Source organism: Sphingomonas sp. IC-11, assembly GCF_021043365.1.
Lineage (GTDB): Bacteria > Pseudomonadota > Alphaproteobacteria > Sphingomonadales > Sphingomonadaceae > Sphingomonas.
In genome coordinates, this window is sequence record NZ_JAJNDU010000004.1 from 56,978 (window position 1) to 114,648 (window position 57,671).

49 protein-coding genes and 1 tRNA gene (2 of these 50 running past the window's edge) are annotated in these 57,671 nt (G+C 63.2%); 33 read left to right on the plus strand and 17 right to left on the minus strand.

The features are described from left to right. Both LQ954_RS12590 and LQ954_RS12595 read left to right on the plus strand, forming a co-directional pair. Nucleotides 1-48 carry the final stretch of a MauE/DoxX family redox-associated membrane protein gene (locus LQ954_RS12590; protein WP_231023444.1) on the plus strand. 696 nt of this gene lie to the left of the window's left edge, so the window shows 48 of its 744 coding nt (coding positions 697-744); its start codon lies beyond the left edge, outside the window; its stop codon occupies nucleotides 46-48. Nucleotides 49-230: 182 nt separating this feature from the next. Further along, on the plus strand, nucleotides 231-1,088 hold the full coding sequence (locus LQ954_RS12595; protein WP_227772588.1) for an SDR family oxidoreductase: 858 nt from the start codon (nucleotides 231-233) through the stop codon (nucleotides 1,086-1,088). Nucleotides 1,089-1,215: 127 nt separating this feature from the next. On the opposite strand, the gene rpsT is transcribed toward LQ954_RS12595, so the two are convergent. Further along, the gene (gene rpsT / locus LQ954_RS12600) at nucleotides 1,216-1,479 is read right to left on the minus strand and encodes a 30S ribosomal protein S20 (protein ID WP_227772589.1); all 264 of its coding nucleotides are present in this window, start codon (nucleotides 1,477-1,479) and stop codon (nucleotides 1,216-1,218) included. Nucleotides 1,480-1,578: 99 nt separating this feature from the next. After that, on the minus strand, nucleotides 1,579-2,394 hold the full coding sequence (mutM, locus tag LQ954_RS12605; RefSeq protein WP_231023445.1) for a bifunctional DNA-formamidopyrimidine glycosylase/DNA-(apurinic or apyrimidinic site) lyase: 816 nt from the start codon (nucleotides 2,392-2,394) through the stop codon (nucleotides 1,579-1,581). 108 nt (nucleotides 2,395-2,502) lie between these two features. Between mutM and LQ954_RS12610 the strand changes: the two genes are divergently transcribed. From LQ954_RS12610 to coaBC, 4 genes are read left to right on the plus strand one after another with little or no spacing between them, the layout of a single operon-like run. Then, complete coding sequence (locus LQ954_RS12610; protein ID WP_231023446.1) at nucleotides 2,503-3,234, plus strand: class I SAM-dependent methyltransferase; 732 nt, start codon at nucleotides 2,503-2,505, stop codon at nucleotides 3,232-3,234. A gap of 34 nt (nucleotides 3,235-3,268) precedes the next feature. Continuing rightward, a complete protein-coding gene (gene ubiB, locus LQ954_RS12615) occupies nucleotides 3,269-4,804 on the plus strand; it encodes a 2-polyprenylphenol 6-hydroxylase (protein ID WP_231023447.1) in 1,536 nt (511 codons plus the stop codon). A 2-nt stretch (nucleotides 4,805-4,806) separates the two neighbouring features. Next, nucleotides 4,807-5,916: a hypothetical protein gene (locus LQ954_RS12620; RefSeq protein ID WP_231023448.1), complete on the plus strand. Its 1,110-nt coding sequence runs from the start codon at nucleotides 4,807-4,809 to the stop codon at nucleotides 5,914-5,916. Continuing rightward, nucleotides 5,913-7,148: a bifunctional phosphopantothenoylcysteine decarboxylase/phosphopantothenate--cysteine ligase CoaBC gene (gene coaBC / locus LQ954_RS12625; protein ID WP_231023449.1), complete on the plus strand. Its 1,236-nt coding sequence runs from the start codon at nucleotides 5,913-5,915 to the stop codon at nucleotides 7,146-7,148. The genes LQ954_RS12620 and coaBC overlap by 4 nt, the downstream gene beginning before the upstream one ends. Nucleotides 7,149-7,208: 60 nt before the next feature. Here the strand turns inward: coaBC and LQ954_RS12630 are convergent, their stop codons facing one another. Further along, a complete protein-coding gene (locus tag LQ954_RS12630) occupies nucleotides 7,209-7,868 on the minus strand; it encodes a uracil-DNA glycosylase (RefSeq protein WP_231023450.1) in 660 nt (219 codons plus the stop codon). Between the two features lie 23 nt (nucleotides 7,869-7,891). Here LQ954_RS12630 and folK point away from each other — a divergent pair, with 23 nt between their 5' ends. The 6 genes from folK to LQ954_RS12660 all read left to right on the plus strand — a co-directional run bounded on the left by folK (nucleotide 7,892) and on the right by LQ954_RS12660 (nucleotide 12,777). Further along, nucleotides 7,892-8,395: a 2-amino-4-hydroxy-6-hydroxymethyldihydropteridine diphosphokinase gene (gene folK / locus LQ954_RS12635; RefSeq protein ID WP_227772596.1), complete on the plus strand. Its 504-nt coding sequence runs from the start codon at nucleotides 7,892-7,894 to the stop codon at nucleotides 8,393-8,395. Then, nucleotides 8,386-8,461, plus strand: a tRNA-Lys gene (locus tag LQ954_RS12640). Before folK ends, LQ954_RS12640 begins: the two co-directional genes overlap by 10 nt. A gap of 176 nt (nucleotides 8,462-8,637) precedes the next feature. Further along, complete coding sequence (paoA, locus tag LQ954_RS12645; RefSeq protein WP_227772597.1) at nucleotides 8,638-9,276, plus strand: aldehyde dehydrogenase iron-sulfur subunit PaoA; 639 nt, start codon at nucleotides 8,638-8,640, stop codon at nucleotides 9,274-9,276. Then, nucleotides 9,273-10,223, plus strand: coding sequence for an FAD binding domain-containing protein (locus LQ954_RS12650; protein ID WP_231023451.1), 951 nt, complete (start codon nucleotides 9,273-9,275; stop codon nucleotides 10,221-10,223). The genes paoA and LQ954_RS12650 overlap by 4 nt, the downstream gene beginning before the upstream one ends. Nucleotides 10,224-10,227: 4 nt before the next feature. Further along, the gene (gene paoC, locus LQ954_RS12655; RefSeq protein WP_231023452.1) at nucleotides 10,228-12,444 is read left to right on the plus strand and encodes an aldehyde oxidoreductase molybdenum-binding subunit PaoC; all 2,217 of its coding nucleotides are present in this window, start codon (nucleotides 10,228-10,230) and stop codon (nucleotides 12,442-12,444) included. Nucleotides 12,445-12,498: 54 nt separating this feature from the next. Continuing rightward, nucleotides 12,499-12,777: a DUF3861 domain-containing protein gene (locus LQ954_RS12660; RefSeq protein WP_269142313.1), complete on the plus strand. Its 279-nt coding sequence runs from the start codon at nucleotides 12,499-12,501 to the stop codon at nucleotides 12,775-12,777. Between the two features lie 41 nt (nucleotides 12,778-12,818). Here LQ954_RS12660 and LQ954_RS12665 read toward each other — a convergent pair whose 3' ends face one another. After that, nucleotides 12,819-13,457, minus strand: a complete 639-nt coding sequence (locus LQ954_RS12665) for an arylesterase (RefSeq protein ID WP_443026630.1) — start codon at nucleotides 13,455-13,457, stop codon at nucleotides 12,819-12,821. A 26-nt stretch (nucleotides 13,458-13,483) separates the two neighbouring features. Between LQ954_RS12665 and LQ954_RS12670 the strand changes: the two genes are divergently transcribed. From LQ954_RS12670 to LQ954_RS12710, 9 genes are all read left to right on the plus strand, one after another. Then, nucleotides 13,484-14,215: an ABC transporter ATP-binding protein gene (locus tag LQ954_RS12670; RefSeq protein ID WP_227772601.1), complete on the plus strand. Its 732-nt coding sequence runs from the start codon at nucleotides 13,484-13,486 to the stop codon at nucleotides 14,213-14,215. Beyond that, nucleotides 14,212-16,701, plus strand: coding sequence for an ABC transporter permease (locus tag LQ954_RS12675; protein WP_231023454.1), 2,490 nt, complete (start codon nucleotides 14,212-14,214; stop codon nucleotides 16,699-16,701). The genes LQ954_RS12670 and LQ954_RS12675 overlap by 4 nt, the downstream gene beginning before the upstream one ends. A 106-nt stretch (nucleotides 16,702-16,807) precedes the next feature. After that, nucleotides 16,808-17,989: a glycosyltransferase gene (locus LQ954_RS16275; protein WP_227772603.1), complete on the plus strand. Its 1,182-nt coding sequence runs from the start codon at nucleotides 16,808-16,810 to the stop codon at nucleotides 17,987-17,989. A gap of 236 nt (nucleotides 17,990-18,225) precedes the next feature. After that, the gene (rfbF, locus tag LQ954_RS12685) at nucleotides 18,226-19,041 is read left to right on the plus strand and encodes a glucose-1-phosphate cytidylyltransferase (protein ID WP_227772604.1); all 816 of its coding nucleotides are present in this window, start codon (nucleotides 18,226-18,228) and stop codon (nucleotides 19,039-19,041) included. Beyond that, nucleotides 19,034-20,194, plus strand: coding sequence for a CDP-glucose 4,6-dehydratase (gene rfbG / locus LQ954_RS12690; RefSeq protein ID WP_231023457.1), 1,161 nt, complete (start codon nucleotides 19,034-19,036; stop codon nucleotides 20,192-20,194). Before rfbF ends, rfbG begins: the two co-directional genes overlap by 8 nt. Beyond that, nucleotides 20,185-21,405, plus strand: coding sequence for a DegT/DnrJ/EryC1/StrS family aminotransferase (locus tag LQ954_RS12695; protein ID WP_231023458.1), 1,221 nt, complete (start codon nucleotides 20,185-20,187; stop codon nucleotides 21,403-21,405). Before rfbG ends, LQ954_RS12695 begins: the two co-directional genes overlap by 10 nt. Before the next feature lie 26 nt (nucleotides 21,406-21,431). Then, nucleotides 21,432-22,655, plus strand: coding sequence for a class I SAM-dependent methyltransferase (locus LQ954_RS12700; protein WP_231023459.1), 1,224 nt, complete (start codon nucleotides 21,432-21,434; stop codon nucleotides 22,653-22,655). Between the two features lie 8 nt (nucleotides 22,656-22,663). Further along, nucleotides 22,664-23,617, plus strand: a complete 954-nt coding sequence (locus LQ954_RS12705; RefSeq protein ID WP_231023461.1) for an NAD-dependent epimerase/dehydratase family protein — start codon at nucleotides 22,664-22,666, stop codon at nucleotides 23,615-23,617. Further along, a complete protein-coding gene (locus tag LQ954_RS12710) occupies nucleotides 23,614-24,624 on the plus strand; it encodes a glycosyltransferase family 2 protein (protein ID WP_227772609.1) in 1,011 nt (336 codons plus the stop codon). The genes LQ954_RS12705 and LQ954_RS12710 overlap by 4 nt, the downstream gene beginning before the upstream one ends. Here LQ954_RS12710 and LQ954_RS12715 read toward each other — a convergent pair. After that, complete coding sequence (locus tag LQ954_RS12715) at nucleotides 24,599-26,191, minus strand: hypothetical protein (RefSeq protein ID WP_231023462.1); 1,593 nt, start codon at nucleotides 26,189-26,191, stop codon at nucleotides 24,599-24,601. The genes LQ954_RS12710 and LQ954_RS12715 overlap by 26 nt on opposite strands. A 190-nt stretch (nucleotides 26,192-26,381) precedes the next feature. Between LQ954_RS12715 and LQ954_RS12720 the strand changes: the two genes are divergently transcribed. Next, nucleotides 26,382-27,182: a hypothetical protein gene (locus LQ954_RS12720; protein WP_231023464.1), complete on the plus strand. Its 801-nt coding sequence runs from the start codon at nucleotides 26,382-26,384 to the stop codon at nucleotides 27,180-27,182. A gap of 37 nt (nucleotides 27,183-27,219) precedes the next feature. On the opposite strand, the gene LQ954_RS12725 is transcribed toward LQ954_RS12720, so the two are convergent. The 6 genes from LQ954_RS12725 to LQ954_RS16280 all read right to left on the minus strand — a co-directional run bounded on the left by LQ954_RS12725 (nucleotide 27,220) and on the right by LQ954_RS16280 (nucleotide 35,015). After that, nucleotides 27,220-28,497 carry a pectate lyase family protein gene (locus LQ954_RS12725; protein WP_231023466.1) on the minus strand — a complete coding sequence of 426 codons (1,278 nt, stop codon included), beginning with the start codon at nucleotides 28,495-28,497 and terminating at the stop codon, nucleotides 27,220-27,222. Nucleotides 28,498-28,582: 85 nt separating this feature from the next. Next, entirely contained in the window at nucleotides 28,583-29,806 is a 1,224-nt protein-coding gene (locus tag LQ954_RS12730; RefSeq protein ID WP_231023467.1) for an outer membrane beta-barrel protein, read from the minus strand. Nucleotides 29,807-29,832: 26 nt separating this feature from the next. Continuing rightward, a complete protein-coding gene (locus LQ954_RS12735) occupies nucleotides 29,833-30,390 on the minus strand; it encodes a polysaccharide biosynthesis/export family protein (protein WP_231023469.1) in 558 nt (185 codons plus the stop codon). 52 nt (nucleotides 30,391-30,442) lie between these two features. Further along, on the minus strand, nucleotides 30,443-31,747 hold the full coding sequence (locus LQ954_RS12740) for an O-antigen ligase family protein (protein ID WP_231023470.1): 1,305 nt from the start codon (nucleotides 31,745-31,747) through the stop codon (nucleotides 30,443-30,445). Between the two features lie 245 nt (nucleotides 31,748-31,992). Further along, on the minus strand, nucleotides 31,993-33,261 hold the full coding sequence (locus LQ954_RS12745; protein ID WP_231023471.1) for a DegT/DnrJ/EryC1/StrS family aminotransferase: 1,269 nt from the start codon (nucleotides 33,259-33,261) through the stop codon (nucleotides 31,993-31,995). Further along, nucleotides 33,261-35,015, minus strand: coding sequence for a polysaccharide biosynthesis protein (locus tag LQ954_RS16280; protein WP_231023472.1), 1,755 nt, complete (start codon nucleotides 35,013-35,015; stop codon nucleotides 33,261-33,263). Before LQ954_RS16280 ends, LQ954_RS12745 begins: the two co-directional genes overlap by 1 nt. 747 nt (nucleotides 35,016-35,762) lie before the next feature. On the opposite strand from LQ954_RS16280, the gene LQ954_RS12755 reads away from it, so the two are divergent. The 8 genes from LQ954_RS12755 to LQ954_RS12790 all read left to right on the plus strand — a co-directional run bounded on the left by LQ954_RS12755 (nucleotide 35,763) and on the right by LQ954_RS12790 (nucleotide 44,004). Beyond that, complete coding sequence (locus LQ954_RS12755) at nucleotides 35,763-36,902, plus strand: glycosyltransferase (protein WP_269142320.1); 1,140 nt, start codon at nucleotides 35,763-35,765, stop codon at nucleotides 36,900-36,902. After that, nucleotides 36,899-38,641 (plus strand): sugar transferase, encoded by a 1,743-nt coding sequence (locus tag LQ954_RS12760; RefSeq protein ID WP_231023473.1) that lies wholly within the window; start codon nucleotides 36,899-36,901, stop codon nucleotides 38,639-38,641. The genes LQ954_RS12755 and LQ954_RS12760 overlap by 4 nt, the downstream gene beginning before the upstream one ends. Then, the gene (locus LQ954_RS12765) at nucleotides 38,613-39,521 is read left to right on the plus strand and encodes a formyltransferase family protein (protein ID WP_231023475.1); all 909 of its coding nucleotides are present in this window, start codon (nucleotides 38,613-38,615) and stop codon (nucleotides 39,519-39,521) included. Before LQ954_RS12760 ends, LQ954_RS12765 begins: the two co-directional genes overlap by 29 nt. 20 nt (nucleotides 39,522-39,541) lie before the next feature. Continuing rightward, complete coding sequence (locus tag LQ954_RS12770) at nucleotides 39,542-40,198, plus strand: PIG-L deacetylase family protein (protein ID WP_227772620.1); 657 nt, start codon at nucleotides 39,542-39,544, stop codon at nucleotides 40,196-40,198. Next, entirely contained in the window at nucleotides 40,195-41,181 is a 987-nt protein-coding gene (locus LQ954_RS12775) for an ATP-grasp domain-containing protein (protein ID WP_231023477.1), read from the plus strand. The genes LQ954_RS12770 and LQ954_RS12775 overlap by 4 nt, the downstream gene beginning before the upstream one ends. Beyond that, complete coding sequence (locus LQ954_RS12780; protein ID WP_227772622.1) at nucleotides 41,172-41,864, plus strand: HAD family hydrolase; 693 nt, start codon at nucleotides 41,172-41,174, stop codon at nucleotides 41,862-41,864. Before LQ954_RS12775 ends, LQ954_RS12780 begins: the two co-directional genes overlap by 10 nt. Then, a complete protein-coding gene (locus tag LQ954_RS12785) occupies nucleotides 41,864-42,937 on the plus strand; it encodes a glycosyltransferase family 4 protein (RefSeq protein ID WP_231023479.1) in 1,074 nt (357 codons plus the stop codon). The genes LQ954_RS12780 and LQ954_RS12785 overlap by 1 nt, the downstream gene beginning before the upstream one ends. A gap of 338 nt (nucleotides 42,938-43,275) precedes the next feature. Continuing rightward, nucleotides 43,276-44,004 (plus strand): LuxR C-terminal-related transcriptional regulator, encoded by a 729-nt coding sequence (locus LQ954_RS12790; RefSeq protein WP_227772624.1) that lies wholly within the window; start codon nucleotides 43,276-43,278, stop codon nucleotides 44,002-44,004. On the opposite strand, the gene LQ954_RS12795 is transcribed toward LQ954_RS12790, so the two are convergent. After that, on the minus strand, nucleotides 43,916-45,271 hold the full coding sequence (locus LQ954_RS12795; protein ID WP_231023481.1) for a lipopolysaccharide biosynthesis protein: 1,356 nt from the start codon (nucleotides 45,269-45,271) through the stop codon (nucleotides 43,916-43,918). The two genes, LQ954_RS12790 and LQ954_RS12795, sit on opposite strands and share 89 nt — an antisense overlap. 196 nt (nucleotides 45,272-45,467) lie before the next feature. On the opposite strand from LQ954_RS12795, the gene LQ954_RS12800 reads away from it, so the two are divergent. Together LQ954_RS12800 and LQ954_RS12805 are read left to right on the plus strand one after the other, a co-directional pair. Next, on the plus strand, nucleotides 45,468-47,696 hold the full coding sequence (locus LQ954_RS12800) for a GumC family protein (RefSeq protein WP_231023482.1): 2,229 nt from the start codon (nucleotides 45,468-45,470) through the stop codon (nucleotides 47,694-47,696). A 31-nt stretch (nucleotides 47,697-47,727) separates the two neighbouring features. Then, nucleotides 47,728-48,486, plus strand: coding sequence for a response regulator transcription factor (locus tag LQ954_RS12805; protein WP_231023484.1), 759 nt, complete (start codon nucleotides 47,728-47,730; stop codon nucleotides 48,484-48,486). 81 nt (nucleotides 48,487-48,567) lie between these two features. Here the strand turns inward: LQ954_RS12805 and LQ954_RS12810 are convergent, their stop codons facing one another. The 4 genes from LQ954_RS12810 to LQ954_RS12825 form a co-directional block, all read right to left on the minus strand. Next, nucleotides 48,568-52,770, minus strand: a complete 4,203-nt coding sequence (locus LQ954_RS12810) for a beta strand repeat-containing protein (protein WP_231023485.1) — start codon at nucleotides 52,768-52,770, stop codon at nucleotides 48,568-48,570. A gap of 165 nt (nucleotides 52,771-52,935) precedes the next feature. Beyond that, entirely contained in the window at nucleotides 52,936-54,291 is a 1,356-nt protein-coding gene (locus LQ954_RS12815; protein ID WP_231023486.1) for an FAD/NAD(P)-binding protein, read from the minus strand. A 161-nt stretch (nucleotides 54,292-54,452) separates the two neighbouring features. Further along, entirely contained in the window at nucleotides 54,453-55,280 is an 828-nt protein-coding gene (locus tag LQ954_RS12820; protein WP_231023487.1) for an oxygenase MpaB family protein, read from the minus strand. Nucleotides 55,281-55,300: 20 nt separating this feature from the next. Continuing rightward, nucleotides 55,301-56,467 carry a cytochrome P450 gene (locus LQ954_RS12825; protein WP_231023488.1) on the minus strand — a complete coding sequence of 389 codons (1,167 nt, stop codon included), beginning with the start codon at nucleotides 56,465-56,467 and terminating at the stop codon, nucleotides 55,301-55,303. A 110-nt stretch (nucleotides 56,468-56,577) separates the two neighbouring features. Here LQ954_RS12825 and LQ954_RS12830 point away from each other — a divergent pair, with 110 nt between their 5' ends. Then, the gene (locus LQ954_RS12830) at nucleotides 56,578-57,081 is read left to right on the plus strand and encodes a TetR/AcrR family transcriptional regulator (RefSeq protein WP_231023489.1); all 504 of its coding nucleotides are present in this window, start codon (nucleotides 56,578-56,580) and stop codon (nucleotides 57,079-57,081) included. A 35-nt stretch (nucleotides 57,082-57,116) separates the two neighbouring features. Here the strand turns inward: LQ954_RS12830 and LQ954_RS12835 are convergent, their stop codons facing one another. Next, on the minus strand, nucleotides 57,117-57,671 hold the 3' portion of the coding sequence (locus LQ954_RS12835) for a class I SAM-dependent methyltransferase (protein ID WP_227772633.1). 168 nt of this gene lie beyond the right edge of the window; 555 of the gene's 723 nt are visible here — the last part of the coding sequence; the start codon falls outside the window, past its right edge; its stop codon occupies nucleotides 57,117-57,119.

Below are 57,671 nucleotides of genomic sequence, written 5' to 3' on the forward strand. Positions count from 1 at the left end.
GAAAACCTCTTCATGGTCGGCATGGCAATCTGGATGCTGGTGAGGTGAGCGGCCGCCCTCCCCCTTCATGAAGCAAATGCGGCGCGGCCGCGGTTGACGACACACGCACGCCGCGGCTTTCGCGCTAATCCTGGTTAAGGCTGCCGCGAGAACAGTGCAGAAGCGCCACGAAGGGCGGAACGTCAGACGCGTCGGGGACTTGTGAGAACGAGCAACCCCCGAGGAGCATCATGACCTACCGTCCAGAACCGCCGCAGCCAGAACAGCAGCAGCCGATGCCAGGCAAAACGGAGGCGATGGATCCCCGGCCGGATCATGGCGAGCGCAGCTACACCGGGCACGGCCGGCTGCTTGATCGCAGGGCCCTGATCACCGGTGCCGACAGCGGCATCGGGCGTGCGGTAGCGATCGCTTACGCGCGCGAAGGCGCCGACGTCGCGATCAGCTATCTCAATGAGCATGATGACGCGCAGGAGACCAAGCGATTGGTGGAAGACGCCGGCCGTCGCGCCCTGCTGCTGCCTGGCGACATCAGCGATCCCGCACATGCCCGAAAGATCGTCGAGGAAACAGCATCGGCGTTCGGCAGGATCGACATCCTGGTCAACAACGCCGCCCATCAGGCCACGTTCGCAAACGTGGAGGACATTAGTGACGAGGAATGGGAGCTCACCTTCGCCACCAACATCCACGCCATGTTCTATTTGGTGAAAGCGGCCCTACCGCACATGCAGGAAGGCAGCTCGATCATCAACACGACGTCCATTAATGCCGAAGATCCCAGCGAGCAGTTGCTCGCCTATGCCACCACCAAGGGTGCGATCTATAACTTTACCGCCGGCCTCGGAAAGATGCTGGCCAAGCGGAAGATCAGGGTAAATGCGGTTGCGCCCGGTCCCGTGTGGACGCCGCTGATCCCCTCAACCATGCCGCCAGAAAAGGTGAAGTCCTTCGGCAGCGACACGCCGATCGGCCGCGCGGCGCAGCCGGCGGAGCTGGCGCCCCCATATGTCATGCTCGCCAGTGACGAGGCGAGCTACATCACTGGCGCAACCATTCCGGTCACTGGCGGAAGAGCGTTCCTGTAGCCGGACACTTCCGCGGCGAACGCAACCCCTGGCGCGCCTGCCGCGGACATGACAAAAAACCGGGCGGCAGTTGCCGTCCGGTCTTTCGTCACGTGCATTGCCGACCCCTCGGGCCGGTTAGGCCTGATTAGGCCAGCGCCGACAAGCGCTTGGTCAGGCGCGAGAACTTGCGGCTGGCAGTGTTGCGGTGGAGAACGCCACGCGCAACGCCGCGCGCCAGCTCCGGCTGGACCGCTTCGAGAGCGGCCGAAGCCGCCGTCTTGTCACCCGCTGCGAGCGCTGCCTCAACCTTCTTCACGAAGGTGCGGATGCGGCTGACGCGCGCACCATTGATTTCGGCCCGGCGCTGGTTGCGGCGGATGCGCTTCTTCGCTTGCGGCGTGTTCGCCATTGACGGTCCTTGCTTCTAAAAGTCGGTCGATGAAAAAAGGGCGGCGGGAACACCCATCGCCCTGGAAGCCGCGCCCTTTAGAGGCATTCCCGCTTCCGGTCAACTACGCTGGCATGTCGGGCACCAGAACGTGGATCGCCCGCCTTCGGCATAGCGCTGCACCACACCGCCACATCCGCATGGCTGTCCTTCGCGGCCATATACCGCAAATTGCTTCGAAAAATAGCCAAGCTCGCCATCTGGACGGGCGTAATCGCGCAGCGTCGAACCGCCCGCCTCGATCGCCGAGAGCAGAACCCCCCGTATCGCCTCGACCAAGCGTTCCAGCCGCACAAGGCTGATGCTGCCAGCGGCTCGCTTTGGAGAGATTCGCGCCAGGTAGAGCGCCTCACAGACGTAGATGTTGCCGAGTCCCGCCACGATCCGCTGGTCAAGCAGCATCACCTTGATCGATGCCTTGCGTCCGGCCAGCGCCTTCTTGAGCCACGCCGCGCTCAGCTCCGCGCCAAGTGGCTCCGGGCCCAGGGCAGCAAAGGCGGGGAAGCTCTCCAGTTCGGCGGTTGGCCAAAGGTCGACCGAACCGAAACGCCGTGGATCGTTCAGCGCGACCCTTCGATCCGTATCGGTATCGATCACGAGATGGTCGTGCGGCAGCAACTCCCCCGGATCGACTCGCCACCGGCCGGACATTCCCAGGTGAAAGATCATGGTTTGATCGCGATCGGTATGGATGAGACCGTATTTCGCCCGGCGGCCAAGCGCCGTGACGAGGGCGCCGGTCATGGTCTGCCGCAGGTCGGCCGGGAATGGCCGCCGCAGATCGCCGCGTCGCAGCTCGACATTCGTGAGACGGGCACCTTCCAGCACGGGGCGCAAGCCACGGACGGTGGTCTCGACTTCTGGTAGCTCGGGCATACACCGCCTTTAGCGTGGTACCACTGCTTGTCGAAGTGCCGCCGCAAAGGGCCCCGGGGCGATCAGAAGGCCTAGCCCCGCCCGCGCCCCGCCGCTAGAGCCGCGAACATGAGCGAAACCGTCTCCTTCGGCTACGAGGATATCCCCGCATCGGAGAAGACCGCCCGCGTCGGCGGCGTCTTCACCAATGTCGCGTCCCGCTATGATCTGATGAACGATGCCATGTCCGGTGGAATGCACCGGCTTTGGAAGGATCGCTTCGTGCGCCGGGTAAAGCCGCGCGCCGGAGAACAGATCCTCGACATGGCGGGGGGCACGGGCGACATCGCGTTCCGCCTGCAGCGCGAAGGCGCGTCGGTCACTGTGGCGGACATCAATCCGGCCATGCTCGAGGTGGGCATGAAGCGCGCGCAGGAGCGCGGCATTGATGGCCTCGTTTGGACAGAGGCCAACGCTGAGGTGCTGACCTTCCCCGATCGTTTCTTTGACGCATATACGATCGCCTTCGGCATCCGGAACGTGACGGACATTCCCGCCGCGCTTCGCGAAGCGCATCGGGTGCTGCGCCGCGGCGGTCGCTTCTTCTGCCTGGAGTTCTCCACCACCACCTGGCCCGGCTTCAAGGAAGTGTACGATGCCTATTCGCATCGCCTGGTGCCGAAGCTTGGCCAATTGCTCGCGCATGACGCGGACAGCTATCGGTACCTGATCGAGTCGATCCGTCGCTTCCCCGACATGCCAACGTTCGAAGGCATGATCCGGGATGCCGGGTTTGTGCAGACGAAGGTCGAGCCGCTACTCGGTGGGCTGGTCGCGATCCACTCGGGCTGGAAGATATGATCGACGCCAGCCGCCCCTCACGGGGCAGCGGAGAATGACGCACGCCGTCGTTCACACGTGGCGACTCCTCAAATGGGGTCGGACCCTGGCACGCCATGGCGCCCTGCGGGGGCTGGAGCGCGACGCGAAAACCCCGCCCCGGCTGCGGCGCCTTCTGCGTCTGGCACGGCTGGGCGCGCGCGTTCCGGAGCAGCCGCGCTATGCCGATGCGTTCGAGGCCATCGGCCCCGCGGCGGTCAAGTTCGGCCAAACGCTGGCCACCCGTCCCGACATCGTCGGGGATGAAGCGGCCGTGGATTTGCTGCGGCTTCAGGATGCGCTGCCGCCGCTGCCTTTTGACGTGATCCGGCCGCAGATCGAGGAAAGCCTTGGCCGGCCTATCGAGGCTATGTTTGCCAGCTTCGATGAAACCCCGGTGGGCGCCGCCTCAATCGCGCAGGTTCACCGCGCGGTAACGATCGACGGTCGGCCCGTTGCCGTGAAGGTGCTTCGCCCCGGCGTCGAAGCGGACTTCGAACGCGCCATCGACACCTATGAATGGGCCGCCGCCCAGATTGAACCGATGGGCGGCGAGATCGCCCGTCTTCAGCCCCGTCTGGTTATCGCCACCTTCAAGCGATGGACGGCCCGAGAACTGGACCTGCGGCGCGAAGCCGCCTCGGCTAGCGAGTTGGCCGAAGGGATGGCGGCAGAGCCGAACTTCCACGTTCCGGAAATCGATTGGCCGCGCACCTCGGGGAAGGTGCTCACCCTGGAATGGATCGACGGCATCAAGCTGTCGAACCGGGCCGCATTGGTGGAGGCTGGCTACGATCTTCCGCGCCTTGCACAAACGCTGGTCCATGCCTTTCTGCGGCAAGCGATCGCGGAAGGCTTTTTCCATGCCGATCTTCACCAAGGCAATTTGTTTGCCCTGCCCGGTAACCGCATCGCGGCGGTCGATTTCGGCATTATGGGTCGCATCGACCGCAGGGCGCGCATCTGGCTGGCAGAGATCCTCTACGGCCTGATCACCGGAAATTACCGCCGCGTCGCGGAGATCCACTTCGAGGCGGAATACGTCCCGGCGCATCATGACGTGCGCGAGTTCGCCACCGCTTTGCGTGCGGTTGGCGAACCCATGCGTGGGCTGCCCGTGAAGGAAATGTCCATCGGCATGATGCTGGACGGACTGTTCTCGATCACTCGCGATTTCGACATGGTCACGCAGCCACACCTTCTGCTGCTGCAGAAAACCATGGTGATGGTCGAAGGCGTGGCGACGGCGCTTGATCCCGACATCAACCTCTGGGACACCGCGGGACCGTTCGTCGAGGAATGGATTCGGACGGAGCTGGGCCCGGAGGCGGCCGTCGCGGACCGGATCGTGGCTGACGTGAAGACGCTGTATCGCCTTCCCGAACTCGTCCGCCGTATCGAGGCGCGATTCCCTCCCCCGGGCGGCGCGCCCCCTGCCCCACCGCTTCGCGAGATTGAAGTGGTGCGGATCGGTGGCGGCTGGCGATATCTCGCCATCGCGTTGGCCAGCGCCGCGGCTGGCGTTGGGGCAACGTGGGCGATGATTGCCTGACCATGACTAGAGCTGCCGCCCGGCCGCTCTGGCTGGCGACACCGTCGCGTTATGCCGGGCGTTCACGCCTCCATGCCCGCTGGCTGCTTGCCCTTCTGGCGCTGCTGTTACTCGTGTCGCTTGCCTCCCCGGGCAACCCCGGGTCGGCAGCGGTGAGTGCTGGCTCAGCGGATCAGCCCACTGAAATCCTGTACGACGGGATCGTCGAAGACATTCGTCACGGCGCCGACTATTATTCCGCCGCGGCGCAGGCGCTTCGCTCCGCCGGCGCGCCCATGCACCCGTTCTTCGCCATTCGCCTGCCGACCCTGTCCGTCGCTCAGGCACACCTGGGCCAGGTCACATCTGCCCTGATCCTCTACGTGCTTGCCGTGCTGACGCTGTTTGGCTGGTGGAACAGGCTTCGGGCGGCGCTGCCGGCTCGGCGCGTCCGCATCGTCGCGGTTCTGCTCGCTGCTACCGGAGTGGCAAGCGCGATCCTCGGCCAACTGGTGGCCACGCATGATCTTTGGGCGGGGCTGATCATCGCCCTTTCTCTGGTCTCTCGGAGGCCGGGCCACTGGGTCACCGCCGCCGCGCTTGGGCTTTCAGCGGCGCTGATCCGGGAAACGGCCGCACTATACGCGATCATCATGATGATCCTTGCCCTGCTGGAGGGGCAGCGACGGGAGGCAACTGGCTGGGCGGCCGTGCTGGTCATCTTCGCGGTCATTGTCGCCTTCCATGCACAGGCAGTTGCCGGGATCGTCGGGCCGTTGGACCAGCCTTCGCCGGCATGGGCCGGTGCGGCGGGCTTCGGCTTTGCGATTCATGCCATCGTCGCCGCCACGGCTTGGTCGTTGATCCCGGCGGCGATCGGCGCCCTTGTCGTGACGCTCTCCATCGCAGGCTGGTCCGCGTGGCGAGACCCGCTCGCCACACGGGCACTCGCGACCATCGCCGCTCAATTGCTGCTGATGTCGTTCCTGGGGGCCTCGGACAAGGTCCACTGTGCTTTCCTGATCGCTCCCATCGTGCCGGTCGGGATGGTGTTCCTCCCCGACGCACTGCGCGATCTTTCCCGGGCCGCGCTCGACAGACGGCGCATCACCGTGACAAGAACGGCGGCATGAGCCGGGTTCTTCTGATCGTCGGCGGTGGCATCGCCGCATATAAAGCATGCGAAATCGTGCGCCTCTTGCGCAAGGCAGGGCACGGCGTCCGCTGCGTCCTGACGGAGGGCGGCAGCCACTTCGTGACTGCCATGACGCTGGCCGCCCTGTCCGAAGAGGAAGTACACACCACGCTTTGGGACCTGAAGGATGAGGCCGAAATGGGCCACATCCAGCTCAGCCGACAGGCCGATCTGATCGTTGTCGCGCCGGCAACCGCAGACCTGCTGGCGCGCATGGCAGCAGGTTTGGCAAATGATCTTGCGACCACATTGCTATTGGCGACTGACAAACCCGTGCTGGCCGCGCCCGCGATGAACGTACGCATGTGGCTGCATCCCGCGACCCAGCGCAACGTGAGTCAGCTGCGTGCGGATGGCATCACCGTGATGGAGCCGGACGAAGGCGCTATGGCCTGCGGCGAGTTCGGCCCGGGGCGCTTGCCCGAGCCTACCGCCATTATAACACGCATTGAATTGCTCCTGGCGAACGGACCGGGAGGCTCGGCGCCGCAGGCTCTTGGCACCGGGCATCGTCCGCTTGTCGACAAGCATATTCTGGTCACCGCGGGGCCGACGCATGAACCCATCGATCCGGTCCGGTACATCGCCAATCGCTCCTCGGGAAAGCAGGGATTCGCAATCGCGGAAGCGCTTGCGTCTCTCGGTGCCCGCGTGTCGCTGGTCGCCGGGCCGGTCGCGCTCGCCACCCCGGCTGGCGTAACGCGGATCGACGTCGAAACCGCGCGGGAGATGGCCGCTGCGGTAGATCGGGCGTTGCCGGCTGACGCGGCGATCATGGTGGCCGCAGTTGCTGATTGGAGAGCCGAGGGTGCCGCCGAGCAGAAGCTGAAAAAGGCAGCTGGGGGCATCCCCTCCCTTCAACTCGTCGAAAATCCCGACATCCTCGCGACGTTGGGTCACTCCCCCAATCGGCCGCGGCTTCTGGTCGGCTTCGCGGCCGAGACCGAGCATGTCGTTACTCACGCCCGGGACAAGCTTGCCCGCAAGGGCGCGGACTGGATCATCGCGAATGACGTGTCCGGCGACGTGATGGGCGGCGACACGAATACCGTTCATCTGGTGTCCGCCGGCGGCGTCGAGACCTGGGAACATATGCCAAAGGCAAATGTCGCCAGGCGGCTCGCGGATCGGATCGCTGCGGCGCTGCAGGACCCTGTGCAACCGGGCTGAAGCATATCCGGCAAAGGGCTCCTCCCCCTTTCCGGCGCCTCCTGCTGGCACTCTCTCGCGCTAGGTTTCCCGTGACGCCAAGGCGCGTTCAAACACCGCCTCGAACATGGCGGCGGTAAGCCTGCCCGTGTTCTGGTTGTACCGCGAACAATGGTAGCTATCGATCAATATGCGCCCGTCCGGCATTCGATGCTCTGCCAAATGGCCGAACTTCGCCTTCGGCAACTTGCCGCCGAGCGCCTTCACCGCCGATTGGTGCGCGATCTGGCCCAGGGCGATGAACACGGACGCATTGGGCAAGGCCGAAAGCGGCGCTTCAAGGAACGGACGGCAGGTGCGTATCTCCTCCGGCGTTGGCTTGTTGGCCGGCGGAAGGCAGCGGACGGCGTTGACCAGCATTGCGCCCCGCAATTGCAGCCCGTCGTCTGGCCGCGCCTCGAACTGTCCCTCGCTCAGACCGAACTTGGCCAGCGTCGCGTACAGCAACTCGCCCGCGTAATCACCCGTGAAGGGCCGGCCGGTACGGTTCGCACCATGTTTGCCCGGGGCCAGACCCACGATCACGAGCCAGGCGTTCGGATCGCCGAATGCCGGGATCGGCGCATTCCACCATTCGGGATATTCGGCCTGGAGCGCGTGACGAAACCCCACGAGGCGCGGACATAGCGGGCAGTCGCGCGGCGGTTCGCTCGCCGGCAACGGAGAAGGTGCAAAGTTCATCCGCGCCCGATAGGCCGCTAGGCATGATGCGCTCAACCTATGTCGTGGCGTTGGGATCAAATCGGAGGGGGCGCCATGGTGCGCCCGCCGCCGAAGTCGCTGCGGCGATTCGCGCGCTCCCGGGCGTCGTGTCGGTCGCCCCGATCATCACCAGTGCCCCCGTAGGGCCATCCATTCGCCGTTTCGCGAACACGGCCGCCATTGTCAGCACGTCACTGTCACCAGCCAACCTCCTGCGCGCGCTGAAGGCTATCGAGCGGCAGTTTGGCCGCCGTCGCGGCCGGCGGTGGGGCGCCCGGGTGATCGACCTGGACATCATCCTGTGGTCCGGCGGCAAGGTCGACCAACCGGATCTCAAGGTTCCTCACCCCGCCTTCCGCACGCGCGATTTCGTGCTTGCACCACTCGTCCGGCTCGCGCCGGCATGGCGCGATCCCGTGACTGGCCTCACCATGGTTCAGTTGCATGCCCGGTTGACCCGCCGCCGGTCTGTGCCTAGGCGCGTCGTCGCTGGTGCGGGTCCGTAGCTCAGTCGGTAGAGCAAGCGACTTTTAATCGAGAGGTCCCGGGTTCGAGCCCCGGCGGACCCACCAGCGATCCCGTAGATTGATCTCGGCAATCCACTCGCTGACCGCTCATCCACGCCCGTTGGGGCGCGGGGACGAGCAGGCTTGGCTCCAACTGCCATCTTGCGCGTTGTGCCGCTCGGCCGGCTTATTTTCGTCTGCCGCTGTGCCGCCAGTCGCCAGTTTAGAAGGAAGTGCAGTCCATGTCGGACTTTCTCGAGCCCGGAGTGTCGCGCCGCGGGCTGCTCGCCGGGAGCATGGCAACGGTGGCGGTCGCCAACACGCCAGCGCGGGGCGCTACCCGGCCCGCCATTACAGCAACGGAGCCGCCGATGATGTCCGTCAGCTTCACCGTCAATGGTCAACAGCATTCCCTATCGGTGGATACGCGCACGACCTTGCTGGACGCATTGCGTGAGCACCTGCAACTCACGGGCACGAAGAAGGGCTGCGATCATGGCCAATGCGGTGCCTGCACGGTCCTTGTCGATGGCCAGCGTATCAACGCCTGCCTCAGTCTTGCGGTGATGCATGAAGGGGACTCGATCACCACGATCGAGGGCCTGGGCACGCCGGAGCGGCTGCACCCGATGCAGGCCGCCTTTGTGAAGCATGATGGCTATCAATGCGGCTATTGCACGCCTGGCCAGATCTGCTCGGCAGTCGCCGTACTGGAGGAGATCAAGGCCGGGATACCCAGCCACGTGCAGGCGGATATCGCGGCCACGCCGGGTTTCACTTCGCTGGAATTGCGCGAGCGGATGAGCGGCAACATATGCCGCTGCGGCGCCTATTCGAACATCGCCGACGCCATGGCTGAAGTGGCGGGGGCCAAGGCATGAGGCCCTTCACCTACGAACGTGCGACGGATGCCGCGGCCGCAGCCCGCATCGTTGCGAGCAGACCCGGCGCAAAGTTCATCGCCGGCGGCACCAACTTGCTCGATCTGATGAAGATCGAGGTGGAGACGCCTACTCACTTGGTCGACGTACAGGATCTGGACCTCGACAGGATCGAGCAGACCAGCGACGGCGGCCTGCGGATCGGCGCTCTCGTCACCAACACGCAGCTGGCATCTGATCAACGCGTGCGGCGCGACTATGCCGTATTGGCCCGCGCCATCGTTGCCGGCGCCAGCGGACAGCTCCGCAACAAGGCATCAACGGCCGGAAACCTGCTTCAGCGTACCCGCTGTCCCTATTTCTACGACACCAATATGCCGTGCAACAAGCGCAAGCCCAACACCGGTTGCGCGGCCATTGGCGGCTATTCGCGCCAGTTGGCGGTGATCGGCGTCTCGGACAAATGCATTGCCACGTTCCCGGGCGACATGCCGGTCGCGTTGCGAGTCCTTGATGCCGTGATCGAAACGATCGATGGCAAGGGCAAGCGCCGGTCGATCCCGATCGCCGAATTCCACCGCTTGTGGGATGACAAGCCCGAACAGGATACCGTGCTGGCGCCGGGTGAACTCATCACCCATGTCGTCCTGCCACCGCCCCTTGGTGGCAAGCATTTCTACGAAAAGGTTCGCGATCGCGCTTCGTACGGCTTCGCGCTCGTCTCCGTCGCAGCCGTGATCCAGCCAGACGGAACCGGCCGGGTTGCCTTTGGCGGCGTAGCACCGAAGCCCTGGCGTGTGGCGGAGGCGGAGTCCCTGCTGCCCAACGGCGCCGCTGCCGTTACCGCGCGCGCGTTTCAGGGCGCCACGCCTACCCGCGACAATGCCTTCAAGCTCCCGCTCGCGACCCGCGCGCTGGCGTCCGTCATCGCCCAAGCCAAGGCCTAAGCTCATGAAGTTCGAAACCGCCGAGGGCATCAACCCCATCGACCGCATGAAGGTGGTCGGCCGATCGCATGACCGTATCGACGGCCCGCTGAAAACAAGCGGCCTGGCTCCTTATGCCTATGAGCACAAGAATATCGCGGACGTCGCTTACGGCTGCATCGTCGGGTCCAGCGTGGCAAAGGGGCGGATCACCCGTATCGACACAGCGGCGGCGAAGGCGGCTCCCGGCGTGATCGCCATCGTCACCGCCGCCGATGCAGGCGCATTGGGCAAGGGCAAGAACAACACCGCCAAGCTGCTCGCCGGGCCGGAGGTAGATCACTACCATCAGGCCGTCGCATTGGTGGTCGCGGAGACATTCGAGCAGGCGCGCGCTGCCGCGTCCCTCGTGCGCGTCGATTATGCTCGTGCCAGCGGTCGCTACGATCTGACGGAGGAACTGAAGGTCGCCCCACTGGTGGGTGGATCGGGCGGGCCAAACAGCAGCGCGCCACCAATCGACCGGGTCGGCAAGTTCGAGGAGGCCTTTGCCGCTGCCCCGGTAAAGCTCGATGCGGAATATTGGACGCCGGATCACACCCATGCGATGATGGAGCCGCACGCTTCCATTGCCTCCTGGAACGGCGACGAGCTGACGCTATGGACGTCCAACCAGATGATCGCCTGGAGCCGGCGTGACGTGGCCCTCACGCTGAACATGCCGGCGGAAAAGGTGCGCCTGATCTCCCCGTATGTCGGTGGCGGGTTCGGCGGGAAGCTGTTCGTCCGCGCGGATGCGATCATGGCGGCACTGGGCGCTAAGGCTGCCAAGCGGCCGGTCAAGGTTGCCCTGCCCCGCCCCTTCATCACCAACAACACGACCCATCGTCCGGCCACGCACCAGCGTATCCGCATTGGCGCGGGTAAGGATGGCACCATCGCCGCCATCGCTCATGAAAGCGGCTCGGGCGATCTGCCGGATGGCGGTCCGGAAACTGCAGTTCAGCAGACGAAGCTGCTTTACGCCGGCCCCAACCGGATGATGGCGATGCGCCTGGCAGTGCTGGATCTGCCGGAGGGAAATGCCATGCGCGCGCCGGGTGAGGCACCAGGCATGATGGCTCTCGAAATCGCGATGGACGAAATGGCCGAGAAGCTTGGCATGGATCCCATCGAGTTCCGCATCAAGAACGATACGCAAGTCGATCCCGAGAACCCGAAGCGCCGCTTCTCTCAGCGTCAGCTGGTCCGCTGCCTTCGTGACGGGGCCGAACGCTTCGGCTGGAGCAAGCGCAACGCGACGCCGGCGCAGGTTCGCGACGGACACTGGCTGGTCGGCATGGGTGTTGCGGCAGCCTTTCGTAACCACCTCAACACCAAATCCGCGGCGCGGGTCCGCCTGGGACGCGACGGCACGGTCACGGTCGAAACCGACATGACCGACATCGGCACGGGCAGCTACACCATCATCGCCCAGACCGCGGGCGAGATGCTGGGCGTGCCGGCTGAAATGGTGGTGGTGAAGCTCGGCGATTCTGCCTTCCCGGCATCGGCCGGCTCAGGCGGCCAGTGGGGCGCCGCCAACTCCACTGCGGGCGTCTATGCCGCCTGTGTGAAGCTCCGGGACCAGGTGGCGCAGCGGCTCGGCTTCAACTCGGCCGACGCGGTGTTCGAAGCAGGTCAGGTCACAAGCGGCAATCGCTCCGCATCGCTTCGGGACGCTGCGGCTGCCGGCGAACTGCTCGCCGAGGATCATATCGAATTCGGGAAGCTTGGCCAGGAATGGCAGCTTTCCACCTTTGGCGCGCACTTCGTGGAAGTCGGCGTGAACGTCTATACCGGCGTGACGCGCATTCGGCGGATGCTGGCAGTCTGCGCAGCCGGGCGGATCCTCAATCCCAAGGCGGCGCGCAGCCAGGTGATCGGCGCGATGACCATGGGGGTGGGTTCCGCCCTGATGGAGGAACTGGCTGTCGACAAACGCTTCGGCTTCTTCGTCAATCATGATCTCGCCAGCTACGAAGTGCCCGTTCATGCCGATATCCCGCATCAGGAGGTGATCTTCCTTGATGAAGCAGATGAACGGGCCAATCCGATGAAGGCAAAGGGGGTCGGGGAGCTGGGGCTTTGCGGCGTGGGCGCGGCGGTTGCCAACGCGATCTACAATGCCACCGGGGTTCGGGTGCGCGACTATCCGATCACCTTGGACAAATACCTGGATCGACTCCCCGACGTCGCCTGATCACCGTTTTTTCCGGGTCACTCCGGCAGCGCATTTCGCGAGGGCACAATCCCGATGGCACATCATTATCGCGTGACCGTGGAAGCGATCGGCGAAGAAAACACCGGCGGACCGCTTGTCTTCGAAACGAGCAATCACGATGAGCTCTTCGCCATCACCGACCGGATCCGCAGCAAGAACATCGTTCCGGACGACGAGGCTGCGAGCTTCGCCATTGGCCTCAAACTCTTCACCGAAACCATGCTGCGGCATCGCAAGCATCCGCTATTCAGTGAGCTTCAGCCAGCGATAGCGCACTTCATGAAGGCCCTGAAGTCTACGCCCGGCACCTGATGCCGCGGCGCTGCTGCGCTTCGGAGAAGGCGGGAGCGGCTTCACCGTTTCCGCAGAGCATTCCGAACCGCGGGCAGGATCCGCTTCACGATGATCTCGACCCCACGCGCATTAGGGTGGCGGCCATCCGCCTGGAACAACGCCTGATTGCCTGCCACTCCCTCCAGGAAGAATGGATAGAGCGGCACCCGGTGGCGTTGCGCCAGCCGGGGATAGAGGGTTTCGAATGCCCGGCGATAGGTGGCGCCCAGGTTCGGCGCGGCCCGCATGCCGACGAACAGCACCGGGATATCGCGCCGCTTCAGTTCGCGCAGGATCAGGTCCAGGTTCTTCTCCGTGGCGCTTGGCGGCATGCCTCTCAGCATGTCGTTCGCGCCAAGCTCCACGATCACCAGATCCGGCCTGCGACCAAGCCCGCGAAGCCCCCAGGCAAGCCGCGCCCGCCCCTGAGCGGAGGTGTCGCCGGCGATGCCGCCGTTCCGCACGGTGGCAGCGACGCCCGAACGGCGCAGCGCGGCCTGCAGCCGCACCGGAAAGCCTTGAGCGGGCGGCAGGCCATATCCGGCGGTCAGGCTATCGCCGAATGCCCAAACCAGCGGAGCCTGCTTGCTGGCCGGCGTTTGCGCCGCGGCAGGAATCGCCCCCAGCAGGAAAGCGGCAAGCAGCAGTTGGACAGCCACCCCGATCGCCCTGTATCCGCGCGTATGTGACAGCATCCGCTTCTCCTTCGCCAGCCCCCTCCCCCGCCAACGGCGATAGCATCGTCATCGAAGCGCGCAATCTGACGCTGGCGCTGGGTCGTGCGCCCGCCCGCACTGAAATCCTTCGCGGGATCAATCTGTCGGTTCGGTCAGGTGACAGCGTGGCGCTGCTCGGCCCATCGGGATCCGGCAAGTCGTCGCTGATGGCTCTGCTGTCCGGCATGGAGCGGCCGAGCGGCGGGAGCGTGCGCGTCGCCGGCCTCGACTTTGACCGGCTGAACGAAGACCAACTGGCGGTTGCGCGTCGCGGTCGCATCGGGATCATCCTGCAGGCGTTTCACTTGCTTCCCACCATGACCGCGCTGGAAAATGTGGCAGTGCCGCTGGAACTCGCCGGCCAGCCCGATGCCTTTGCCACCGCGCAGGCAGAACTTGACGCGGTTGGCCTCAGCCATCGCCTCACTCATTATCCCGCGCAGCTTTCCGGAGGCGAGCAGCAACGCGTCGCCATCGCACGCGCGCTCGCGCCGCGCCCGCCGCTCCTGTTCGCTGACGAGCCGACCGGCAATCTCGACGGCACGACGGGGGCAGCCATCATGGACTTGCTGTTCGACCGTCACACGCAAACCGGCGCCACGCTGTTCGTAATCACCCACGATCCCGCCCTTGCCGAGCGGTGCAGCCGGGTGATCTCCCTGGCTGACGGGCAGATCGTCAGGGATAGCCGCCCGGCATGACGAACGCGTGGCGGCTTGCCGTTCGTGATTTGCGCGCGGGCGGGCGCGGCCTGTGGCTTCTGCTCGTCTGCCTGTTTCTCGGCACGGCGGCGCTGGCGGGGATCGGTAGTCTTTCATCATCCATCACCGCTGCCCTGGACGCGCAGAGCCGCCGCTTGCTGGGCGGCGATCTGGAACTGCGCGTGTCACAGCGGCGGCCGACCGTTGAGGAAAGCGCGGCTTTCGCCAGTTATGGCCGCACATCCGAAAGCGTTGCCGTCAACACCATGGCGCAGACACGCGCTCGCGGCGCATCGACTCTGATCAACCTGCGCGCCGTCGACGAACGCTGGCCATTGATCGGGCGGCTGGAGCTTCTTCCTGGTGCTCTTGCATCCCGCCCGCGCGGACGAAATATCGCGATCGCTCCGGCGCTTGCCGAACGGTTGAACCTGAAGGTCGGCGATCAGGTACGCATCGGCGCTTCCTGGATGCGGATCATGGGCGTGATCGCAACGGAGCCCGATACCCTTGGCTTCAGCTTCGGGCCGACGGCGCTTGTCGACATGGCAGGACTGGACGCCACTCAAGTGATCCAACCGGGCAGCCTTTATCAAAGCCGCACCCGCATTCTGCTGCGGCCGGGCCTCGATCCGGACCGAACCGGCGAGGCCCTCGTCCGGCGCTATCCCAGCGCCGGCTGGGCCGCGCGAACGCCGCAGGACGCCGCCGGCAACGTCAAGCGCAGCATCGACCAGCTAGGACAATTCCTTCTTCTCGTCGGTCTTGCCGCATTGGCCATCGCGGGTATCGGCATCGGCAGCGGCGTCAGCGCCTATCTTGAGCGGAAGGGGCGAATGATCGCGACCCTCAAGGTGCTGGGCGCGCGTTCGGGCACGATCGCCGCCGTGTTCCTGCTCCAGATCGGCCTGGTCGCTGGCATCGGCATAGCCGCAGGCCTCGCCCTCGGTGCCGCCGTGCCGTGGATCGTCGGGACGTTGGCGGGCAGCGCCCTGCCGATCCCGCCGCAGCTTTCGTTTTACCCCGCACCGCTGCTGGTCGCGGCCGGCCTCAGCCTGCTGGTTGCGCTTCTCTTCTCCCTTCCGGCGCTGGCCCGTGCCCGCGCTATTCCTGCTGCCAGCCTCCTGCGCGACAAGGTCTCGGTGGCGCGCCGCCCGACCATCGCCGTGTTGCTGGCGATGGCGATCCTCCTCGCAGCGCTGGTCGCGTTGGCCGTCCTGACCGCCAGCGATCGCGCGATCGCTCTCGGCTTCGTCGCGGCAACAGGCGCGCTGGTGGTGCTGCTCTGGCTGCTGGGGGCCGGGCTGCGCTGGCTCCTCGCTCGCCTCCCCCGTCCGCGCCGGCCGCTTATGCGCCTGGCGCTCGCGAACCTTCATCGTCCCGGTGCTCAGACCGATCGCCTGGTGGTCGCACTCGGGCTCGGCTTCTCGCTGTTCGTGGCGCTGGCGGCGATCAACACGAGCCTGTCCAACGAGTTGGCAAGCACCGCTCCTGCCAAGGCGCCACGCTTCTTCGCCATCGATGTTCAGCCAGAGGACGAACCGACTTTCCGTTCCGCCGTGCGTCGAGCCGCTCCTACGGCCACGATCGAGGCGGTTCCATCGCTGCGCGGCTCGATCGTCGCGCTGAAGGGTCAACGCGTGTCAGACATGAAGACACTGCCAGAGGGCGCATGGATCCTGCGGGGCGATCGCACCATCACCTGGTCGGCAACCGTGCCGCCTCGCAACGAAGTGGTGGACGGTAAGTGGTGGCCCGCCGACTATCGGGGTCCGCCGTTGATCTCGCTGGAGGATCGCGCCGCCGAACTCCTCGGGCTGAAGGTTGGTGACTCTGTCACCGTTGCGGTGCTTGGCGTCGAGATCCCGGCACGGATCGCCGCACTGCGCAAGGTTGACTGGCAGGGGCTTGGTCTGAACTTCGCCCTGATCTTCTCGCCGGGCTACATCGAGGAAGCGCCGCACAGCCTGCTGGCCAGCGTCTACGCGCCGGCCACGCGCGACGGTGCCGTCGCCACAGGCGTTGCCGAGGCACTTCCGTCCGTCACCATGCTTCGCACCGGCGATGTGATCGGTCAGGTCAGCGAATTGCTGGGCCGTATCGCGCTGGCGATCCGGGCGGCCGCCGCTGTAACGGTGGCCGCCGGAATCGTGGTGCTCGTCGGCGCGGTCACGGCATCCGGCCAGGCGCGGCGCTACGACACGGTCGTCCTGAAGCTCCTGGGCGGTAGCCGCCGACAGCTTCTCGCAGGACAAGCGATCGAATATGCCCTTCTCGCCTTCCTCCTCGCGATGGTCGCGTTTCTGCTTGGGACCCTAGCTGGCTGGTACGTCGTCACCGCTGTCCTTGAACTGCACTGGGCGCCGGATTGGCTGGCAATTGCCGGCACATTGGCTGCATCAATCGTGACCACGCTTGGCATCGGCGTGGCGAGCAGCTTGCCTGCCTTGCGCGCGACACCGGCATCGGGGCTGCGGTCAGGCTGATCTTCCTCCGCGCACGTGACGCCGACTATTGCGTAACTCCTATTCGCCCGAAGTCACCGCGCCGCCGTGGAGTAGAGCAGGATCGGGCACAGGCTGAGGGGCAAACGTGGCACGGCGACGGACGAGGATCTGTTTCCCCTTTTGCGGGGACGCGATTGGCGGGAGCCACATCTCCGTGCACGGCCTGTTGCGCAACCTGGATCGCGAACGCTTCGAACCCGTCGTGATCGTTCAGCAGGAGGACGGCGAGATTGCTCGCCTGATGTGGACGGCAGACGTGCCGGTGCGACACGCGAGTTTTCTTCCTTCCCTTCGGCACGGTGAAAGAGCCGGCCTTCGCGACGCCGTTGCGATCGCCCGTGCCTCGCGTGCCTGCACCGACATGATTCGTCAGGTCGGGGCCGACATAGTCCACACCAATGATGGACGAACTCACGCCATCTGGGCCGCTCCGGCAAAACTCGCCGGAGCCCGCCTCGTCTGGCACCACCGCAGCGGCCCCGATGCTCGCGGCTTGCGCCTCGTTGCGCCACGCATTGCCGATGCCATTGTCTCCGTCTCGGCATTCGCGCTGGGTGGTTTGGATACCCGAAAGGTCCGGACGCAAGTGATCCACAGCCCCTTTGACACGGAGGTACAGGTCGATCGATCGGCGCAGCGGGCCGCTCTTGTGGCGGAATTGGGCTGCTCTCCTGACACCCGATTCCTTGGGTTCTTCGGCGTCATGATCGCGCGCAAGCGGCCCTTCCAATTCGTCGAAATGATTGCCGCACTGCGCGATCTGGATCCCGATCGCCCAGTTTTCGGGCTGCTGTTCGGGACCCCGCTGGACATCAGCGAAGCGGAGCTGATGGCCCACGCGGAACGGCTCGGGGTGGCGAATGCTATTCGTCTGATGGGCTACCGCTATCCCGGCGCGGGCTGGATCGCAGGGTGCGACCTGTTGATGGTGCCAGCCAAGCACGAACCCTTCGGACGAACTCTGATCGAATCCATGCTGGTAGGCACCCCGGTCGTCGCGACCCGCTCGGGCGGCAATATAGAGGCGCTGTGCGACGGTAGGCTGGGCCCGCTCGTGCCGCTGGACGATCCCGCCGCAATGGCCCGGGCCGCGCTTCGCCTGCTGTCCGACGATCGAGAATATCGCCGGCTGGCGATTGCCGCCCGCGCTCATGCGCTCGATCATTTCGGTGCGCACCGTCATGCAGCCGCGGTGATGGCCATCTATGATGAACTGGTGCCGACGGCCGAGCAGGCCTGTCCGCAAGAGGTTGCGGCACTCGCCTGATCGGCTGTCCACGGACGAAATCGGTTTTGAAAAAACCAGCCAGGGAAACCTCGCGCGGCTTGCGCGTTCCATGTGTCTGCGCGCCCACAAATCGTCGCCCGCACTGGTTCCAAATGGGGTTGGGAGGGCGCTCCGAAGGGCCTATCCGCACGGGTTAGTGCGCTACCCGAGTGCCCCCATGCGCAGCCTCCCCCGCCGCGGCTAATCTAACACCGTTGGCAGTGGAGGCCCAGGCCATGAAAACGGTGTTGCTTGCGGGCGGGCTCGGCTCGCGCCTTGCGGAAGAAACGACCCGGATCCCCAAGCCGATGGTCGAGGTCGCCGGCCGACCGATCATCCTTCATGTCATGGACATTTACGCCCGTGCCGGCTTCCACGATTTTGTCGTTGCCTGCGGATACAAGGCGATGATCATGAAGAAGTTCTTCCATGATCTTCATTTCATGGCCAACGACTTCACGATTGATGTGAACAATGGCGCCATCGCGCTGCGTTCCAGCCAAACGATGGATTGGAACGTGTCCGTGGTCGACACGGGCGAGACCACCATGACTGGCGGGCGCCTGCTTCGACTGCGGGACTGGATTGGGGACGAACCCTTCTTCTGCACATATTCGGACGGCGTCGGCGACATCGACATCGACGCGCTCCTGCACTTTCACCGCAGTCACGGCGGGCTAGCCACCGTTACGGCGGTTCAGCCGCCGGCCCGCTTCGGCAACCTCGAACTCACCGGCGATCGCGTCTCGGAGTTCACCGAAAAGGTCGTGAAGCACGAAACCTGGATCAACGGCGGGTTTTTCGTCTTCGAGCCGGAGGTGCTGGATTATCTGTCCGGCGATGCCGAGCCGCTTGAGCAGGGCCCCTTGTCTCGCTTGGCGGAGGATGGCGAGCTGTTCGCTTATCGCCACCACGGTTTCTGGCACCCGATGGATACGGTGCGCGATCGGGATCATCTCTCGGGACTATGTGTGTCCGGGCAAGCGCCGTGGTTGAGCCCCCTCGATCAAAGCGCTGGTTCGGTGACGGGGCGGATCGCAGCCAATGCGTGAGGCAACGGCCGCCGACCACCGGGCGGGTCAGGCGCTTTCCGGCCGCAAGGTCTTGCTGACGGGTCACACCGGCTTCAAGGGCGGTTGGCTGGCGCTCTGGCTCCGGCGACTGGGCGCCGACATCTGCGCCGTCGCGCTCCCCCCGTGCGACGGCGCACCCAGCTTGTTCGAAGCGGCCCGGGTCGGGGAATTGCTGGATCACCGCATCGCCGACATCGGCGATCCGGCAGCGCTCGTCCCGGCACTCGCCGGCGTTGATGCCGAGGTCATTTTCCACCTTGCGGCACAATCCCTAGTCCGCCCGTCCTACACAGACCCGCTCGGCACCTTCCAGACGAACGTCATGGGCACGGCGGCGATCATGGACGCGGCACGTCGGATGCCGTCGCTCCGCGCGATCGTCATCGTCACCAGCGACAAATGCTACGACAATCGGGAATGGACCTGGGGCTATCGCGAATGCGATCCCATGGGCGGGGCCGATCCCTATAGTGCGTCCAAGGGATGCGCGGAGCTGGTCGCGGACGCGTTTCGCCGCTCTTATTTCAGCGGGCCGGGTGCGCCGCTGGTCGCCACCCTACGCGCCGGTAATGTGTTCGGCGGCGGAGACTGGTCTGTCGACCGGCTGGTTCCGGATATTGTCCGGGCGGCGAGCACCGGCTTGCCGCTCACCATCCGCAATCCGCTGGCGATCAGGCCCTGGCAGCACGTGCTGGAACCCTTGGCCGGCTACCTTCAGGTCGCGACCGCGCTGCTGGAGGGCGATCGATCCGCCGGAGGTGCCTGGAACTTCGGCCCTGATCCCGCGGAGGCTGTCGACGTCGGCACGTTTGCACGGACCTTTGTGGACTGCTGGGGCGCCGGCGCTCCGGACATTCGCTATGGCCAGGAGGTCGCCGCGCCACACGAGGCCGGCGTGTTGCGCCTCGACAGCACCAAGGCGCGGACCATCCTTGGCTGGCAACCGCGCCTGTCTTTCGAAGCCGCGGTTTCGCTGACGGTCGATTGGTACAAGGCCTATCTTCGCGGCGGCACCGACATGCGCGCCTACACCCAGCGACAGATCGATCTTTACACCCGGGACACGGGCCTCGTGCGCCCCGTCCCCCATCCTTTTCTGGAATCATCCACGGAGATTGCGGCATGCGCGTGAACTACGGTCAGACAGTACACGGCGAGGCGGAGATTGCCGCCGTCGTCGAGGTGCTGCGCAGCTCCACGCAGATGGGCGCGCGTGTCCGGCAGATGGAATCCCGCGTTGCCGCGCTCTTCGAGAAGAAGCATGGCATCATGGTGAACTCCGGCTCCTCGGCCAATTACCTGGCCGTGGAACTGCTGAAGCTCCCGCCGGGCAGCGAAGTGATCACTCCGGTGCTGACGTTCGTCACCACGGTCGCGCCGATCATCCGCGCAGGCCTGGTCCCGGTCTTCGTCGATGTGCGTGAAGGCACGTACAACATCAACGAAGATCAGATCGAGGAGCTGATCACCGAGCGCACCCGGGCGATGATGGTCCCGTCGCTCATCGGCAACCTGCCGGACTGGGACAAGCTGCACGCGATCGCCAAACGCCACAATCTGGTGGTGATCGAGGATAGCGCCGACACGCTCGGCGCGACACTGCGGGGCACGAGCACCGGCACCCGTTCCGACATCAGCACCACCAGCTTCTATGGCAGCCATGTCATCAACGCGGCCGGCAACGGCGGCATGCTTTGCGTCAACGATGATGCGCTGGCGGATCGCGCCCGGCTGCTGCGCTCGTGGGGCCGCTCCTCCTCGCTATTCGTGGATTCGGAAAGCATCGCCCGTCGCTTCGACGTGTCGCTGCAGGGCATCCCTTACGACGCGAAGTTCGTGTTCGAGGAGCTCGGCTACAACCTGGAGCCTTCGGAGGTGGGCGCCGCTTTCGGCCTCGTCCAACTCGACAAACTCGATCACAACATCGCCCTTCGCGAGCGCAACTTCGCCCGGCACCGCGCCTTCTTCGAGCGTTACGCCGACTGGTTCATTCTTCCCGAGCAATTGCCCGAGGCGCGCACCGGCTGGCTCGCGCTTGCGCTCACGATCCGGGAAGACGCACCGTTCGACCGCCGCACGCTTCAGATCTTCCTGGAGGAGCGCAACATCCAGACCCGCGTAGTGTTCACCGGCAACATCCTGCGCCAGCCGGCGATGATGAACGTCGAGGTCCGCACGGCGGAAGGCGGCTATCCCGTGGCGGATGGCGTGATGCGCGGCGGCATCCTGCTCGCCTGCCACCACGGCCTGACGGACGCCGAGATCGACTACATCCACAGCTGCTTCGAGGAATTCGCCAGCCAGCTGCCGAACCAGGCCGCGCCTGAGCTCAAGATTGCCTGACATCTACAAGAACGGGGGGACCTTTCATGACTGACCGCCTCAACACCTGCCGTGCCTGCCTTGCGCCGCAGCCCTATCTGTTCCTGCCGATGGGCGACCATCCGCCCGCCAACATGTTCGTGCGCGAAAGCGAGTTGGGTGACCATCAACCCAGCTTCGCGCTCAACACCCAGGCCTGCCTCCACTGCGGCCTGATCCAGGTGGCGGACCAGATCCCGGCGGATTTCTTCCGCCACTATCTCTACGTGCCCTCGGGCGCCGACACGATGCACACCCACTTCGGCGGCTTGGCGAAGGTTCTGTCGGAGCGCGCCGGCGACGGCCTTATCGTGGACATCGGCGCCAATGACGGATTGCTGCTACAGGCGTGCAACGCCTTGGGCTGCAAGACGCTGGGCGTCGATCCCGCCGCCAACCTTGCGGAGATTGCGGCCTCGCGCGGTGTGCAGGTGCACGTCGCCTATTTCGGTCCGGAAACGGCCACGGAAATGGTGTCGAACACTGGCCAGGCGAAGGTGATCGTTACCACCAACACCTTCAATCACATCGGTGATCTCCACAGCTTCATGTCGGGTGTCGCCGATCTGCTCGCCGCAGACGGTACGTTCGTGATCGAAGTGCCTTGGGCGAAGGAACTGCTGGAGCGCAACGAGTTCGACACGATCTATCAGGAGCATGTCTCCGAGTTCAGCCTGCTCTCGATCCAGAAACTTGGGGCTTTCTTCGATCTGGAAGTGGTGGACGTTACGCGCCTCCCCGTTCACGGCGGATCGATGCGCGTGTTCCTGCAGCGCAGCGGCACCAGCACGCCTACTCCGGCAGTGGCCGACATGCTGCAGGAGGAGGAAGCCGGCGGTATGCTGGTCGCAGCCACCTATGACGCGTTTGCCGATCGCGTTGCCGACATCGGCCGCCGTCTGACGACCATGCTCGGTGACCTGCGCGCTCAGGGGATGAAGGTCGCTGGCTATGGCGCCCCGGCCAAAGGGAATACGCTTCTTAATTACTACAACATCGGCGCTGAAGATCTCGACTTCCTGGTTGATCGCAATCCGCTGAAACAGGGTCTCTACTCGCCTGGCATGAAGATCCCGGTGCGCTCTCCGGACGCAATCGAGACCGAGCAGCCTGACGTACTGATGGTGCTCGCATGGAATTTCTTCGATGAAATCCGGGCGCAGCAATCGGGTTTTGCGGCACGTGGTGGCCGGTTCCTGGTGCCGCTGCCCGAGCCCGTTCTAGTGTCGTAGCGCCGGCCATGGTGGACCGGATCGCCATCACCGGCGCGGCGGGCTTCATCGGCAGCGCGCTTGCGGCCCGCCACGTGGCGGAGGGCGCGTCCGTACACGCGCTCGTCCGCCCGGGCACCGCCATTCACCGGCTGGTTCCCGGCACCACGGTCCACCGGCTCGACCTGTCCGATCATCCCGCCGTTCGTCAGAAGCTGGCAGAGATTTCACCGACGATCGTCTACCATCTCGCTACCTCCACCGGCCGCACGCCCACCCCTGATCTTGCCAATGATCGGCTTACCGTTGTTCGGGATCTCGATGTACTGCTCGGCCTGTTGTCGGCCGCCGCCGCCCTTCCTGCCCCGCCGCGCGCGTTCGTGCGCGCGGGCACATTGGCGGAATATGGCGACGGGCCGATCCCGTCGCGGGAAAGCCAGCGTGAACGGCCGAAGAGCGCTTACGCCGGCACGATGGTGGCGGCATCCCAACTCGCGACCGCGATCGGGCGCCATTTGCCTTTTCCCGTGCGGACCGCACGGCTGGCCCTCACCTATGGCCCGCATCAGGCCACCACGTTCCTGATCCCGTGGCTGATCGAGCGGTGTCTCGCGGGCGAGCCTGCGTTCATCCGGTTTCCCGAACAACGCCGTGACCTCATCTTCGTTGAGGATGTGGTAAGCGGGCTCATAGCCACGGCTCGCTCGGATCATCCCGCTGCCGGCCTGGTCAATCTCTCCACCGGCATTGCCCCCACCATGGCCGAAGCTGCCGAGATCGTCGCCCGCTGCTGCGGATCCGACCCTCAACTCATCCGCATCGCCGATGATCGCGGTGGATGGGGCGCGGACATGGCGCCCCAAGTGGTGCTCGGTGACACTGCCCGCGCGCTCGCCACCCTGGGCTGGCGCGCCTGCTATTCTCTGGAAGCCGGGCTGCGGCGCACGGTCGATGCGCTGCGCAACGAAAAGGTAGCGGCATGACCGAAGCCACGCTTGTTTCCGTCCTCGTTCCTGCCTTCAACGAGGAGGAGAACGCCGAGAAGGCGTATAACGCGATCACCACTGTGTTCGATCAGCTGCCTGATTACGCGTGCGAGATCATTTTCACGGACAATCATTCCACGGATCGCACGTTTCCGATCTTGCGTGATCTCGCCAGCCGGGATCCCCGCGTGCGGGTGATCCGCTTCGCACGCAACTACGGTTACCAGCGATCGCTGCTGGTCGCATATCAGAACGCGCGCGGCGCCTGCTCAGTACAGATCGATTGCGATCTTCAGGATTCGCCCGAGCATATCCCGCAGATGCTGGCGCTTTGGCGCCAGGGGCATCAGGTGGTTTACGGCATCCGGCGCTCTTTGGCGGATCCCGCGCCAGTCGCCGCCGCGCGCCGCCTGTTCTATCGCGGGTTGAGCGCATTGAGCGACGATGATCTCCCCATCGACGCCGGAGAATTCCGGCTCGTCGATGCACGGATCCTGGCCGAACTCCGCTCCGTTCGGGACACCAGCCCCTATCTTCGCGGCATGATCAGTTCGATGGGATTCTCCCAGGTCGGCTTCGCTTATGATCGCGTCGCTCGCACTGCGGGTCACAGTAAGTTCCCGATGCGCAAGATGGTCGCGCTTGCCATGGACGGCCTGCTCAACCATTCGCTGGTGCCGCTCCGGATGGCGTCGGGCGTCGGCATCGCTGTCGGCGTCGCTACCATTCTGCTGATGGTCGGCTACCTCGCCGGCCGCCTCTTGTTCGGGCAGCAATGGCCGGCAGGTTTTGCGACCACCACCATTCTGTTGCTGCTCGGTATCACGCTGAACGCCGTTTTCCTCGGCATCATCGGCGAATATCTCGGCCGCATGTTCCTGGAGATCAAAGGGCGGCCCGCACCCATCGTCGAGGTTCAACTCAATGGTGCGGGGCCGCTGTCGCTTGATCCGGAAGTCGTGCCGCTGCGCCCCGCTTCTACCGAGCAGCGCCGCCCGGCCTGACATAGAGGACGCTTCCGTCGCGATCCTCGCGGCCAGATCGGCGCGGCGGCAGGGCGACCGCCCGGTAACCGGCCTTGATCGCAAACGCCGCCAGTCCCGGATCAAGCGTTGCGTCGAAGCCGGTCAGGACCGCGGCCGGTCTCGCCTGCCGGAACACCTCGTCCATGGCCGCTCGTGATTCCGGGTGACGGAAATAGGCGCGCTCGTTTGCCGGCACGAACTCCATGGCACGCAGGACGAACGGCCCGAGCGCCAGCTGCGGATAGACGCTGCCACCGCCCTCCGCCACATGCAACGGCCCGGCGGTGGCGATTGGGCCTGGTCCTTGCACCAGAGCCGCGATCTTCTCCGCCTCGCGATGGACCGCAATTCCGGTCCAGCGCTGCGGACGAACCCCGTCCAATAGCGAGGGCAGTGTCACCGGAATTCCCGCCAGCGTGATTGCACCTGCGGCAGACCAGAACACCGGCGCGGCCAATGCCCGCTCCGCCACGCTCATCCGGCGTACCGTTACGGCGAATACCATCAGCAGGAACGGGATCGGCAGCGTATAATATTGGCTGAACGCGGGCGTCGGCACAAAGGAGATTGCGGCTGCCAGGAACAGCATGGCCAGCAGGGTCGCGAGGATCCCGTCGCGTGATCGCAACAGCCGCGCCTGCACGGCCGAGTAGATCAAGACCGCGATCAGGACGAGCGAGGCACCGCCCAGCCAGACACCGCTTGCCACGATGAACTTGGCGCGTGGCGTGATCGCCGGCGCAGCTTCGCGTGAGATTTGGGACCAGAAGCCAAGCTGTGGCCCTCGATGGAAGCTGACGGTGTGAACGAAGAAACTCGCGGGATCCTGCGCCAGAAAATACAGGGTCGGCAGCAATCCAATGATGGCTCCCACCGCCATCGGCAGCGCGAACCGCACCAGCCGTTGGCGCCAGGGAAGCTGAGCCGGCATCAACAGAGCGGCCGCGCCCATCGGGGCGATGACCACGGCGTAATTGGCCTTCATCCCGGCCGCCGTCGCAAGCAGCAGGCCGGTCAGGAACGCCAGCTTGGGCTGGCCGCCCTCGTCGACCGACCGGACAAACGCCCACAATCCCCACAGGATCAGCGGAACCGGCAGGAAATTGTTGGTGGCCGCCATCCCTGTCTGGTCAAGAAACACGGGGTTGAACAGTAGCGCCGCCATGATGATCGCTGCGGCCGACGTGCTGCCGGCAATGTCCCGCCCGATACGCCACGCAGCAAGCGTTGCCGCGATCCAGCCGACCGCAATGATCAGGCGGGCAACCAGCACGTAATGGGTGGTACCAAGCGCATCGAAGACGATGCTGAACAGCAACGGCAGGTTTGGCAGGTGGCTGAAGCCGAAGTTCTCGTACATGCCCGGAGAGAAAAGCACCCCGCCCATGATGTAGAATTGCTCATCGCGCTTCAGCGGAAAGGTCAGAACGCGCGCGATGACCAGCAACAGCGCGCCGCAAGCGATCATCACCGTGATGAACCGGACCCTTTGCTCGCTCACGCTGGGCCGCGGGCTTTCCGCAACGATGATCGGCGCGTCCTGCATGTGTAGAGCTCCTGAACTTGCCCCATGGTGTAGATACAAACATTCCATGGTGCAGAGTTCAGGCGGGTTAGCCCGTCCGAACCGGCGCGCGGCGCGCGCCTCTGGCCTAGTTTCGGACAGTCATGTTTCATCGCGCGACGGAGGGTCCGTGCCTACCGCAACCCAGTTTTTCGGCCGACCACTAGAACGCGTGTCAAAGCGTTACGAGGCGCGCTTCTTTGGTTCGCTCAAGACCGCCAATGCCACCTTCAAGCGAACCGAGGCGGGCCGGATGGCAGCGGTCGACGCGCAGGTCGTGCGACGGCTGGCGGCGTCGGGCAGCCGTATCACCGAGCTGCTCGACCTCGGCATTTCCTCGGGAACGACGACAATCGAGTTGATCAATGCACTGCGCCAGGCGGGGCAGCTCCCGCGGGTGACTGGGACTGATCGGCTGATCCACGCCAATCTCGTCTCTCTCCCCTGGGGCTGCCGCGCGCTGGTCGAGCCTGGCGGGCATGTTCTTCAATATGACGTGTTCGGCGCTCCCATCCGTCCTTGGCGGCGGCGGCTCGATTATGTCACCGGCATGGCCGCGCTCGGAAATGCAACCAACCGGCTGCTCGGCCCGCACGTGACACACGCACCCGCCGGAACGCCGGTTGCCCTCGTCTCCCCCCACCTCGCGCGGATGAAGAACGTCACCTTGATCGAGGATGACGTCACCCGGCTCAACCCCGGCCTGATCGGCCGTTTCGATCTGATCCGGGCCGCGAACTTGCTGAACCGCCACTATTTCTCCGCCGAAGAGATGGCGAAGGCAGTCGCAAACGTCCGCACTTATCTACGCGGGCCCGGCGCCTGGCTGCTGGTCGTTCGCACCCACAATGCCGCTGATCATCACGGCACCCTCTCTCGGGTTGCCGCTAATGGCGAGCTAGAGGTCGTCGAGCGTTATGGCGCCGGCTCGGAAGTGGAGGATCTGTTCACCGCCAGCGAACGATCCGCCTGATCCGGCACACCGCGAGCCGACGGGAGCAGGCTGGCGGTTACTCGATCTGCTTGCCCGCGAGTCGGGCCTTATGCGCGTAATCGAGGAAAGCCTCCAGGTTCGCCCAGCCATCGCCGTTGCGGTCCTGCCACGCGTCGTTGCGAGTCGGGTCCAGCCCGTTGCTCCGTTCCCAAGCGTCCGACATGCCGTCCCGATCGGAGTCGCGATAGGGCGTGCCTGGCGCAAGCACCGGCAACGTCCGATCCGGCATCCCGATCCGCCCCGTCCGCGTGCGAACTTCATAGATGATCCGCTGGTCCACCCCGTCGCGCGGCATGGCGCCGGCCCCCTCCAACACCTGGGTGTAGCTCTCGCGTGCCGGTTGCGGCACCACGGTCAGCGGGCAAACCGGCGCCGACACGCGCGCCTCTTCGGCCACGGGTGCCACGATCAGGCCGGCACCATCCATGACATTGCCATCGAAAAAGATCCGCGCCTCTCCCTTGGAGCCGACCCGCGGCCGATCAAGGACATAAGCGACCTCGGACGTGCTCGGTCCGCGACGATAATAATTGCCCACCACATTGGCGGGCGTCCCGCCGTAGCTTTCCCACACTTCGGTGAATTGCAGCGCGGCATCATAAAGGACGTTGTTGACTACCTCGACGCAGCTTCCCGGCGCGAAGTTCACGTCGGGGTTGCGATCGCCGTTATGCGCGCAAAGGTTGTGCAGAAAGCTGACTTGCTGGGGCCCTTTGGGATCACTGGACAGCAGGGCGCATTTGTCATGCCGGGGCGTGCCGCGCGCGAAGATCGACCATGAAATCGTCACCCGATCATTCTGGGCATATCCCCCCATATTTTCGTCCCGCGCCCAGCTGGCGCTGACGTGATCGAGAATGACGTCCCTGCTCCCCTCGATGATGAACGCGCTGTCCGACGCTCGCTGCTCGCCATCCCGGTCGTTCCTCACGCGGATGTGCCGGACCACCACATCATGGGTGTTCTTCACGACGAAGGGCGTGGTGGCGCCCTTGCCGCCCGCATGCGCGAGGATGATCCCGTCTCCGGGCGCCGTCTCACCAGCGATGGTGATGTAGGGGTTTCGGATGATCGGCCGCACGCTGGTATACCGGATCAGGCCGGACACACGAAACACGCAGACCCTTGGTCCCTCGGCATCGATACAGGCCCGCAGGGAACCCGGGCCCGCGTCGGCCAATGTAGTGACAGCCAGGATCCGCCCGCCACGCCCGCCTTTCGCCGCTCGCCCGAACCCCTCTGCGCCCGGGAAGGCGAGTGGCGCGTCCTGTGACACCGGCTGAAGCGCGGCCACGTTCCTGGTTTGCGAGGATTGCGCATCGCAGCTCGACAAGGGCGCTGTCAGCAGCAGAATAGGCAGAGCCCGCTGCGTGAGACCGCTAGAAACGGGCACGAACGCCAACTTGCAGGAGGCCTCGCGAAAACTCATCCAGCGGGATCGTGGCATCGCGCCTGGACAAGGTGGCGTCCCCGAAAAGCGAAAATCTGCGCGTTGCGAGATACTCGGCGCCCACCCGTCCCTGCACAATATCCTGCTTGTCACCCGCGCCGCGGAATACCGATCTGCGCCAGCCGACTTCACCGGATAGCAGGAGGTTGTGGCGAGCTTCCTGCTCAATCGACGCCGACACCCGCGTGTCCGTACGCCCGGACGCGCCAACGCGAACGGTGGCAACATCCCCGCGGAAGGCGGCAATGGTCACCTGGGTGCGCGCACGCGGCGTCCAGGTGACTTGTCCATCTACAGCGAAGCCAGTGTAGGGGCGAAGCGAAGGATCGTCGGGTTCGGAACGGAAAACGCCAACGCCCATGCTCCCCCGCACGCGCGCGTTCACCTCGCGACTCGCGCCGAGCAACGCGCCATACGTGGTCACGTCCCGGTCCACACCGGCAAAATCGCGGCGCAGATCGGCATCCCGGCGCGTAATGAAGCCTTCCAGAAAGAACGCCACCGGCGCCGCCGGCTGCCAGGTTGCGCGGGCGGTGGAGCGATACACACGCAAATCCCGATCGCGCTCGGCCGGGTCAAGAAAGTCGATCCGGTCGGCACCGGGCGAAAGCCTGAACGAGAAATCGCCGGCGCGCGCAGTATAGCCAATCCCGGCCGACAGAACGTTGATCTTGCGCGGCGGCACCGTGATCGGGGCGCGCGCTTCGGGATCGGACCGCGGCTGCACCGACCGGTCGAACTTGAACGTCGCGTCCAACCCCTGTTGCGGGGAGAAGCGGGCTGCTCCTTCCAGCAGAAGGCCGAACAGAAAGGCATCCTCGCGCGTCACGCTGACATGCTGGCGCGCTTCGGCATAGGCAATTCCATGGGCGGACAGACCAGCATCCTGCAACGTCACGTCAATGGAGGGTCGCAGCACAAAAATGCCGTCATCTTGCGCCCTGGTGGACGTGGCATAGACGTTCGTGTCGTAGATCGCTGAGCCGTCTACCGAAATCAGCATTTCGGCCGGGCCGACATGGTGGACGATCGGCTCGAAGCCCGGCCTGGGAAGATTGGCCGGTGAGCCGCCACGCTGGGTGGTCTGTGCGATGCCTGACGCCATCGGCAGGCCAATCGCGACCGCGGCCATGACAAGCCGGGAGCCGCTCACTCCACGCTTCCGATCTGATTTCATGATCAGAACCATGCCTCCGGCACGCGGATGGTATCGCCCGGCATGATCCTCGTGACCATGCTGGCACGGCGCTCAACGTCCGTCCCGCTGCGCGTTACCGCTGCGGCCTTGGTGCTGGCCCGGAACGTATAGCCTCCGGCGATCGCGACGGCGGTGGTGACGGTCATGCCCGGCACGTAGGGATATTGTCCTGGCTTTTGGACTTCGCCCAGGATGTAGATCGGGCGATACTTCACCACCTGTACGCTGACGCTTGGTTTCGTCGCGAGCTCGCGACTAAGCAATTGGCTGCTGATCGCCGCCTCAAGTTCTGCGGGCGTGCGTTGATCGGCTTTGATTGTTCCAAGCAGGGGAAGAGAGATCGTTCCATTGTCTGCCACAGTGTAGACATTGGCCATTTGGTCGAAGCCGAATACTGCAAGTCTCAGGTCATCGCCCGGTCCCAGACGATAACTACCCGGAGCCGCGGACTCTATCGAGGAAAGGTGCGAAACGCCGTTCGAACAACCCGAAACCAGCAGAGGCAAGCTAAGTGCCAACGAAGCGGCGATCGTGCGCATGACGGAACCTCCAGGATCGGAATTTTCTCCATCAATGCTAAGCGATTTCTATTCAGACCCTAGCTGGCCATCCGGACACCTGCCGTTTCGCAGGAAGTAATCTGTTCGGGGTAATACTTTCGGTTCGCCGGTGGGCGAGCGCAACGCCCGTCGCCAGGATGAGCGGCACTGCCCAGTTGCGCGCATACATGTGCGGAGAGGCCATCGAGAACGCGATAAAGGGTAGCGCCACCGCCATGACAAGCGCGCAGGCCGCACGGTCGTCGCGCCAGCGGTGCAATGCAGCGGCGATGGGAACCATGATCATCATCAGCCAGCCAAGAAGCGCCGGCAGTCCGCCCTCGGCCCAAAGCAGCAGATAGATGTTGTGGACGGGCGCCTTGCTCGCCGAGATCTCGCGATACCGATCGACACCTATTCCGATCAGCGGGTGCGAATCGACGAGCAGCCAAGCCTCTTTCATCAGCTCCCAGCGACCCACAAACGTCCCCGCCTGCGCGATGTCCCCGTTCTCCAGGGCAAGGCCCACCCGCGCCTGGAAGACCGCCGGAACCGGTGCCCCGATCAGGAAGATGGCGACGGCGAGCAGAACCAATGCTGCGATCGGTCGCCAGTTACGCCGCCCGCCCGCAAGGACCCAAAATGTCGCAGTCGCAGAGCTTGTGGCGACAAAACCCGTGAACGATCCGGACAGCAACAGTCCGATGATCAGCACCGCAAGGAAGACCGTCACGAGGAAGGGTGAGATTCGCCCCAGCCGTCCAAGGTAGAGAACGAAGGGAACCGTCATGGCAATCAGGGCGGCATTCCAGTTCGCGTCCGCCATGAACGCCCCCAGACGATGCGCGCCGCTGATAAATTCATGCGACAGGTTCATCGTCGCGTCGCGGGATCCGCCCGTGTACCAGTAGACCAGCGCTCCAAAGCCTTCCATGGCCACGACGCCAAGCACGATGGCGACGCAGCGACGATGCATCACTTCCCGGTCCACATCGATGCACACCAGCGGCAGCAACGCATAAGCGGTCGCATATTGCAGCGAAACGATCATCCAGCGCATCGGCGTGTCGTTGACGACGCTTCCCACCAGAAGACCGGCCAGCAGAAGGAAGAGCCCGAAGAGCCAGGGCACCGTCAACGACTGCATGGGCTGGGGGTTGAGCGCTCCGCCGGCCAGCCTCAGAAGCAGCGCCATCAGGAACAGACTGTCGCTCAGCGTGAAGAGAATGTCGGGCACCGGGCGCCAGGTGATATAGGCGGAGAAGAAGATCGCCGCGAGCAACAGCGCCTCTCCAGTACCGCGCATCGTGATGACGAAGCGCTGATACTGCCAGCCCGGGGCCGCATCTCCCCTCATGCGGCCTCCCCCGGGTCGCGCGACCAGCTTTGCCGGCTTGATTCGTTCACTGGGGCGGAGCGGGGATGGCTCGCGCCCTCATGGCTGGGGTCCCTCACCCATCCGGCGGGCTGCGCTCCTCCCCGATGCCGGATGCATGATCGCCACGTCCGAGCGGACGCGCTGCGATCAAGCTGACGGCCGATCGTGCCGGCCGTTCGCGTCCAGAGGATCTCAGGCTTCATTATCGACTATCCTGAAGGAGCTCAGCGCGTGGCCTCGGCGATCACGGAGGCCGTGCGCGCAGCCATGTCCTCCATCTGCTCCGCATCGAGGGTAGGATCGACGGGGAACATGAGGCTTGTTTCACCAAGCATTTGGCAGACCGGCAATCGGCGCTCGGGAACCGAGGAGCTCCCATCGAACGCGCGCTCGCGATATATTTCGGGGCAGATCCCGCTTCCCGCCGGTACGCCAGCCGCAATCAGGCGCGACAGCACCAGATCACGGGAATACCCCGGTCTCAGCTCTTCTGGCCGGAGAAAGGCATAATATTTGTAATAGGCATGTCCAACGTCGGCGGGCGGGAGTGTCAGTCGCACGCTCGGCAGATGGGCCAATGCTCGGTTCAGGCGTTCGGCATTGGCTCGCCGCGCCGTTAGCCATCCCTTGAGCTTGCCCAGCTGCAGCAATCCGATCGCGGACTGCATTTCGGTAAGCCGAAGGTTGGTGCCCAGCCGCTCGTGCAGCCAACGGAACACGCCGGGCGATCCGCTCACGGATCCATGCAGGGGCGACTTGCCATGATCCTTGCGCGACCAGGCGGCGGACCATGCTTCCTCATCCCGCAGGAGAAGCAGCCCCCCCTCCCCTCCCGTCGACATGATCTTGTCCGTACAAAAAGAAAACGCGGCGGCATCACCAAACGACCCCGCAACCCCGCCCCCCAGCGTCGCTCCATGCGCCTGTGCGCAATCTTCGATAAGTTTCAGCCCCAATTCCCCAGCAAACCGCGCAATCGCCGCGATCTCACAAGGCCAACCCGCAATATGAACCGCGATGATCGCTTTCGTCCTTGGCGTCAGCGCCGCCGCAACGCTCTCCACCGTCAGCCCTTGCGTGTCCGAATCCACGTCTGCGAAAATAGGTGTCGCCCCAACAGCAGCGACGCAGCTCGCAGAAGCGATAAAGCTTCTGGCCGGAACAATCACCTCGTCGCCCGGCCCGAGCCCCAAAGCATGGAGAGCAAGTTCCAGCGCCAATGTGCCATTCGCGACGGCGATTGCGTGCGGCAGACCGACGAGCCTGGCGAACGCCGTCTCGAAAGCGGCCGTTCGCTCGCCATGATGCAGAGCATTGACCCGGCCGGAGCGTAGAACATCGGAGACTATACCGATCTCATCCGTTTCATGAACGGGCCAGCGGCTTGTGATTGGGGCAGTGGAACGCGGCTGAAGATCGATGCGAACTGCTTCTTCAACGGCTACTCTGTCAGCGAGCGCCACAGCTACCGATGCCCTCATGTGGATGGACATCATTGTCCTCCTGCACTGACAAGCCGGATGGCGGGTATCTGCTCCCTTTCGGCAGCAGGAACATTGGTGATGACGTTGTCAGCCAGTAGGTCGCGTGCCAACGTGCCGCAGGTAGCGTCGTCACCTGCGATGGCCGCTGTCTCAATCGCGTCGAAAGTAGATGCCAAGAGACTGATCGGAAGCGCATCCGGCATGGCTTCGAACACGCCAGGCATTGTGGACGGCAGTTGCTCCTCGTCCTTGTCGAAGAGTTCTTCGTAAAGCTTCTCCCCCGGTCGTAGCCCTACAATCTCAATCGCCACGTCGATGTCTGGCTCAAGTCCCGCCATGCGGATCATCCGGTGAGCGACATCGATGATCTTCACGGGTTTGCCCATGTCCAGAACGTAGATCCTGCCACGCTCCAGTTCGCCACCCATTCCGCGCGCAGAGCTGTGCAGTACCAGCTGCACTGCTTCGTGAACGGTCATGAAGAACCGGCACATGTCAGGATGAGTGACAGTAAGTGGCCCGCCGCGACTCAACTGCCGCTGGAACAAGGGGATCAAAGATCCGCTGGAACCAAGTACATTTCCGAACCGCACCGTCATGAAGCGCGGCGCATCGCCGCGGCCTGCGCCAGCGAGGTCAAGCGCCTGACAATAAAGCTCACCGAGCCGCTTAGTGACACCCATGAACCCGACTGGGTTAACCGCTTTATCGGTAGACACCTGCACCATCGCGCGTGCGCCAAAGCGTCGGACGGCATCGGCGACATTACGGGTGCCAACGACATTGGTCAGCATTCCCGCAGAGAGGTTAGCCTCAACCAGCGGCACATGCTTCAACGCCGCGGCATGGTAAACCAGTTCAGGCCGATGGCGTTCGAAGATACGCATCACTTGCTGCCGCTGGCGGATCGAGCAAAGCAGCGACTGCCGAGGCAAATCCGGAAAGTTTTCGCGCATCTCGATATCGACTTCGTAGAGCGCGAGCTCACTTGCATCCAAGAGCAGTAACTCAGCAGGCTTGAGTGCCGCTATCTGCCGTACAAGTTCGCGTCCGATCGTTCCGCCAGCTCCGGTAACCATGACCCGCCGGCCGGCGACTGCGGCGGACACAGCCGTACCATCCAGTTGCTTCTGAGGACGACCAAGAAGGTCAGCAATGTCGAAGTAGCGGAAGTCGATCTCCGAGCGCCGACGCTGGTCCAGCGTCGCGAAACCCACGGGATAGGCCACGGCAAGACCAAGTTGTTGGGCGCCTGCGATGATCCCCACCATCGCGGCGCCGCGCAGCCTTTCTGGATCACCAGCGAACAAAAGACACTCGGGGCGGCGGCCACTGGACTCAAGCCGATCGACCACCTTGGCGAGCTCGCCATAGCCACCCAGGATCGGAACGCCGCGGATTCTTGCGCGTCGATGGATACCAAGATCGCCTAGAACGCCGATCGGCCGAAATCCGCTCTCCGGATGAGCTTCGAGGTGCCGCAGCATCGCATCGATATCGTCACCCGCGCCGATGATCAGCGCCGGCCTAGGCGCACCCGTCGCGCTGTAGCTGGGCACTGGCGGCTTGACGGTGCCGCGAAGGAAGCTGCCGGTGAGACGCCAAAGCATCCTCGGTGCCCCAAGAAGGACAACAAGCAGGAACCACATGATAATGGGGATGGATCGCGGCATCCACCCAGTTTGGCCAGTAACGACCAGGCCGATTACAAAGGCCACAATCGCCACCGTCGCGGCCTCGATGATCGCGACGAGATCTGCCACGGATGAGTACGACCATAGACGTCGCTGGAGGCCAAACATCCGGAACGTCGCTGCGGCGACAAGCATGAAGCATGGCACCGACCACGGCGCCTTGCTCAAGATATCGTATGCGAGTGGCTCGCCGACGCGAAGTTCGATCGCCCCGACAAGCGCTATTGCAGCCGCTAGAAGGTCACTGGCCAACACAGCGGAGGAGCGCGCCAGAGGGCGAAGAGCTTCGGGTTGCTCGTTTTTAAGCATCCAGGCACCTCATTGCTCATTCAAGGTGCCAGCCTACATCCGCTCCCTTCGTCCCACTCTTGCGCATCGGACCAGATGTCAGCGCATTCGCATTCCTCAGATCAGCCCTTTGGATCTTTGTCGGTCCGAATGGACGATTCAAATGGTTCCATGAACCGTACCCGATCGGATGGACGCACACGGCCGGCCCCATACTGATCAGACGAAGCGCGATCCTACCTCAAATGGCTGATGATCCAAATGCCGCTTTCTCGATCCAAGGCGCCGACCTTACTTTGATCGAAATGAAAAGCTGAACTCACCGGTAAATGCACTTACCGCCATATTCGGTCTTAGTTTGCCAGTTCACAGCGCCTATTCGGTTTCCGCTGACACCGGCCTTTTAAAACCGAGTATGGATCTCTTCTGGGATGTATATTGGCGATGAATCATCAATTACACTGCGCCAGTCCCGGTGGAACAGTGGCACATTTCGCCACCAGCTTGGACATCGGCGGCGCCCAAGCGATGTTGCGCAAACTGGTGGGTCACTCTGACGGTCGCACCGACGCTCTGTCTCACGCCATTGTTTCGCTACTTCCGCCGGGAGCGTTCTCACCTGTTGGCACGAGATGCCCAGTGTACTCGCTGTACATGCCGCGAGGACGATTACCGAGCATATCGTCGTTGATGCGACTCTTGCGCATCACCAATCGCTTGCGTCCCGAGATCCTGCAGGGCTGGATGTATCACGGCAACCTGGCCGCTTCGCTGGCGTCCATCGTAAGCCCCGGTGCCGGTCCGGTTCTGTGGAACGTGAGGCACTCCCTTGCCGATGCCTCGGTCGAAACACGTACCACGCGTGCGCTTCTGGCGCTGAGTGCCCGGCTCTCAAGTCGAACAGCGGCGATTTTATACAATTCGCAGACCGCTGCGCGTCAACACGAACGTATAGGGTTCGATCCTGCTCGTTCAGTTTACATTCCCAACGGATTCGATTGTACAGCCTATCACCCCGACAAGGCACGTCGCGCGCTCCTGAGCAACCTTTTCGCTGTTCCTGACGGGCGGACATGCGTCGCCGTTATCGGGAGATGTCATCCCATGAAGGATCATGTCTCCGCCGTCGAAGCCGCGCGGCGTGTGATCGACAGCCGCCGCAACATCCATTTGCTCCTTGTTGGTCCGGGTATGGATAGCCCGCCTTCCGACCTCCGATCCGCCATCGCTTCCCTGGGTGACCGCATCACTGTGGTAGGTGCGAGAACCGATGTTGCCGATTGGCTGCCGGGAGTCGACATGCTGATGCTTTCTTCGGCTTGGGGCGAAGCCTTTCCCAACATCCTCGGTGAAGCCATGGCGTGTGGGGTGCCTTGCGTGGCGACGAATGTCGGCGACAGCTCACTAGTGATCGAGGATACTGGCCTGATCGTACCTCCCTGCGATCCGGATGCGCTCAGTCAAGCCCTTACACGCATGTACGACGGCGGTCCGACAGAGCTGGCACGGCGTGGAATGGCAGCCCGGCGCAGAGTCGAAGAGAACTTCGAACTTGGAGCTATCGCCGCTCGATACAGAAGATTGTATCAATCAGTCCTTCATGGGTCGCGCACTTCTACTCAACTGTCGGCGCAGAATGCCTCGCAAGCGCAGGCGGCACTGCCATGAAGAAGATTATCGTTGTCGCAAGCCTCGCATATTCACTCGTAAACTTTCGTGGAGCTCTTCTGCGCAAACTGATCGACGAAGGCTACGAGGTTATTGCGTGCGCGCCTGACCGAGACGAAGCCGTCATGGCGACATTGCTGAGATGGAACATTCAGTTCCTTACCGTACCGATGGATCGGACCGGAAAGAACCCGCTTTCGGATCTCGCGACCCTGAAGGCTGTAACCGCGATCTTCCAACGCGAACGCCCGGACGTCGTACTTGCGTATACGCAAAAGCCGATCATCTACTCCGGTATCGCTGCCAGACTGGTTGGCGGCATCGACTTTTACCCCATGGTTAGCGGCCTCGGCCATGTCTTCAGCGAGGGCGGGACAATGGCTAGAAGCGCTCTACGGCAACTCGTTACGATCCTCTACCGGGAGGCTCTGCGCAGAGCGCGCTGTGTCTTCGTCTTCAACAGCGACGACGCCGGCGAACTTCGACGGCAGAAGATCTTGTTCCAGCAGCCGGTTATGCAGGTACCGGGTTCGGGAGTAGACACCGCGCATTTCACGTTGCAGCCACTCCCCCAGGGCAACTTCAAGTTCGTGCTTATCGCCCGCCTGATGCGCGATAAGGGACTTGAGGAGTTCGTTGCGGCGGCTCGGGCTCTGCGCACGCAATGGCCCGGCTCAGTGTTTCAGATCGTAGGTCCGCTCGACCCCAATCCGACAGGTATAGTACGAGCAGAAATCGCGACGTGGGAAAACGAAGGGGTCGTCCAGTATTTGGGAGAGACGCGGGACGTACGGCCTTTCCTGAGCGAAGCGTCAGTTTTCGTCCTGCCGTCCTATTATCGGGAGGGCCTGCCCCGCTCTATCCTGGAGGCGATGGCTACTGGCCGAGCAGTCATCACGACCGACATGCCAGGATGTCGCGACGCAGTTGTTGATGGGGTTACTGGCTTTGTCATTCCGCCGCGCCATCCCGCTGCGCTCATTCAAGCAATGCTTCGCTTTCGAAGTGACCCCGGTTTGGCTGCCCGAATGGGCGCAGAGGCGCGAGCTCGAGCTGAACGCCATTACGCGGTGGACCTCGTGAACGAAATGCTGGTTCGTGCGGTCGCGAAACATCGTGAGGGGAGCGATCGCGGAATCGATCGGCGGCATGTACTCGATAAGATTGTGGCAGGCGTGGCACTGATCCTGGCGCTACCAGTCATGTTCGCGGTCGGTGCTGTGGTTCTGGCATCGCTTGGCAGACCTGTATTCTTCGAGCAGCAGCGCACCGGCCGCGACGGCAAGCCGTTTATTCTGCGCAAATTCCGGACCATGCGCGAGGAATATGATACGGTGGGCGCACCCCTATCGGATGCCGCTCGACTGACGTCGACTGGCCGTTTTCTGAGGCGCACGCGCCTGGACGAACTTCCGCAACTTTTCGCGATACTACGGGGTGACATGGCGCTTGTGGGGCCGCGCCCCCTACTTCCTGAAACAGTGGCGTCATTGGGCGAAGCGGGGCGTATCCGCGGAAGAGTTCGTCCCGGTTTAACGGGATGGGCCCAGGTAAACGGAAACACTTTGCTAAGCGACGCAGAGAAAGCGGCTCTGGACGGGTGGTACATCGCCAATCGCTCTCTGCGACTGGACCTAAGCATCATCTTGCGAACAATCGGCACCATCTTTCTCGGCGAGCACGTACGGAAAGATATTATAGAGAGGGCTTATGCGGGCGCTACTAATCGGCGCGGTTGAGGGGACCCGAGTGGCGCTGGACGCGATCGCGAATGCTCCTGGTTGGACGCTCGCGGCAGTGGCATCGCTGCCCATTGAACGGGCGTCCCGCCATTCGGACTTCGTCGATCTGGCGCCGGGAGCCGACGCGGCCTCGGCGCAGCTTATCCGGGTGACGGATGGAAACTCAGCGGATTTCATCGAACAAGTTCGAGCGATCGCGCCGGACTTCACATTCGTGATTGGCTGGTCGCAGCTATGCGGGCCAGCCCTCCGTCAGGCAGTGAATGACCGAGTTGTCGGTTATCATACGGCGGCCCTGCCCAGACTTCGCGGGCGAGCAACGATTCCTTGGACGATCTTGCTTGATGAAAAGATCACCGGATCAACGCTATTCCGTATCGACGATGGGGTCGACAGCGGCCCGATCCTCTCTCAACGCTTCTTTCACGTCGCGCCCGATGAGACGGCCGCATCTTTGTACAGCAAGCACATGGCCGCACTGGGATCGATGATGATAGAGCTTCTGCCCGCACTGGCGGTGGGCGCCGCGGTTGAAACACCACAAGACGATCGGCTTGCGACATGGGCCGCGCGACGACGTCCGTCCGACGGATGGATTGACTGGACTCGGGCGGCCGCCGACGTGGACCGGTTGGTCCGCGCAGTTGGGCGCCCGTATCCCGGCGCGACCACGGTCAGTTCAACCGGACCGATGACGATCTGGCGCACGGAGCGCTTCGCGGGCACGGATCGCTACCATGCGCTTCCCGGCCAAGTGCTCGACCGGGATGAAAGCACCTTCGTTGTGCGTTGCGGTGATGGCGAAGCGTTGCGGGTGTTAGAGTTCAGCGGAGCAGCCATACCGCCCCTCCACACTCACCTCCGAGCGGCCTCGTGACGGCACCGCTACCCGGCCCAGTGCTGGTCATCGCCCCCCACCCAGACGACGAAGTGCTCGGTTGTGGCGGGACGATCGCCCGACTGGCTGACGCGGGAACCTCTGTCCACATCGGGGTCGTCACGTCAGGCAAACCCCCCCGATTCGACCCGGCTCAGGCCGCTGCCGTTCGCGCTGAGGCGGCCGTTGCCCATGACATGCTTGGCGTCGAAGAGACTCACTGGCTCGACCTACCCGCGGCCGCGCTCGACCAAGTTTCGCACGGCGACATAAATGCCGCTATAGACTTGATCGTCCGCCGTGTTCGTCCATCAACAATGCTCATCCCGTTCTTGGGCGACCTTCACGTCGATCATCAAATTGTATTTCGCTCCTCCCTTGTCGCAGCAAGGCCGCGGTCATCGGCGGCGCCAATCTGCGTCATGGCATACGAAACCTTATCTGAAACAAACTGGGGCGCGCCTGGAATTGACCCTCAGTTCTCGCCCAACTGCTTCATCGACATCGAAACTTACCTCAACCGGAAAATCGAGGCCTTTCTCGCTTTCCGGTCTCAGGTCCGCCCATTCCCTGACGAAAGATCGCCCGAGACGATCAGAGCCTTGGCCACGCTCAGAGGAGCGACGGTTTACCGTGCTGCCGCTGAGGCTTTCTGCGTCGTTCGAGAGATACGATGATGCCGTTGGAAACATGCGCCCATGTGACCATCCTGCTAAGCTCTGCCGGCCGGCGGGTTGCACTTCTGGAAGCATTTCGATCTGGCGCCAGAGAACTCGGTATTGAACTGACTGTTATCGCGACTGACATGAACCCTCAATGGAGTGCTGCCTGCCGGATCGCGGATCACGCGGCAGTAGTCCCCGCGGCAGGAGATCCCCGCTTCGTTGAGGAGACGGCGGCGCTTTGCGAGCAATATGGCGTAGGGCTTATAGTGCCCACCATTGACCCCGAACTACCAGTGTACGCGGCGGCGCTTGATGTGTTTGAACGAGCCGGGACGCGCATCCTGGCAGATCCAGACTTGATCGGCCTTTCGAGCAACAAACTGGATACTGCCCGTTGGTTAGCCGCCATTGGAGTCCCAGTCCCCCTCACCCAGGCGATTGAAGCCGTGAGATGTGGGATGCCGATGACTTGGCCGGCAATCGTCAAGCCGGCATATGGCAGCGCAAGCCGAGGAGTTAGCGTCGCCCACACGCTGAATGATCTTCCCGGAGCTTGGTCGGAACCGATGGTGGTTCAGCAACAGCTTATTGGCGAGGAGTGGACCGTAAACGCCTTTGTCGACAGTCGCGGAGTTCTGCGGACAGTTGTTCCTCATAGGCGCGTCGCAGTGCGGGCAGGCGAAGTGGAGAAAGGCGTCACGCAGCGGGTTCCCGCATTTCGAGACGTCGCGGAACAGATCGTCAGCCATTTGCCGTCTCCAGCAGGGCCGTTCTGCTTTCAGGCCATCATCGAACCGGACGGAACTATTGGCGTCTTTGAGATCAACGCTCGGTTCGGCGGTGGCTACCCGCTTGCAGACAGAGCCGGCGCCACATTCGCCAAATGGTTGCTTGCTGAAACGGCTGGTCTTCCGGTCGAAGCTGCCGACGATTGGATCGAAGGGATGACGATGCTCCGGTACGACGCAGCCGTCTTCGGGATGCCATGCGCATAACATCTATCGTTTTTGATCTCGATGACACGCTCTACCTAGAGCAAGATTATGTACGCAGCGGCATCCGGGCGGTCGGGGAGTGGTTTGCCAAGCGCACCGGAATAACGGAATTTGCAGAAACGGCAGAACGCCTTTGGGGAGCGGGCCGCCGGCAGATGTTATTCGACGCAACTCTGCAAGACATGGGCATCGCAAACTCACAAGCGATGATACATGAGCTTGTTGAAACGTACCGAAACCATCCTCCGGTCATCGCACTTGCCAATGACGCGCTCGACCTGCTTGCAAGCGGAAGCGAGTACAGATTTGCACTCATCACTGATGGAATTGCATCCACGCAGCGGCAGAAAATCGAAGCATTGGGGCTGTCGCGGTTTGGTTTCGACCCAATCATTGCCACAGGTGACTTAGGTATCGGCTTCCACAAGCCGCACCGTCGCGCTTTCGAGGCCGTCATGGAAAGCCATCGGATCGAGTCCTCAGCGATCGTTTACGTGGCGGACAATCCCGCCAAGGATTTCTTGGCGCCAAAGGCGCTTGGATGGCGAACGATCCAGATCGATCGGCCGGCAGCAGTTCACCCCCGAACGCCTCCTGATCCTGATCATGCCGCGGAAGCTCACATCACAACGCTGGCGGATCTGCATGCGACGCTACAATATCTGTTGGATGTTCGCCGCTGATGCGCGTCGCCTTCGTTCTTGCGGCGTTGCAGGCCGGGGGCGCGGAACGAGTCGTGGCGGAAGTGTCGGCAGGGATGGTGGCCAAAGGTTGGTCGGTCGAGATCATTACCTTTGATCATCCAGACGACCCTATCTACCACCCTCTTGACCCGCGAGTGTCTTGCACTCGACTCGCTTTGCCGAACCAGGGGGGCGGAGTTCGAGGCGCCATTCGCTCGATACGCCGAATAGCGGCCCTCCGCCGCATCTTGCGTGAGCGTAAAACAGACACGGTGATTGCGTTTCTGACAAAGATAAACGTCATAGCTCTGGCCGCAGGCTGGGGATTGGGTCGCAGCATCATCGTATCCGAGCGGAATAACCCGCTTCGGCAGAAAGCCCATCCGGCCTGGAATCAACTGACGTCATTACTGTACGCTCGCGCTTCAAGAGTTGTGATCATGAGTGAGCGCAGCCGCCAAGCACTGCCTCGAGCAAGCCGTGCGCGTGCCGCCATCATTCCTAATCCGGTCCGGCCTGGCGGTCTCCGTACAGTCTCCCGAACAAAAGCCTTTGTCGCTGTCGGTCGACTAACTCAACAGAAGGGCTTCGACATCCTTCTCGAAGCATTTGCTGCGATTTCTCCCGGTCTGCCAGACTGGCAGCTCATCATCTTTGGCGAAGGTCCGGATCGAGATGCGCTCGAGCACCAGCGCGCTCACTTGGGCTTGCAGGATCGCGTCCTTCTCCCAGGCGCCACACCTGTGCCCGGAAGCTGGATCGATAAGACGTCCATCTTCGTTCTGTCGTCACGGTACGAGGGCTGGCCCAACGCCTTGGCAGAGGCACTCGCCGCCGGCCTTCCGGCAATTGCGTTCGATTGCGATTTCGGCGCGGCCGAGATGGTCAAGGACGATGCCACCGGCGTGTTGGTACCTGCAGAGGATACAGATGCGCTCGCGTCCGCCATGTATAGCCTTGCACTGGACCCTCATCGGCGAGCGCGTCTTGGCAGTACCGCTTCGCAACAGATGATTTGCTATTCGCCCGACCGGATCGTTGATCGCTGGTGCAGCCTGGTTGAAACCGCCTAAGCGGCGAAACCGTCCCCTTTCTTGCAGTACAGCCGAATTTTGCGGTGCTGTGGTCATTACTGTCCAATAGTGGAACAGTAGAAGGGGAAGCCGCCTAATCCAAATTGATAAGAACTTCGGTCAATACGGGTTTCTACCTGCTAGCAGCGATAGCCCTGCTCAAGTATCAGAACAATGCAACGAAAACAGTAACTCAGATAATCCTTCCCTACCTCATAGGGAAGGGGGAGGGCGCATGCCGTCCTGTCAGGCCGGATGTAACTGTGTTTCAAGAGAGGCTGGATCGCTGCACTCGAAGAATAGTTTCGATCACTAACAAACTCTGGGGGAGAAATCGTATGGCATTGGGGGACACCGTTAACGACGTATTCATCGTCAGCCCGAACGAAATCATTCGCGAGGGCCTGAGAAGGATTCTGGTTGATCAGGGATTCAACGTAGTCAACGCGGTGCCGTCCGCTGTTACTTGGTCATCAACATGGTCGCCGAACCTGACGATAGTCGATGCACAGGAATTCGACAGCGGCCTCGCCACCTGCCAGATGATCCGCAATGCTTGCACGACCACACGCATCGTCCTTATGATGGACGAATATCGTGCCGATTACGTCGCGACTGCCTTTGCCTCCGGTGCAATCGACGGCTTTCTCGTGAAGGCTATCGCTTGTGAGCCCCTGGCCGGCGCGCTTCGTCTGATCGCGATGGGCGAGCGTTTGCTTCCTTCACAAGCGATCAGCGCTTTCACGGAGCGCTCTCTTCAACCAGCGGTGGGGTCGTACGGCTCACTTGACGGCGCCAATCTTTCATCCCGTGAACTGGAAATACTCGCTTGCCTAATCCAAGGCGATGCAAACAAGGTTATCTCACGACGCCTTCAGATCTCGGACGCAACAGTAAAGGTCCACATCAAGGCGATCCTTCGCAAGCTGCGCGTCAGCAACCGGACGCAGGCTGCAATCTGGGCGGTCAGCCGCGGCGTCACCCTCGACAAGGCTGAGGTACTGCCTGGGTTCGCACGACCAGTGCACGAAACGAGCGAAGCGTTATTGCAAGCGCAACCCCACTGAATGCGATCTGGGCGATACTCGCGCCAATAACACCAAAAGCTTTGATGTTTGGCACGAGGATCGCCAGATAAACAATGGTTGCGGCCATCGCAGATTTCAGCACTGCATGCTGGTGGCCGCTAACCATGAGAGCACTGCGCATGGTTGTACCAGCCAAGAACAGGGCAATAGCCACGGCGTACGCCAGCAACGGAGCGTAGGCGCCGGTAAACTGCGGGCCTCCAACCAGCAAGATGATCCTCGGCCCAGCGATCGTCAGCACAATAAAGGCTGCAACTGCCGCGCCGATGGTCGCCAATTCGACGCGCCGCACCAAGCGCAAAAATCGCGACTTTGCCAACTCGGCCCATAGCTTAGCGAGATCAGGGGTAACAACCTGCTGCAGCATCTGGGCAGTTTTGGAAACTGTCTGCATGATCCGCCGAGCAAACTGGTACAGCCCAGCACTTGTGGAACCAAGCAGGAATCCTACCGCCAATGTGTCGGTCTCCTGAGTGGCTTTACGCAAAAGTACCGACACGTTCGCCGACCACAGAAAAGATGCGAATTGAGGAAACCTGCGGTTCCACCCACTTAAGGACGCTGTACCAACAGCGGCAATTCCTTCGGCGCGTAGCGTTCTCCACGCCAGCGCTGTCGTAATAACTCGTTCAGCGATCACCAGACTAATCAGAAGCCCGACCACTGCTTTCAGGCTTCCGCCGGTGACGGTAATTATTATCACTCCAGCCAAACGGAGCACAGCCAGCGATGGATCGATCCAAGCCGCCTGTGCGAACTTCCCGAAAAGTCGGAGAATGCCGACCGGGGTCGAGGAGACACCGAACAACAGGGACAGAGCATATAGCTGGGCGAGACGTTGAGCTTCATGGCTCCAACCCAGCATCTCGCTGGCAAGTGGCGCTGCCCCTACTGCGACGGTGGTTACGAGAAGCGCTCCGGCCACATCGACGACTATCCCTAGCTTGATCAATGATGCCAGCTGAACCTTGTCCTCCGCCAGCAGCGCACCTGTTCCATACCGGATAATCGCTTGCCAGGTTTCCAGTCGCAGGACTTGATCGATGAGCCTGCAATAGCTCTCGATCACGGCGACAATTCCAAAGCTCGCAGGGCCGAGCAGGCGAGCGGTCAGCGCAAGTGTTACCAATCCAACAGCCGTGGAGGCCGCCTTTCCAGCGGCCAGATGCGAAAGGTTGCGTATCAACCTGCGTCGCAGTGATTGACGATCGTGCGGGCGATTCATTCTCAAGCGGAGCAGAGCCATAATGCGACCCTGACGCTCGGCCCGATATATTCCCATGTTTCACGAGGGCTACGCCATGAGAGATAGCTCATTCGCTCATTGTGCAAGCAATCTGCGCCTCTTCTCGCCCGCATGCCTCCACCGCTCACTCCCCTGCGACGTACCGTTGGGACACCAGCAGCGTAGCGTCCAAACGGTGAGCAGGGGAGAGTGGAACATGAATGTGCAGAGCGCAGCGATGGGAGCCGGCGCGTTCACGCCTTCCGCGCCGTCCTACCTGTCGGCACGCGATGCCATCCGGATGCTCCGGCGCCACGCCCGACTTCTGCTGCTGATCGCCGCTGCCGTAATGGGGAGCGCTCTCGCGTTCTACTTACTTGCAGAGCCCCGGTACGATGCCACCACCGTCATGCGGGTAGCGGTCGACGACTTCCGGCCTGACGACAGCGACAACCCGGCGTCTATCCGGGAGGCCGAGCAGCTGCGCACGCACCAGATCGAAACTCAGATTCAACTTCTCGGTTCTCGGATGGTTGCCCGGCAAACTGTTCGTGACCTGGCACTCTATAATGATCCGGACTTCAATCCCAACGCGGACCCAACCAAACGGAAGACCGCCAGCGCTAAAGAGGCTGCCCAGAAAGCATCGGGCGACGCAAGCTTGTCCGACCCGACAGATGCAGATGATGGCCCTTCGCCTCAGCTGATTGAGCGCACGACAGACAGGCTTCTATCAGCCGTAAAGGTGGCGCAGGACGGCCAGTCAGATTTCATCAACGTGACGGTCTCTTCGGGCAGCCCAGCCAAGGCAGCAAAGATAGCAAACAAGATCGCCGGCAACTACATTCGCCTGCAAGTCACCGAACGAAGAGCTGCTCGCACCAGAGCAGTAAAGCAACTTCAGGAACTTGCGCAAAGATCGCGCTCTGAATTGCTCGGCGACGAAATGGCTATCGCGGCTTACCGGCGCGATCACCGCATCGATGCCGGCCCCGGCCGGGATGCCGATGTTGCCCAGATGGCACGCCTCGCATCCGAGCTTGCCGCGTCAGGAGCCGGGCTCGCCGAAGCGCGTGTTCGTGCAAACGGCGGCGGGAGCGCCATGTCCCCTTTGTTGGCTGACCTTCGCGGGCAACAATCGACAATCTCACGTCGCCGCGCAGAACTATCCACCCTCTACGGTCGGGAACACCCTGACGTTAAGAAGGCCACAGCAGAGCTTGCTGAGGTAGATACCGCTATAGCAGCGGAAACTGCACGCATCGAACGCCAGATGAGCGACGAGGCAAGCGCGCAAGGCGCGCGCGCAAGCATGCTAGCGGGAAGCTTGGGAGCAATGCGCGGTCAATCCCTGCAACGCGGAATCGCCTCCGTCGCTCTTGCTGATCTCGAACGCCGCGCAGAGACAACACGCGCGTTATACCTGTCGCTTTCCCAGCGCTTGCAGCGAGCAGAGCAGGCGCGCGACTCGGTTCGGCCTGACGCGACGGTCTCCTCTGCCGCCCTCCTCCCCACTCAGCCGAGTTTCCCGCGAGCTGGCCAGATCGCAGGCGTTGCCGTCGGGGCAAGCTTCATACTTGGGATGATCGCGATGCTTGTCGCGGAAGCGCTGCAGGATCAGGTCAGAAACGCTGGTGAGGTCCAGCGCCTCGTGAATTTGCCCACCTTCGGGATGGTCCCCGAGATTCAAGGACACAAGCACGTGCAGGCGCACCTGCGGGTGGCGAAAGAGCCATTCACTCTTTTCGCCGAAGCAATCCGGCGGTCGGAACTGAAACTTCGGCGTTACCTTGCGTCGCAGAACGGCAAGGTGATTCAGATCACTTCGCCCCTCCCCGGCGACGGCAAAACCACCATGGCGATCAGCCTGGCCGCAGCCGCGGTAGCAAGCGGCCGAACCGCCGTAATGGTCGACCTCGACCTTCGTCGACCTGGACTTCCGGATGTGTTCGACGGGTCGCTATGTGAAAAGGACCTCGTTGGCTATCTGGAGGGCCGAGCCGAGCTAGACGAAATCCTCGTGGAGTCCCCCTCACTGAGCGGGCTAAAGGCGGTGCCAGTCCGCGCGGCCGCAGAAGATCCGGGTCACACGCTCAATTCGCCCCGCATGGCAACGCTGTTCTCGCGCCTCCGCGAGGACTTCGACCTCGTGATCATAAACTCACCGCCCATCCTGGCGGTGGGAGATGCGGAGCTGCTCGCAGCGTTTGCCGACGCCACGATCCTGATCCTGAGGTGGGGCCACACCACGCCGGAGCTGCTGCAAGCGACGACAAGTGCGTTCGATGCCCCGATCAGCGGTATCATCTTCAACCGCGTCCACTTCGCAAAGCACGCCCGTCTCTCTTACGGCGACGCGATCCAGCACTTCCCGCGTAATTCACCCTATCATAAGGGCGAACCGCACGGCTGGCGCCAACGCCTTGGTTGGACCGAGAGTGCCTGACCACTTGCCGCAGAGCGAAGAGCAAGGCTCCTTGGCGGCTGAAGAAGCCACAAGGGGCGATCTACTGGAGTCCGGGAAGTGGCTGCCTCCAGATCGGCGCACGGTGATCGATGGCGCGGATCCGGTGGAGAGAGAGGCTGTCACCAACTTGCTGGTGATCGATCGTAAAACCTTCACTCGTGATTGTCTGGTCGCAGCGTTCGATGCTCACCCACTTATCGGTACTGTGGCGAGCGCGCAGACCGCAGAGGACGCACTTCTGCGACTGAGCCGACAGCCACCCAGCGATGCTGCCCTCATAAACCTTGCCGCCGATCCCTTCGATGAAGTCGCGTTGGCAAGCCTTCGCAACCATCTGAACGGGCTTCTGCCCACCGGTCGCATCGCCATCATGACCAGCATGAACGATGATGCACACCTGATCGAGGGGATGAGAGCAGGGATCTGCGGCTATTTACCGAGCGACACGCCTCTGAACGTCGCTGCGGACGTTCTTCGCCTGGTTGGTCTTGGATGGACCGTATATCCCAAACTGACCCACTCCGTTCACGAAGCACGGCTCGGCTCAACTACGTTCGACGTCGATATCGCTGAAGGCCTTACTTCGCGGCAAAAACACGTGCTGGATGGCCTGCGGTTGGGAATGACCAATCGCGCCATTGGAGCTCGGCTGGGTATAAGTGAACGAGCCATCAAGGCCCATGTTCAAGAGCTGATGCGCCGATTGAAGGTGAAGAACCGTACCCAAGTCGTTGCCCGACTCGCCGGGACCGAGATAATCGACAGCTGACCGGCCTTAAGTCGGTCAGCTGTCGGTTCACGCGCTCTTGATCAACAGCGATCCCTCCTGCTCATCAGGCAGCGGCGCCATTCATGCGACGATGAAGTCAGCGGCCGTCAGCGTCGGCAATGTGCTCAGCACGGCGATATGGATCTGCGCCGCCGCTCCGTTACCGTCGGGATCATACCAAAGATTACCGGTAGCACGTTGATAGATGAAATGCTGATCCGCCGTGACTGCTTGCACACCATTCGCCATGAACATGGACGCGCTGAGCGCTCCGGGCGCCACATCTGCAAGTGCGGTGAACGCCGCCCGGCTGATCTCGAATTTGTCCTGGCCGGCGACAAAATCTCGGATCTTGTCCCGCTCCACGCTAGTCGTCAGGACATCCATGACGAAGATGTCGGCACCGGCACCGCCGGTCAGTTCATCAGCGCCTACCCCGCCGATTAGGCGGTCGTTGCCGTCGCCGCCCTGCAGAAAGTCACTGCCGTCCTCTCCGGCGAGAATATCGTCGCCGCCGTTGCCAATTACGAGATCGCCGCCGGCACCGGCAAAGACGGTGTTAGCAGCGTCGTTGCCGGTGATGGTGTTGGTGGCATTGTTGCCGACGATCGATACTGCGGAGGTGCCCTGGATGGTTAAGTTCTCGATGTTGGCGCTCATGGACCAATTGGCGCGGGCGTAGACGAGGTCGGTTCCCTCACCTGGAAGTTCGATGACGGTATCCTGGGGATCGTCGATGTAATAAGTGTCGTTGCCGATCCCGCCCGTCATCACGTCCGCGCCGCCGCGGCCGTCGATGATGTCGTTGCCAGCGCCGCCGTCAATCATATCGCGGAATGCCGCGCCGTTCAGAACGTCGTTCCCGCCCAGCCCGTTGATGGTCCACAGATCATCCGTGGGTGCCGTGAAGTTGTTGATCCCGTTCGTGCCCGTATAGCTTTTCGGCTCGGGCAGATTGGCTAGCGAGATGGTGTGCGCTTGCTGGAACGAAGCACCAGACAAGTCTGTCACCGTCACCACCACGCCCAAGGTCGGCGTGGTTTCATAGTCCAGCACGGCGCCCCCCGCGACCCTCAGAGCGCCGGTCGCGGCGTCAATGACGAAGCGGCCGCCAGCGTTGTTCGCCAGCGCATAGGACAGCACGTCGCCCGTGTCCGGATCGACACCCGCGAAGGTGGCCACGAGAGTACCGGCAGCGGCGTTCTCATCAACGGTTCCGCCCGTCATCGTGACGCCCCTTGGCGCATCCGCCACCCCCGCCAGCGTCACCGTAACCGTGCCGGTCTGAAGAGTGCCGCTGGCATCGGTCACCACATAGGAGAAAGTGGCGGAGCCATCGAAGTCGGGAAGCGGGGTGAACACCACGTTGCCCTGGGCATTCAGCGTGACAGAACATCCCGAGATTGCGGACACCCGAGTGATGCTGAGCGGTGATCCACTGCTTCCCACGTCATTGGCCAACAGTGACGCACCGGAGATGATCATCACCGTATCTTCAACCCCGGCGAACTGATCGGGCGTCGTCGTGATTGTGGGCGCGGCAGTGGCCGCAATACCGCGTGCCTTGACGGATGACCCGCTTATGTCGCCGTCCTGACCGGAAAGATCGGTCCAGCCGACGACGAACCCGCCGTCCGCCCGGGTGACCAAAACCGGCTCGACCTGCCCGCCGAGCACCTGAATTGGGATGACGCTTTCGCTACCCAGCCGGGAGCCATCGGCCGCGAAGAGCTGAGTCTTGACGCCCGACGTGCCATATTCAAGGCCGCTGCCACCGTAATCCGCCCAACCGACTGCAAAGCCGCCACCCGGCAATGCGGTGATGGTAGGCGCAATCTGGCTGCCACCGGTAGTGGTGTTGGCGAGTATCTCCCCACCAAGCGCATCCCCGTCGTCGTCGAAGCGGCGAACCTTGATGGCGAAACCGCTATTGTCACCCCCGACAAAGCTGCCGTCCATCCAGGCGATCACGAAGCCGCCCCCGATCGTGGCGGCAATCGCGGGCTGCTGCTGATTGTTCGCCGTTGCGACGTTGACGAGCCGTTCGGATCCGACACGGCCGGCCCCTGCGTCGAAAACCTGAACCTTGATCGCATCTTTGCTGGTGTCGCCACCCACCCGGCTGCTGTCCGACCAGGTGATTACGAAGCCGCCGGATTCCAGCGCGGTGATGTCCGGCGCCTCCTGTCGGCTGGCGGTAGCCGTATTGACCAAGAACTCATCGCCGAGCGCCTGACCGCTGGCACTGTAATGGCGAGCCTTGATCGAGGACACGCTATCGTCTCCTCCCGTCAGGCTTTCATCCCGCCAGGTGACGATGAACGTCCCATCCTTCAGCGCCGCAACCGAAGCTTGGGCCTGAATACCGGCGGTGGCGGTGTTGACGAGGAACTCGGTGCCAGTCGCCACGCCATCAGCATTAAACAGTCGCGCCTTGATCCCCGTCGACGAGGTGTCCTGAGCGCCGCTTGCATCGGTCCAGGCAACTACGAAACCACCTCCGGCCAGACCGGCAACGGATGGGGTGTCCTGCGCCCCTGCCGTCTGATTGTTGACGAGGAACTCCTGGCCGACCGGCTTCCCTTCCGCATCGAGTAGGCGGGCTTTCAGACCAGTGCCGCTCGTATCGCCGACCAGGCTTGCATCGGACCATACGGAAATCATCCGGCCGTCCGCGAGCCGCGCCATCGCCAGCTGCTGCTGATTGCCGGTCGTCTCGACGTTGAGGCGAGCTTCTGCGCCTGCACTGAAGCGATGGCTGTCGGTGGTTGCCGCGACCGCAAAGGTCAGGGTGGAGGTAAACAGCCCGCCAAGACCATCGCTCACTTCAAGCGTCAGCGACGCATTGCTGCCTGCCGCCGCGTCCAAGCGGTCAGCATCCGTTACGGTGAGAATGTCTCCCTCGATCCGGAACGCGCCGCCAGTGCTGTCGCCAACGATGTTGAAGGAATATTGGGCGTTGAGCGGACCTTCCGGCACCAAGCGGCCTACGCCAGTGTGCTCGATTGCCCCCTGCACCACGCCGGGCCCGACCAGTTCCACTACTGAAGACGTGCCGGTATACGGTTTGAACACGCGGCTTGCGAGCCCGCCGTCCGGATCGATCGCATTGGCCGCGCTATCTGCCCAAGCCGCAGCGATGCCGCCGCCGGCCAAACCAACAATCGCCGGCGCGGTCTGATTGCCGGTCACGTTCGCGTTCATGATGAAATCGGCGCCGAGCTTCACGCCGTCGGCATCGAACATCTGTGCCCGGATTCCATAGCCGCTCGCATCATGGGCAAGCAGGCTGTTGTCCTGCCATGCGACGGCAAATCCGCCGTCGGCCGTCGCCGTGATCGAGGCGAATGCCTGAGTATTCAGCGTGAAGTCGTTGACGAGGATCTCCTGGCCAACTTTCGCACCGGTGGAATCAAAAACCTGCGCCCTGAGGCCGGCGGCGCTGTTGTCGCCGATGCCGCTGGCGTCGCGCCACGCAATCACGAACCGGCCATTTGCCAGGGTGGCAACGACCGGTTGATCCTGCGCGCCAAGCGTAGTGGTGTTCACGAGAAACTCGGCGCCCGTTTTTGTGCCCGACGCACTGAACAACTGGGCCTTGATCGATGAAACGGCGGCGTCCCCGCCTAACTTGCTGTTGTCGACCCAGGTGGCCACGAACCCGCCGGTCTGAAGCGCAGAGAGAGCCGGGGCTGCCTGGTCAGCAGCAGTGGTGCTGTTGATGAGAAACTCGTTGCCGATCTTGGTGGCATCAGCGCTGAACATCTGTCCACGGATGCCCGAACCGTTGCCGTCCGGCTGGGTGCCGCTCCTGTCCACCCAGCCGATGACGAAACCTCCGCCGGCCAGCGCCGTGACGTGGGATGCCGTTTGACCGCCATTAATCGTGGTGTTGACGAGAAGTTCAGCGCCGATCTTCGTACCAGTTGCGCTGAAGAGTTGCGCGCGGATGCCTTGGGCGCTGTTATCCGCCGTCAGACTGCCGTCGGTCCAGCTGACCAGGATGTTGCCATTGGAGAGCACGGCGACAGAGGCAGAGTCCTGCGCCCCAGCCGTAGTGGTATTGACGAGGATTTCTGCCGAACTCGCCTGACCCTGCGCATTGAACAAGCGCAGTCGAATCGCCGTGCCGCTGGCATCTGCACCACTCTTGCTGGCGTCGGTCCAGCATAGAACATAGCCGCCATCTGACAGTGCGGCGATGGCGGCGTCTGTCTGCGATCCGGCAACAGAAGTATTTACCTGATTTTCGATCGTTTCGGCGATCAGCGCGGCTGTGGTCATGGCCCCTCCAAGCCGCCCTGGAGAACAGACCAAATCGGCCGGGCGGCCTTGGACTTGAAAATATCGGCGGCCTGAACCTTCACCCATCGCTATTGTTGATCGAGCCGGGAGGGGTAAGACCTGCCCGAAAGGGAAGTTACGGCGATGTGGGCCTTCGGCGACCCGTTACAGCCCCTCCCCGCCGACCCATTGTGCATTTGCCAGGCGGCGCGCCAACGCCCAGTTCTGCTGGCGAATGTCCGGCACCGCGACGACTTCCCACAAGCCGCCGCGCGTCATCGGACCGATGCAGTAAAGCTGGTCAGACGTCGCTCCGTCCGCCCCGATCACCCGGGACTGGGCGTCCACTTCAAGACCGATGCGGAGCGCGTCGGGGCGAATCGCCCCTTCGGCCAGCAAGTGGCGGATCAAGGCTTCCGGAGATCGCAACAGATCGCCTTGCGGGCCGGTACAATTAACAATGCGGCGGGCACGGGTGTGCATGACCTCGCTCCCGCCGCGAGGCCGCCATCGAAAGTCGACGGCATCCCCATCGGCCGACGTGGACACGATCTTGCCCGCCGCGAACCGCAGCCGGCCCGACGCGCACAGCGCATCGATCCGTTCAGCGACACTGGGGGCGAGGCGGTGACGGTGAACATCCCAGAAGGGCCGCAGATGACGCAGGAAGCGCAGCCGTTCAGCGTCGCTGGCGGCTCCCCACAGCATCTGAGTCACTGGACGCAGCTCATCCACGGCGGTGCGCCATCCGGCCTCGGCGGCGCGCGCGCGCACCGTCTTGACCAGGGCCGAAAGCTTGGTCCCCGGTCGCTCGCGAAGGCCGAGGACCGGCGGCATGCTGACATGCGGGCGGGGAACGAGCCCGCGGCGCGAAATCGCAAGCACTTGTCCGGTGAAACCGGCGGCATCGAGCAGCAAGGCAGCATCGATGGCGGTCAATCCGCTGCCAACCAGCACGACCGTATCCTCACTGGTGAGGCCGTCGACGATATCCCCTGCCCATGGATCACCGGCGTAGCAGCCTGGCGGCAAGCTCCCCGGGTTGATACCCGGGGGCGTGTGCGGCGGCAGGTTGCCAAGTGCCAGCACGATCGTTCCGGCCTTCACCTGACGCCCGTCGGAGAGCGACACGACGTGGCCGCGGCCGGCAGATCGGGTGGCAACCGCTTCACCCTCGACAAGCGTCAGACGATCGCCGTGTTCGCGCTGCGCCTCCTTCAGCATATCGCGCAGATAGGCGCCATAGATCCGGCGCGGCACAAAGGTGGTTCGGTTGCCGAGGCCGTGAGCCTCTAACCACTGAACAAAGTGATCGGGTTCATCCGGCAGGGCGCTCATGTTCGCGGCCCGGACATTCAGAAGGTGCTCTTCGTTCGCCGCGCTATAGGCCACCCCGCGCCCGAGCTGATCCGACCGGCGCTCAACCAGCACCGTGCGCGGCCCGGCATGGCGCAGCAGGTTGATGGCCAGGAGCGTGCCCGAAAAGCCGCCGCCCACGATCACTACCGGATCGTCCGTCATCACCTGTTCCCCCCTGCTTCGCCGAGCGGTGCAACAAGATCAACTTGCTGCAGCCAAAGCTCAGCTATCGAGCTCTTCTCTGCTGCGCAATCAGGCAAGAGGGAGGACGCGTGTATCCCTGGCCGCCATTCCCGGAATTCGCTGGTCTCTGGCGGTTTCGTTCACGCTAGCGCCTTCATCCGACGTGCCGCGAGCGACGGCGGCATGCCGGGCAGTGGCACGCGTTCCGCCAAAGCTCCCAACGCCTTCACCAAGGCCGCTTCGCCGCGGCGCAGCCCGCGCCGTTGTAGCTGAGGCAACGAGCGGACCGGCTCTGGTGTGATTTCCACCGCGGCGCGAACGGACAGTCGCTGCAGCGGACGCGCGGCGGTGGGCAGGATTGCGGCCCCTGCCATGATGTCGAGGAATTCAGTGAGGACCGGCGATCCCTCCAGACGCGGAGCCATCGCGCCCAGCAGGTGCTCCCATTCTTGCCAGGATGTGGGAGCATGGGCGGCGCCATAGAGCCGCGCCGCCGCTTGGCCTTCCGCAAAGGCGGCGGACTTCTCCTCGGCACTCAGCGACCGGGCGAAGCGACTATAGGCTTCGCAAAAGCCGAACACCGCGGTGGCCTGTACCCAGTCGAGCAGCTCCGGATCGTTGGCGTGATAGGGCCTGCCGGACGGGGTCTCCCCATGCACCTTCTCATGCATGCGGACGACGCGGGCGATCATCGTCTCTGCCGTGCTGCGTGGTCCATAGACCGTCACCATCGCGGCGTAGCCGGTTCGTCGCAGGCGCATGGACGGATCCCGGCGGAAGCTGCTGTGATCCCACACGCCCGAACGAACGGACGGTTCGGCAAGCTCAAGCAGCACCGCCGCAACGCCGCCGATGAACAGCGACACGGGGTTAGCGAACACGCGCCAGGATACGCCGCCCGCAGGAGCCAGCGCCGGCTCGCCGGCGGGATGTTCGAAATCGAAGTCCAAGCCCGGGGGCGGGCGCATCAGTTCGCGAATGCCGGCGATCACGGCTTACTGCCATCTATAACCAGCCGGCAATCGCGCAGCTCATAACCGGTGACGAGGTCGTTCCATCCAAGGTCGGGCGCACGCTCCAGCCGCACGCCCGGTACCCGCAACAGCTTGTCCAGGAATATCTCGGCTTCCGCCAGAGCAACCCCGGCGCCAGGACAGCGGTGCTCACCGTCGCCGAACGCAAGGCCAGCGCCGCCGACGCGCTCCGCCCGCCGGCGATCGGGGTCAATGGCGTGGGGACAGGCACCCACCGCGGCGGGATCCCCATTGGCCGAGCGGATGTCGAGCTCGAACCGCTCGCCACCCTCCTCGGTCCGGCGATACAATGCGCCGACCACCGGCTCCAGGCGCAGGATCTCCTCGAGGAGTGCAATGCGAGCGGGTTGATCGCTGGCGAGGAAACGAGCCTTCAACTCGCCATTCTCCAGGAGGTGCCAGCCCGCCATGGTGATGAATTCCCGGGTCGTCACCATCCCGGCCGCGCCGTAGGTGACGCATTCGACCAGGATGTCGCGAGCCTCATAGCCCTGCGCGAGCAGATGCGAGATGACGTCCTCCCCTGGCGACGTGCGCCGGGCCTCGATGGCAGGCCGCACGTCACGCAGATAGAAGTGCCAGATCCTCATCTGACCAATCAGATTGGCGAGCACCTGTTGAATCAGCCGGTCACCATCGGTGATCCCGAGGGAGAAGAAAGCGTCCAGCCGCCGGATCATTCCGCGCTTGTCGCTGTTCGTCAGGCCTACGATCTGCGCAGCCACAGTAACGGCCAGATCCAGCGCCATGCTGTCGAGCTGTGCGCGACCGGTTGCGAGAAGGCCAGCGATCAGCCGGTCGGCCTCCGCCTCGATGATCGGCCGATGACGTTCGTTCACGACCCGCGGCGCAAAGAAGCGGGCAGTCGCCGCGCGCTGCCGACGATGTTCTTCACCGGACTGGAAGATGATTGGCGGACGTATCCTGCCGCCGAAACGCGCCATCAGATCTGCCTTGAAGCCGGCCTGCCGTGCGTCCGGATGGCGAAGGATGCGGCGGACCGGATCGTAACCAGTCACCGACCGCCCCTTCCGGGGCGCACTAAGCGCGAGCGCGGCAGAGCGCCGCTGATCCACGCCACCGGCCGGGCAGCTCTGGACGTTGCTCTTCGCGATCTCCATGCTCGTCCTCCACACGATATGACAAGTTACTTATCATATTCAGGTGAGCGGTGGCTGAACGAGACGAAAAGCAACGACGGGACGCACGAGTTGCACGATCACGCGCGGCGATGCGCGATGCGTTGATCGAACTGCTACGCGACACGCGATTGGAGGACGTCACGGGCGCCCAGGTCGCTGCGCGTGCGGGCGTCGGCTATGCCACTTACTTCCGCCACTATGCGAACGTCCGGGATTTGCTGATCGACACCGTCGTGGTTGTGGCGGATGAGCTTGCCGCGCGAATGATGCCGCCCATGATCGCCGCAGATACAAGCGCGGCGGCACGTATGCTGGCCCGCGAAGTGGCGGAGCACCGAACCATGTTTCTGGCGCTCCTACGTGGCGCGGGCGACGAGACCCGCGGCATGCTGGCGCGACACATTGTCGCGCGGACCGCCGAACTGCCGGACCTTTCGCCGGAATGGCTGCCCCAGCGATTGGCGTTACGTCTCGCCGTCGCAAGCACGGTTGAACTGTTGGATTGGTGGCTGTGCGAGGAGCCCGACAGGAGTGCCGACGACGTCGCTATGCTGCTCGACAGGCTGGTGATCGGCCCATTGCGCCATGGCTGAACAAACCACGCCGTGGGGATCGCATTACCAGCAGATCAACCCTCGATGCGATCGAACCTGGCAAGCACCGGGTTGCCCATCCACGCAGTGACACCCCACGCGCGAAGCCGCTCCTCGACAAGAGATGCACGCGGGCCATAGCGACGGTGCATCCCAAACGGGAGGGTCAACTGGCGATACTCCCCGGCGAGACGAAAACCGTGCCGGGCGAAACATGCCGAGATCTGACCAGGACGATAACGGCGGTAGGTTCGCGGATCACCCCCGGTTGGCCGGTTGGCCCCGCCGCTCAGCAGTCGGAGCGCGCTGGGGCTGAACATGCTGGGGTAATCGATAATGACAGTGCGCCGAGCCAGACGGCAGAGTTCCGCGATCAGCACGTGCCAATAGTTTACGTGACCGAGCAGCCTGATCGACGTCACGAGATCGAAACTGGCATCATCATAAGGGGTCGCCAGGAGGTCCCCGGATTGAAACTGCACCTTCGCCGTAACCGGATCACGCGCCAGCCGCTCCGCACACCGCCGGTCGCTGCCGAAGATCATCACGGCAGCGCCCGTTTCAACAAGCTGTCCGGCCAGTTGGCAATG

Excerpts from the sequence above, each read along its gene's own strand:
- LQ954_RS12595 (WP_227772588.1), top strand. The coding sequence starts at position 231 with ATGACCTACCGTCCAGAACCGCCGCAGCCAGAACAGCAGCAGCCGATG.
- rpsT (WP_227772589.1), bottom strand. The coding sequence starts at position 1,479 with ATGGCGAACACGCCGCAAGCGAAGAAGCGCATCCGCCGCAACCAGCGC.
- mutM (WP_231023445.1), bottom strand. The coding sequence starts at position 2,394 with ATGCCCGAGCTACCAGAAGTCGAGACCACCGTCCGTGGCTTGCGCCCC.
- LQ954_RS12610 (WP_231023446.1), top strand. The coding sequence starts at position 2,503 with ATGAGCGAAACCGTCTCCTTCGGCTACGAGGATATCCCCGCATCGGAG.
- ubiB (WP_231023447.1), top strand. The coding sequence starts at position 3,269 with ATGACGCACGCCGTCGTTCACACGTGGCGACTCCTCAAATGGGGTCGG.
- LQ954_RS12620 (WP_231023448.1), top strand. The coding sequence starts at position 4,807 with ATGACTAGAGCTGCCGCCCGGCCGCTCTGGCTGGCGACACCGTCGCGT.
- coaBC (WP_231023449.1), top strand. The coding sequence starts at position 5,913 with ATGAGCCGGGTTCTTCTGATCGTCGGCGGTGGCATCGCCGCATATAAA.
- LQ954_RS12630 (WP_231023450.1), bottom strand. The coding sequence starts at position 7,868 with ATGAACTTTGCACCTTCTCCGTTGCCGGCGAGCGAACCGCCGCGCGAC.
- folK (WP_227772596.1), top strand. The coding sequence starts at position 7,892 with ATGATGCGCTCAACCTATGTCGTGGCGTTGGGATCAAATCGGAGGGGG.
- paoA (WP_227772597.1), top strand. The coding sequence starts at position 8,638 with ATGTCGGACTTTCTCGAGCCCGGAGTGTCGCGCCGCGGGCTGCTCGCC.
- LQ954_RS12650 (WP_231023451.1), top strand. The coding sequence starts at position 9,273 with ATGAGGCCCTTCACCTACGAACGTGCGACGGATGCCGCGGCCGCAGCC.
- paoC (WP_231023452.1), top strand. The coding sequence starts at position 10,228 with ATGAAGTTCGAAACCGCCGAGGGCATCAACCCCATCGACCGCATGAAG.
- LQ954_RS12660 (WP_269142313.1), top strand. The coding sequence starts at position 12,499 with ATGGCACATCATTATCGCGTGACCGTGGAAGCGATCGGCGAAGAAAAC.
- LQ954_RS12675 (WP_231023454.1), top strand. The coding sequence starts at position 14,212 with ATGACGAACGCGTGGCGGCTTGCCGTTCGTGATTTGCGCGCGGGCGGG.
- rfbF (WP_227772604.1), top strand. The coding sequence starts at position 18,226 with ATGAAAACGGTGTTGCTTGCGGGCGGGCTCGGCTCGCGCCTTGCGGAA.
- rfbG (WP_231023457.1), top strand. The coding sequence starts at position 19,034 with ATGCGTGAGGCAACGGCCGCCGACCACCGGGCGGGTCAGGCGCTTTCC.
- LQ954_RS12695 (WP_231023458.1), top strand. The coding sequence starts at position 20,185 with ATGCGCGTGAACTACGGTCAGACAGTACACGGCGAGGCGGAGATTGCC.
- LQ954_RS12700 (WP_231023459.1), top strand. The coding sequence starts at position 21,432 with ATGACTGACCGCCTCAACACCTGCCGTGCCTGCCTTGCGCCGCAGCCC.
- LQ954_RS12705 (WP_231023461.1), top strand. The coding sequence starts at position 22,664 with ATGGTGGACCGGATCGCCATCACCGGCGCGGCGGGCTTCATCGGCAGC.
- LQ954_RS12710 (WP_227772609.1), top strand. The coding sequence starts at position 23,614 with ATGACCGAAGCCACGCTTGTTTCCGTCCTCGTTCCTGCCTTCAACGAG.
- LQ954_RS12715 (WP_231023462.1), bottom strand. The coding sequence starts at position 26,191 with ATGCAGGACGCGCCGATCATCGTTGCGGAAAGCCCGCGGCCCAGCGTG.
- LQ954_RS12735 (WP_231023469.1), bottom strand. The coding sequence starts at position 30,390 with ATGCGCACGATCGCCGCTTCGTTGGCACTTAGCTTGCCTCTGCTGGTT.
- LQ954_RS12740 (WP_231023470.1), bottom strand. The coding sequence starts at position 31,747 with ATGAGGGGAGATGCGGCCCCGGGCTGGCAGTATCAGCGCTTCGTCATC.
- LQ954_RS12745 (WP_231023471.1), bottom strand. The coding sequence starts at position 33,261 with ATGTCCATCCACATGAGGGCATCGGTAGCTGTGGCGCTCGCTGACAGA.
- LQ954_RS12755 (WP_269142320.1), top strand. The coding sequence starts at position 35,763 with ATGTTGCGCAAACTGGTGGGTCACTCTGACGGTCGCACCGACGCTCTG.
- LQ954_RS12760 (WP_231023473.1), top strand. The coding sequence starts at position 36,899 with ATGAAGAAGATTATCGTTGTCGCAAGCCTCGCATATTCACTCGTAAAC.
- LQ954_RS12765 (WP_231023475.1), top strand. The coding sequence starts at position 38,613 with ATGCGGGCGCTACTAATCGGCGCGGTTGAGGGGACCCGAGTGGCGCTG.
- LQ954_RS12775 (WP_231023477.1), top strand. The coding sequence starts at position 40,195 with ATGATGCCGTTGGAAACATGCGCCCATGTGACCATCCTGCTAAGCTCT.
- LQ954_RS12780 (WP_227772622.1), top strand. The coding sequence starts at position 41,172 with ATGCGCATAACATCTATCGTTTTTGATCTCGATGACACGCTCTACCTA.
- LQ954_RS12785 (WP_231023479.1), top strand. The coding sequence starts at position 41,864 with ATGCGCGTCGCCTTCGTTCTTGCGGCGTTGCAGGCCGGGGGCGCGGAA.
- LQ954_RS12790 (WP_227772624.1), top strand. The coding sequence starts at position 43,276 with ATGGCATTGGGGGACACCGTTAACGACGTATTCATCGTCAGCCCGAAC.
- LQ954_RS12795 (WP_231023481.1), bottom strand. The coding sequence starts at position 45,271 with ATGGCTCTGCTCCGCTTGAGAATGAATCGCCCGCACGATCGTCAATCA.
- LQ954_RS12800 (WP_231023482.1), top strand. The coding sequence starts at position 45,468 with ATGAATGTGCAGAGCGCAGCGATGGGAGCCGGCGCGTTCACGCCTTCC.
- LQ954_RS12810 (WP_231023485.1), bottom strand. The coding sequence starts at position 52,770 with ATGACCACAGCCGCGCTGATCGCCGAAACGATCGAAAATCAGGTAAAT.
- LQ954_RS12815 (WP_231023486.1), bottom strand. The coding sequence starts at position 54,291 with ATGACGGACGATCCGGTAGTGATCGTGGGCGGCGGCTTTTCGGGCACG.
- LQ954_RS12820 (WP_231023487.1), bottom strand. The coding sequence starts at position 55,280 with ATGCGCCCGCCCCCGGGCTTGGACTTCGATTTCGAACATCCCGCCGGC.
- LQ954_RS12825 (WP_231023488.1), bottom strand. The coding sequence starts at position 56,467 with ATGGAGATCGCGAAGAGCAACGTCCAGAGCTGCCCGGCCGGTGGCGTG.
- LQ954_RS12830 (WP_231023489.1), top strand. The coding sequence starts at position 56,578 with ATGCGCGATGCGTTGATCGAACTGCTACGCGACACGCGATTGGAGGAC.